At 65.1% G+C, this 56262-nt stretch carries 53 protein-coding genes and 2 tRNA genes (1 of these 55 running past the window's edge); 41 read left to right on the top strand and 14 right to left on the bottom strand.

The window, feature by feature from the left end:
• The 3 genes in view from deoC to F8O09_RS03790 are tightly spaced (at most 42 nt apart) and all read left to right on the top strand, a layout consistent with a single transcriptional unit that may run on beyond the window.
• Window positions 1-200, top strand: partial view of a deoxyribose-phosphate aldolase gene (gene deoC / locus F8O09_RS03800; RefSeq protein WP_192497540.1) — the end only. 760 nt of this gene lie to the left of the window's left edge; 200 of the gene's 960 nt are visible here — the last part of the coding sequence; its start codon lies off the left edge, out of view; its stop codon occupies window positions 198-200.
• 42 nt (window positions 201-242) lie between these two features.
• Complete coding sequence (gene dapB / locus F8O09_RS03795) at window positions 243-953, top strand: 4-hydroxy-tetrahydrodipicolinate reductase (RefSeq protein WP_158053983.1); 711 nt, start codon at window positions 243-245, stop codon at window positions 951-953.
• 1 nt (window position 954) lies between these two features.
• Window positions 955-1446, top strand: a complete 492-nt coding sequence (locus F8O09_RS03790; RefSeq protein WP_158053982.1) for a hypothetical protein — start codon at window positions 955-957, stop codon at window positions 1444-1446.
• Here the strand turns inward: F8O09_RS03790 and F8O09_RS03785 are convergent.
• Entirely contained in the window at window positions 1434-2138 is a 705-nt protein-coding gene (locus F8O09_RS03785; protein ID WP_158053981.1) for an NAD(P)H-binding protein, read from the bottom strand. The genes F8O09_RS03790 and F8O09_RS03785 overlap by 13 nt on opposite strands.
• Before the next feature lie 154 nt (window positions 2139-2292).
• Here F8O09_RS03785 and dapA point away from each other — a divergent pair, with 154 nt between their 5' ends.
• The 6 genes from dapA (at window position 2293) to F8O09_RS03755 (ending at window position 10212) form a co-directional block, all read left to right on the top strand.
• Window positions 2293-3285 (top strand): 4-hydroxy-tetrahydrodipicolinate synthase, encoded by a 993-nt coding sequence (gene dapA / locus F8O09_RS03780; protein WP_158053980.1) that lies wholly within the window; start codon window positions 2293-2295, stop codon window positions 3283-3285.
• Window positions 3286-3465: 180 nt separating this feature from the next.
• Complete coding sequence (locus F8O09_RS03775; RefSeq protein WP_225732850.1) at window positions 3466-5187, top strand: ribonuclease J; 1722 nt, start codon at window positions 3466-3468, stop codon at window positions 5185-5187.
• 84 nt (window positions 5188-5271) lie between these two features.
• Window positions 5272-8145 carry a DNA translocase FtsK gene (locus F8O09_RS03770; RefSeq protein ID WP_158053979.1) on the top strand — a complete coding sequence of 958 codons (2874 nt, stop codon included), beginning with the start codon at window positions 5272-5274 and terminating at the stop codon, window positions 8143-8145.
• Between the two features lie 5 nt (window positions 8146-8150).
• Entirely contained in the window at window positions 8151-8792 is a 642-nt protein-coding gene (gene pgsA / locus F8O09_RS03765) for a CDP-diacylglycerol--glycerol-3-phosphate 3-phosphatidyltransferase (RefSeq protein WP_158053978.1), read from the top strand.
• Window positions 8789-9298, top strand: a complete 510-nt coding sequence (locus F8O09_RS03760; RefSeq protein WP_225732849.1) for a CinA family protein — start codon at window positions 8789-8791, stop codon at window positions 9296-9298. The genes pgsA and F8O09_RS03760 overlap by 4 nt, the downstream gene beginning before the upstream one ends.
• A gap of 53 nt (window positions 9299-9351) precedes the next feature.
• Window positions 9352-10212 (top strand): sulfurtransferase, encoded by an 861-nt coding sequence (locus tag F8O09_RS03755; protein WP_158053977.1) that lies wholly within the window; start codon window positions 9352-9354, stop codon window positions 10210-10212.
• Here the strand turns inward: F8O09_RS03755 and F8O09_RS03750 are convergent.
• Entirely contained in the window at window positions 10161-11546 is a 1386-nt protein-coding gene (locus F8O09_RS03750; protein WP_225732848.1) for an amino acid permease, read from the bottom strand. The genes F8O09_RS03755 and F8O09_RS03750 overlap by 52 nt on opposite strands.
• 486 nt (window positions 11547-12032) lie before the next feature.
• On the opposite strand from F8O09_RS03750, the gene F8O09_RS03745 reads away from it, so the two are divergent.
• From F8O09_RS03745 to F8O09_RS03710, 8 genes are all read left to right on the top strand, one after another.
• Window positions 12033-12368 carry a helix-turn-helix domain-containing protein gene (locus F8O09_RS03745; protein WP_158030947.1) on the top strand — a complete coding sequence of 112 codons (336 nt, stop codon included), beginning with the start codon at window positions 12033-12035 and terminating at the stop codon, window positions 12366-12368.
• A gap of 9 nt (window positions 12369-12377) precedes the next feature.
• Window positions 12378-12614: a DUF3046 domain-containing protein gene (locus F8O09_RS03740; RefSeq protein ID WP_158053975.1), complete on the top strand. Its 237-nt coding sequence runs from the start codon at window positions 12378-12380 to the stop codon at window positions 12612-12614.
• A 233-nt stretch (window positions 12615-12847) separates the two neighbouring features.
• A complete protein-coding gene (recA, locus tag F8O09_RS03735) occupies window positions 12848-13912 on the top strand; it encodes a recombinase RecA (protein WP_158030949.1) in 1065 nt (354 codons plus the stop codon).
• On the top strand, window positions 13912-14670 hold the full coding sequence (locus tag F8O09_RS03730; protein ID WP_158053974.1) for a regulatory protein RecX: 759 nt from the start codon (window positions 13912-13914) through the stop codon (window positions 14668-14670). The genes recA and F8O09_RS03730 overlap by 1 nt, the downstream gene beginning before the upstream one ends.
• A gap of 102 nt (window positions 14671-14772) precedes the next feature.
• Window positions 14773-16275, top strand: a complete 1503-nt coding sequence (gene miaB / locus F8O09_RS03725) for a tRNA (N6-isopentenyl adenosine(37)-C2)-methylthiotransferase MiaB (RefSeq protein WP_158053973.1) — start codon at window positions 14773-14775, stop codon at window positions 16273-16275.
• On the top strand, window positions 16275-17234 hold the full coding sequence (gene miaA / locus F8O09_RS03720) for a tRNA (adenosine(37)-N6)-dimethylallyltransferase MiaA (protein ID WP_158053972.1): 960 nt from the start codon (window positions 16275-16277) through the stop codon (window positions 17232-17234). Before miaB ends, miaA begins: the two co-directional genes overlap by 1 nt.
• Before the next feature lie 2 nt (window positions 17235-17236).
• Complete coding sequence (gene dapF, locus F8O09_RS03715) at window positions 17237-18115, top strand: diaminopimelate epimerase (protein ID WP_158053971.1); 879 nt, start codon at window positions 17237-17239, stop codon at window positions 18113-18115.
• An 85-nt stretch (window positions 18116-18200) separates the two neighbouring features.
• Window positions 18201-19214, top strand: coding sequence for an aldo/keto reductase family protein (locus F8O09_RS03710; RefSeq protein ID WP_158030954.1), 1014 nt, complete (start codon window positions 18201-18203; stop codon window positions 19212-19214).
• Window positions 19215-19256: 42 nt separating this feature from the next.
• On the opposite strand, the gene F8O09_RS03705 is transcribed toward F8O09_RS03710, so the two are convergent.
• Together F8O09_RS03705 and F8O09_RS03700 are read right to left on the bottom strand one after the other, a co-directional pair.
• Window positions 19257-19685: a type II toxin-antitoxin system PemK/MazF family toxin gene (locus tag F8O09_RS03705; protein WP_158053970.1), complete on the bottom strand. Its 429-nt coding sequence runs from the start codon at window positions 19683-19685 to the stop codon at window positions 19257-19259.
• Between the two features lie 13 nt (window positions 19686-19698).
• On the bottom strand, window positions 19699-21486 hold the full coding sequence (locus F8O09_RS03700; RefSeq protein WP_158030956.1) for a cation:proton antiporter: 1788 nt from the start codon (window positions 21484-21486) through the stop codon (window positions 19699-19701).
• A 159-nt stretch (window positions 21487-21645) separates the two neighbouring features.
• On the opposite strand from F8O09_RS03700, the gene F8O09_RS03695 reads away from it, so the two are divergent.
• The 6 genes from F8O09_RS03695 to F8O09_RS03670 all read left to right on the top strand — a co-directional run bounded on the left by F8O09_RS03695 (window position 21646) and on the right by F8O09_RS03670 (window position 28619).
• Window positions 21646-22422, top strand: a complete 777-nt coding sequence (locus F8O09_RS03695; RefSeq protein WP_158030957.1) for an ABC transporter ATP-binding protein — start codon at window positions 21646-21648, stop codon at window positions 22420-22422.
• 5 nt (window positions 22423-22427) lie between these two features.
• On the top strand, window positions 22428-23543 hold the full coding sequence (locus F8O09_RS03690) for a SufD family Fe-S cluster assembly protein (RefSeq protein WP_158053969.1): 1116 nt from the start codon (window positions 22428-22430) through the stop codon (window positions 23541-23543).
• Window positions 23544-23639: 96 nt separating this feature from the next.
• Window positions 23640-25157: a glutamate--tRNA ligase gene (gltX, locus tag F8O09_RS03685; protein ID WP_158030959.1), complete on the top strand. Its 1518-nt coding sequence runs from the start codon at window positions 23640-23642 to the stop codon at window positions 25155-25157.
• A gap of 58 nt (window positions 25158-25215) precedes the next feature.
• Window positions 25216-26145, top strand: coding sequence for an NAD(P)/FAD-dependent oxidoreductase (locus F8O09_RS03680; protein WP_158030960.1), 930 nt, complete (start codon window positions 25216-25218; stop codon window positions 26143-26145).
• Between the two features lie 95 nt (window positions 26146-26240).
• Window positions 26241-26843 carry a ribosome hibernation-promoting factor, HPF/YfiA family gene (hpf, locus tag F8O09_RS03675; RefSeq protein WP_158053968.1) on the top strand — a complete coding sequence of 201 codons (603 nt, stop codon included), beginning with the start codon at window positions 26241-26243 and terminating at the stop codon, window positions 26841-26843.
• Window positions 26844-27221: 378 nt separating this feature from the next.
• A complete protein-coding gene (locus tag F8O09_RS03670; RefSeq protein WP_225732847.1) occupies window positions 27222-28619 on the top strand; it encodes an NAD-dependent succinate-semialdehyde dehydrogenase in 1398 nt (465 codons plus the stop codon).
• Between the two features lie 343 nt (window positions 28620-28962).
• On the opposite strand, the gene F8O09_RS03665 is transcribed toward F8O09_RS03670, so the two are convergent.
• Window positions 28963-29685, bottom strand: a complete 723-nt coding sequence (locus F8O09_RS03665) for a LysE family translocator (protein WP_158030962.1) — start codon at window positions 29683-29685, stop codon at window positions 28963-28965.
• A gap of 82 nt (window positions 29686-29767) precedes the next feature.
• Between F8O09_RS03665 and F8O09_RS03660 the strand changes: the two genes are divergently transcribed.
• The gene (locus F8O09_RS03660) at window positions 29768-30220 is read left to right on the top strand and encodes an Lrp/AsnC family transcriptional regulator (protein ID WP_158053967.1); all 453 of its coding nucleotides are present in this window, start codon (window positions 29768-29770) and stop codon (window positions 30218-30220) included.
• 80 nt (window positions 30221-30300) lie between these two features.
• Here the strand turns inward: F8O09_RS03660 and F8O09_RS03655 are convergent, their stop codons facing one another.
• From F8O09_RS03655 to F8O09_RS03645, 3 genes are all read right to left on the bottom strand, one after another.
• Window positions 30301-31254, bottom strand: a complete 954-nt coding sequence (locus F8O09_RS03655; RefSeq protein WP_158053966.1) for an alpha/beta hydrolase — start codon at window positions 31252-31254, stop codon at window positions 30301-30303.
• Between the two features lie 91 nt (window positions 31255-31345).
• Complete coding sequence (locus F8O09_RS03650; protein ID WP_158053965.1) at window positions 31346-31957, bottom strand: DNA-3-methyladenine glycosylase I; 612 nt, start codon at window positions 31955-31957, stop codon at window positions 31346-31348.
• On the bottom strand, window positions 31938-32291 hold the full coding sequence (locus F8O09_RS03645; RefSeq protein ID WP_158053964.1) for a metallopeptidase family protein: 354 nt from the start codon (window positions 32289-32291) through the stop codon (window positions 31938-31940). The genes F8O09_RS03650 and F8O09_RS03645 overlap by 20 nt, the downstream gene beginning before the upstream one ends.
• A gap of 75 nt (window positions 32292-32366) precedes the next feature.
• On the opposite strand from F8O09_RS03645, the gene F8O09_RS03640 reads away from it, so the two are divergent.
• Window positions 32367-33116 (top strand): sulfite exporter TauE/SafE family protein, encoded by a 750-nt coding sequence (locus F8O09_RS03640; protein ID WP_158053963.1) that lies wholly within the window; start codon window positions 32367-32369, stop codon window positions 33114-33116.
• 343 nt (window positions 33117-33459) lie between these two features.
• Entirely contained in the window at window positions 33460-35004 is a 1545-nt protein-coding gene (locus F8O09_RS03635) for an MFS transporter (RefSeq protein WP_158030968.1), read from the top strand.
• Between the two features lie 34 nt (window positions 35005-35038).
• Here the strand turns inward: F8O09_RS03635 and F8O09_RS03630 are convergent, their stop codons facing one another.
• The gene (locus tag F8O09_RS03630; RefSeq protein WP_158053962.1) at window positions 35039-36271 is read right to left on the bottom strand and encodes a DUF2075 domain-containing protein; all 1233 of its coding nucleotides are present in this window, start codon (window positions 36269-36271) and stop codon (window positions 35039-35041) included.
• Window positions 36272-36325: 54 nt separating this feature from the next.
• Between F8O09_RS03630 and F8O09_RS03625 the strand changes: the two genes are divergently transcribed.
• A complete protein-coding gene (locus F8O09_RS03625) occupies window positions 36326-37276 on the top strand; it encodes a DMT family transporter (protein ID WP_158053961.1) in 951 nt (316 codons plus the stop codon).
• On the opposite strand, the gene F8O09_RS03620 is transcribed toward F8O09_RS03625, so the two are convergent.
• Complete coding sequence (locus F8O09_RS03620; RefSeq protein ID WP_158053960.1) at window positions 37241-37939, bottom strand: VIT1/CCC1 transporter family protein; 699 nt, start codon at window positions 37937-37939, stop codon at window positions 37241-37243. The two genes, F8O09_RS03625 and F8O09_RS03620, sit on opposite strands and share 36 nt — an antisense overlap.
• Window positions 37940-37963: 24 nt before the next feature.
• Window positions 37964-39325: an MFS transporter gene (locus F8O09_RS03615; RefSeq protein WP_225732846.1), complete on the bottom strand. Its 1362-nt coding sequence runs from the start codon at window positions 39323-39325 to the stop codon at window positions 37964-37966.
• Window positions 39326-39584: 259 nt separating this feature from the next.
• On the opposite strand from F8O09_RS03615, the gene folP reads away from it, so the two are divergent.
• The 5 genes from folP to F8O09_RS03590 all read left to right on the top strand — a co-directional run bounded on the left by folP (window position 39585) and on the right by F8O09_RS03590 (window position 44853).
• Window positions 39585-40496, top strand: a complete 912-nt coding sequence (gene folP, locus F8O09_RS03610; RefSeq protein ID WP_158054439.1) for a dihydropteroate synthase — start codon at window positions 39585-39587, stop codon at window positions 40494-40496.
• A gap of 32 nt (window positions 40497-40528) precedes the next feature.
• Window positions 40529-41284: a dihydrofolate reductase family protein gene (locus F8O09_RS03605; RefSeq protein WP_158053958.1), complete on the top strand. Its 756-nt coding sequence runs from the start codon at window positions 40529-40531 to the stop codon at window positions 41282-41284.
• A gap of 28 nt (window positions 41285-41312) precedes the next feature.
• Window positions 41313-42425 (top strand): hypothetical protein, encoded by a 1113-nt coding sequence (locus tag F8O09_RS03600; RefSeq protein WP_158053957.1) that lies wholly within the window; start codon window positions 41313-41315, stop codon window positions 42423-42425.
• A gap of 131 nt (window positions 42426-42556) precedes the next feature.
• Complete coding sequence (cyoE, locus tag F8O09_RS03595) at window positions 42557-43582, top strand: heme o synthase (protein ID WP_158053956.1); 1026 nt, start codon at window positions 42557-42559, stop codon at window positions 43580-43582.
• A 50-nt stretch (window positions 43583-43632) separates the two neighbouring features.
• The gene (locus F8O09_RS03590) at window positions 43633-44853 is read left to right on the top strand and encodes a winged helix DNA-binding domain-containing protein (protein ID WP_158053955.1); all 1221 of its coding nucleotides are present in this window, start codon (window positions 43633-43635) and stop codon (window positions 44851-44853) included.
• Between the two features lie 131 nt (window positions 44854-44984).
• Here the strand turns inward: F8O09_RS03590 and F8O09_RS03585 are convergent.
• Window positions 44985-45056, bottom strand: a tRNA-Gln gene (locus F8O09_RS03585).
• Window positions 45057-45172: 116 nt separating this feature from the next.
• On the opposite strand from F8O09_RS03585, the gene F8O09_RS03580 reads away from it, so the two are divergent.
• A complete protein-coding gene (locus tag F8O09_RS03580) occupies window positions 45173-46138 on the top strand; it encodes a 3-methyladenine DNA glycosylase (protein ID WP_225732845.1) in 966 nt (321 codons plus the stop codon).
• Here the strand turns inward: F8O09_RS03580 and F8O09_RS03575 are convergent.
• Complete coding sequence (locus tag F8O09_RS03575; protein WP_158053954.1) at window positions 46116-46853, bottom strand: VIT1/CCC1 transporter family protein; 738 nt, start codon at window positions 46851-46853, stop codon at window positions 46116-46118. The two genes, F8O09_RS03580 and F8O09_RS03575, sit on opposite strands and share 23 nt — an antisense overlap.
• 223 nt (window positions 46854-47076) lie before the next feature.
• On the opposite strand from F8O09_RS03575, the gene F8O09_RS03570 reads away from it, so the two are divergent.
• The 4 genes from F8O09_RS03570 to rarD all read left to right on the top strand — a co-directional run bounded on the left by F8O09_RS03570 (window position 47077) and on the right by rarD (window position 49459).
• On the top strand, window positions 47077-47949 hold the full coding sequence (locus tag F8O09_RS03570) for a glycosyltransferase (RefSeq protein ID WP_225732844.1): 873 nt from the start codon (window positions 47077-47079) through the stop codon (window positions 47947-47949).
• A 24-nt stretch (window positions 47950-47973) separates the two neighbouring features.
• Entirely contained in the window at window positions 47974-48252 is a 279-nt protein-coding gene (locus F8O09_RS03565; protein ID WP_158030978.1) for a metal-sensitive transcriptional regulator, read from the top strand.
• Window positions 48253-48344: 92 nt separating this feature from the next.
• Window positions 48345-48420 (top strand) — tRNA-Glu (locus F8O09_RS03560).
• A gap of 130 nt (window positions 48421-48550) precedes the next feature.
• Entirely contained in the window at window positions 48551-49459 is a 909-nt protein-coding gene (rarD, locus tag F8O09_RS03555; RefSeq protein ID WP_158053953.1) for an EamA family transporter RarD, read from the top strand.
• Here rarD and F8O09_RS03550 read toward each other — a convergent pair.
• A complete protein-coding gene (locus F8O09_RS03550; RefSeq protein WP_192497539.1) occupies window positions 49401-50954 on the bottom strand; it encodes a PucR family transcriptional regulator in 1554 nt (517 codons plus the stop codon). The genes rarD and F8O09_RS03550 overlap by 59 nt on opposite strands.
• Window positions 50955-51146: 192 nt before the next feature.
• Between F8O09_RS03550 and gabT the strand changes: the two genes are divergently transcribed.
• The 4 genes from gabT to F8O09_RS03530 all read left to right on the top strand — a co-directional run bounded on the left by gabT (window position 51147) and on the right by F8O09_RS03530 (window position 56152).
• Entirely contained in the window at window positions 51147-52493 is a 1347-nt protein-coding gene (gene gabT / locus F8O09_RS03545) for a 4-aminobutyrate--2-oxoglutarate transaminase (RefSeq protein ID WP_158053951.1), read from the top strand.
• Window positions 52494-52495: 2 nt separating this feature from the next.
• A complete protein-coding gene (locus F8O09_RS03540) occupies window positions 52496-53956 on the top strand; it encodes an NAD-dependent succinate-semialdehyde dehydrogenase (protein WP_158030982.1) in 1461 nt (486 codons plus the stop codon).
• 314 nt (window positions 53957-54270) lie between these two features.
• Window positions 54271-55773 (top strand): amino acid permease, encoded by a 1503-nt coding sequence (locus F8O09_RS03535; RefSeq protein ID WP_158030983.1) that lies wholly within the window; start codon window positions 54271-54273, stop codon window positions 55771-55773.
• 10 nt (window positions 55774-55783) lie between these two features.
• The gene (locus tag F8O09_RS03530; protein ID WP_158038328.1) at window positions 55784-56152 is read left to right on the top strand and encodes an FKBP-type peptidyl-prolyl cis-trans isomerase; all 369 of its coding nucleotides are present in this window, start codon (window positions 55784-55786) and stop codon (window positions 56150-56152) included.
• Window positions 56153-56262 lie beyond the last annotated feature (110 nt).

Below are 56262 nucleotides of genomic sequence, written 5' to 3'. Positions count from 1 at the left end.
GCGCACACTGGCGTGAAGAGACCGGTGAGACCATCGGGGTGAAGGTCGCCGGAGGCGTGCGCACCGTGGATCAGGCCATGGGTTATCTGCGTCTGGCGCGCGTGATCTGCGGCGACTCGTTCGTGGCCCCGGCGTCGATGCGCTTCGGCGCATCGGCACTGCTCGACGACGTGCTGCGCACCTTCGAGCCGCTTCGCTGACCTCATCGCCGGGGCGTAGACCGCCCGCACTACACTGAACGCATGACTCTCAACATCTCTGTCACCGGCGCCACCGGGCGCATGGGGCGGCTCGTCGAAGACATCATCGAACACGACGACCGTTTCGCGCTGCACTCGACACTCGATTCGCACAGCTCGCTGAGCAAGATGGAGGGAGCCGACGTCGTGGTCGACTTCACGATCTATGACGCCAGCCGAAAGATCGTCGACCACGCGCTTGACCACGGCATCGACGTGGTCGTCGGCACGTCGGGCTGGAACGCCGAGCGCATCGCCGAGGTCGCCGATCGGGCAGATCGCAGCTCGCTGGTGATCGTGCCGAACTTCTCGGTCAGCTCAGCACTGGCCACCAAACTCGCGCAGCTCGCCGCACCGCTCTACGATTCGGTCGAGGTGGTCGAGGCGCACCCTGCCCGCAAGAAGGATTCCCCTTCGGGCACCGCGGTGCGCACGGCCGAGCTCATTGCGGCCGCACACGGTCCCTACGCGCAGCCGAACACCGACCAGACCGCTCGCGGCCAGCTGGTCGAGGGAATTCCGGTGCACTCGCTGCGTCTGCAGGGAGTCGACGCCGTGCAGCAGGTCATCTTCGGCGGTACCGCTGAGACGCTGACGCTGCGGCATGACACCCTGAGCATCGACGCCTACCGAGACGGCATCGCACGCAGCATCGTCTTCGCACACGAGCAGACCGGTACGACCGTCGGGCTCGCCGACGTCATCGGGCTCTGAGATGGACCGCCGCGCTCAGTCTCGGGCACTGACCCTGGCGATCGTCATGATCGTCTTTCTGGCCCTGTACATCTTCACCGTGTTCGAGCGCGCCTTCGTGCTGATCGGCCTGCATGATCCGATTGCGAAGACGATGGGCGCGTTCCTGCTGATCTTTCCGCTGCTCGGCGTCTATGTGATCTATGCCGAGATGCGATTCGCCGTGCGTGCCAACCGACTCATCGCGAGGCTGTCGCGAGAGGGCGCCTTGCCCACCGACGACCTGCCGCTGCGACCGAGCGGAAAAGCCGATCGCGAGGTCGCCACGCAGCGCGTCGACGACCTGGCTGCGGCAGTCGAACAGGCAGGGGACCGGGCGACCTGGCAGGATCTTCTGCGTCTGGGGCTCATGCAGGATGCCGCAGGGCGTCGATCCGACGGCCGACGCACCATCGTGCAGGCGATTCGCGTCGAGCGCAAGGCGCCGCAGGCAGAATCGGCTCAGCGAGACTGAGGCACGCCGAAGAGCTGGGCGACGGCTGCTGCGATCGCTGCGGTTCCCTCGAGCGCGTCGATCGCACGGCCGACGGTGCCCGGCTCGTCGAGCACCGCCTGCAGCAGCGCCGCGACATCGGCGCGTGTGATGCTGTCGGACGCACCGCCCTCGGCCGTTCGCCGGGCGAACCCGGTGCCGAGAGCAACCGAACCGCAGGCCGGGTCGTCGGTCAGGCGGCCGGGTCGCACGATCGTCCAGTCCAGGTCGTCGCGGCTCTGCAGCGCACGATCCGCGTCTCGTTTGGCGTGGTGGTACGCGGTGAAGACCTCGTCATCGAGGCCGAGCTCGTCCTGCTCGGCGCCGATGAACGAGATCTGGACGAAGCGGCGCACCCCGGCCGCGACGGCTGCGTCCGCACTGCGAACAGAACCGAGGTAGTCGACGGTGTGCTTGCGAGCCACACCGGAACCGCCGCCCGCCCCAGCGGCGAAGACCACGGCATCCGCATTCTGAAACCTCTCGGTGAGATGTTCGACGGCGTTCGCCGCTTCGAGGTCGGCGAGCAGCGGGGTTCCGCCGCGCTCCAGCACATCGGGCTCATGGCGGGCGTCGCGAACGACGTTGAGCACCGTGTGCCCGGCCGACGAGAGACGCTCCGTGAGCAGCAGCGCGATCTTGCCGTGCCCTCCGACGATGGCGATGGTCGACATGGTGGCTCCTTCGGTCTGGCCCTGCTCCGGTCGCATTGCGTTCGCCCATTCTGTCAGCAGAGACGCCGCCGCGCAGCAGAGGCCTGCGGCATGCTTCGGCACCGGGCACGCGCGAAATGTGGCCAGCCGCCTGCCTGCGGGGTAAACTGAGGTGATGCCAGAGACAGAGATCATCAAGCAGCTCGGCCAGGTGCTGGTCGCAGTCGTCACTCCCATGCGCGCCGACGGTGAAGTCGACTGGGCCGGAGTCGAAGCGCTGATCGATGACTGCGTCACTCAAGGCGCCGATGGAATCGTCGTCAGCGGCACAACCGGTGAGACCTCGACGCTCACTGACGCCGAGAAGATCCAGCTGGTTCGCACTGCGAAACAGGTGGCCTCAGGCCGTGCCCGCATCATCTCAGGCGGACCCTCCAACGAGACGGCACACGCTATCCAGCTGGCCCGCGAATCCGAGGCCGCCGGGGCCGACGGCATTCTGCTCGTGACCCCGTACTACCTGAAGCCGACGCAGGCGGGCGTGCTCACACACATCCGCATGGTCGCAGACGCCACCGATCTTCCAGTGATCCTCTATGACATCCCTGGGCGTGCTGGCATTCCGCTGACGTACGAGACCATCTCGCGCGCCGCGAAGCATCCCAACGTGGTCGCGGTCAAAGACGCCAAGGGCGACTTCGCACAGGTTTCGCGGGTGCTGAACGAGACCGGCCTGGCCTACTACTCCGGTGACGACACGCATGCGCTGGCGCACGCCGCGCTCGGTGCGGTCGGCGTGGTGAGCGTGACCGCCAACATCGTGTCGGCCGCATACCGCAAGATGTTCGACGCCGTCAACGCCAACGATTTCGCGACGGCGCTCGACGTGCACCGTCAGCTCGAACCACTGGTGCGGGCGACCATGACGCACATTCCTGGCACGGTGTCGACGAAGTACATCCTGCACGGTCTCGGCCGCATCGGCAGCCCGCGCGTGCGACTGCCGCTGGTCGGTCCAGAAGACGCCGAAGCCGCGCTCATCGAGGCCGACATCGACGCGGTCGAGAGCATTCCCGGCGTCGACTTCACAGATTTCCGCCCCGACCGCAACGCTGCGGCCGGAGGAGCACTGCCGCGCATCCCCGGCGCGGCGCGGCGCAACGCCTGAGCGGCACGCCGTCCGCGCACTGCGCAGCGTGACCAGCGCAGGCTGATCGCGCGACGTTCGCCTGCTCCGGTGACGAGAAGAGATGTACATGTCGTGCAGGAGGCACGGCCATGAAGACGCGAGTCTCCACGTTGGAGCCGCACGAAGCACGGGCACGAGTGTGCCCACGGAAGGTCGGATTTGTCCGCTGTAGTAATCAATCAGCCACCGAAACTGCGCAAAGACACTCTGCGCATCATCCCATTGGGCGGCCTCGGCGAGGTCGGACGCAACATGACGGCGTTCGAGCTCAACGGACGTCTGCTCATCGTCGACTGCGGCGTGCTCTTCCCCGAAGACTCACAGCCCGGCGTCGATCTCATCCTGCCTGACTTCGCACCGATCGCCGATCGTCTCGACGACATCGACGCGCTCGTGCTCACTCACGGCCACGAAGACCACATCGGTGCTGTGCCGTACCTGCTCAAACTGCGCGACGACATTCCTCTGATCGGCTCACGTCTGACGCTGGGGCTCACCGAGGCGAAGCTCAAAGAGCACCACATCACCCCCGAGTCGATCGTCGTCGAGGCACGAGACAAACTGACCGTCGGCGAGTTCGTGCTCGAGTTCTTCACGGTGACCCATTCGATTCCCGACTGTCTCGCCGTCGCCATGCACACACCGGCCGGCACGCTGCTGCACACCGGTGACATCAAGGTCGACCAGACCCCCATCGACGGTCGCGTCACCGACTTCCAGGGCCTGGGACGTCTCGGCGCCGAAGGCGTCGATCTGCTGCTGATGGACTCGACCAACGCCGAGGTGCCGGGGCACTCCGACTCTGAGCGCAGCGTCGGCCCGGCGATCCGCCGTGTGATCAGCGAGGCGAAGCAGCAGGTGATCGTGTCGACGTTCTCGTCGCATGTGCACCGCGTGCAGCAGATCGCCGACGCCGCCATCAAGGCGAGACGCAAGATCGTGCTGGTCGGCCGTTCCATGCTGCGCAACCTGACGATCGCCCGCGAACTGGGATACCTCAACATTCCCGACAACGCCCTGGTCGATCTGAAGAAGGCCGGCAAGATGCCGCGCGAGAAGCTGGTCTACATCTGCACCGGCTCGCAGGGCGAATCGCTGGCCGCGCTGTCTCGCATCGCCAATGGCTCACACCCTTCGATCACTGTCGAGAAGGGCGATACCGTTCTGCTGGCATCGTCGCTGATCCCGGGCAACGAGACTGCGGTCTCTGGTCTGATCAACAACTTGATCGAGAAGGGTGCCGACGTCATCCACAAGGGCAACGCCAAGGTGCACGTCTCGGGTCACGGCAACTCGGGCGAGCTGCTGCAGTGGTACAACGTGGTGCGTCCCCACATGGCGATGCCGGTTCACGGCGAGGTCCGCCATCTGCACGCCAACGCTGGGCTGGCGGCTTCGACCGGTGTGAACCCCAAGGGCATCGTCGTCGCGCACTCGGGGTCGGTCATCGATCTGGCGAAGGGACGAGCGAAGATCACCGGTCAGTACCGCAACGACCACATCTTCGTCGACGGCTCGTCGGTGGGAGAGATCACCGAGGCCGACCTGCGGGATCGGCGCACGCTGAGCGCCGAGGGCTTCATCACGGTGATCATCGGCATCAACATGAACGACGGCCACCTGGTCGTCGGGCCTGAGATTCAGGCGCGCGGTCTTGCCGAAGACGACAAGGTCTTCGACGACGTCGTGCCACGTGTCGAACGTGCGATCGCAGACGTCTACGCAGAGGGCGAGCGCAACCCGCACGTCATGCAGCAGGTCGTGCGCCGCACTGTCGGCCGGTGGGTCAGCCAGAGGCTTCGCCGCAAGCCGATGATCGTGCCGATCGTGCTCCCGGCCGAGTCGATCGACGACGTCGAGATCGTCACAGAGAGCGACTGATCTCGGCTTTGCAGCTCGGACTCTTCCCGGTGCCGCCAGCGTGTATGCGTGCAAGCGTCTGCGGCTGGCGGTACCGTTGAGGCCATGGCTCGACAACCCCGAACGAAACCCGCCGCGAAGACGGCGAAGACCCGCGTGCTCCAAGACGCGCAGAAGGGCCAGGCCAAGCGCGTGCAGACCGAAGGCGAGGGGTTCGGGCCGTTTGTAAGGCGTGCCTACATGGCGTGCGCGCATGGCGTGGGCGCCGCCGCACGCGCATTCGCTCCAGACAAGGTGCCAGCAGACGAACGCCGCGACGGGTTTCCCTTCGCTCTCTTCGTGCTGGCGGTTCTCGGTGTCGTCGTCGAGTGGTTCCTGCCCACCTCAGCCGTCGGGCACGCGCTGCACACCGCAACGTTCGGGGCGCTCTTCGGGGGGTCTGCCACGCTGCTGCCAGTGCTCTTCTTTCTGCTGTGTCTCTGGCTGTTCCACCACCCGGTCAAGGCCGCTGAGACCGGTCGCATCGGCATCGGTCTGGGACTCTTCGTCGCTATGCTCGCCGGGCTCTGGCAGGTTGCGGCAGGCAACCCCGTTCCAGCTGACGACGGCCTCGAACACGTCGCCCAGGCCGGCGGCATCATCGGCTTCACCGTCGCCTTCCTGCCGATCCGCCTCACGGTCTGGTTCGCTGTGCCGGTGCTCACCGTTCTGCTGCTGCTCTCACTGCTCATTCTCACCAAGACGCCGCCGAACCGCATCATGAGTCGGCTGCGCGAGGCCTATGCCTACATGTTCGGCCTCGATCACAGTGCTTCCCGCGAGGCCGACGAGGCCAAGAGAGTGCCGGGCGAACAGCTTCCGCCGACACGTCCGCTGCTGGCGAGCGACCGCTCCGAAGAGAGCCCGCAGCAGCCCGGTCGGCGCAGTCGCCCGAGCCGGGCCGAACGCCGTGCGAAGAAGGCCGCAGAGGCAGCCGAGCACGAGGCGATCGAAAGCGCCGAGACGCCTGCCGCAGACGAAGTCGCCGCACTCTTCGACATTCCCGACGAACCCGCCGCGACCGTGCACGCCGCTGACAACACCCACACCGAGGTGCTCAGTGAGGGGGAGCACGGTGCTGCTCCCAGTGACGAACCAGACACCTTCGAACCTGAGCCTGCCTCGTTTGACGACCCAGAGCATCCCTATCAGCTGCCCGAGATCGACCTGCTGAGCAAGGGGGCACCCGCACAGGCACGCACCAAGGTCAATGACGAAGTCATCGCACAGCTGACCGACGTCATGCAGCAGTTCGGCGTCGACGGCAAAGTCACCGGATTCAGCCGAGGCCCGACGGTGACCCGCTACGAGGTCGAACTCGGTCCGGGCGTCAAGGTCGAGCGATTCACTGCACTCAGCAAGAACATCGCGTACCAGGTTGCCAGCGCCGATGTGCGCATTCTGTCGCCGATTCCCGGAAAATCGGCCATCGGCGTCGAGATTCCGAACCGCGACCGCGAGACGGTGCATCTGGGAGACATCCTGCGGTCGCCGGCGGCGCAGAAGAGCCACCATCCGCTGACCATCGGCGTCGGCAAAGACGTCGAAGGCGGCTTCGTGCTGGCGAACCTCGCCAAGATGCCGCATCTGCTGGTGGCAGGCTCGACCGGGTCGGGCAAGTCGAGTTTCGTGAACTCGATGATCACCTCGATCCTGCTGCGGTCCACGCCGGCACAGGTGCGACTCGTCCTGGTCGACCCGAAGCGTGTGGAACTGTCGAACTACGCCGGAGTGCCTCACCTGATCACCCCGATCATCACCAACCCCAAGCGGGCGGCAGACGCGCTGCAGTGGGTGGTCAAAGAGATGGATCACCGCTACGACGATCTGGCCAACTACGGCTTCAAACACATCGACGACTTCAACAAGGCCGTCGTCAACGGAGAGGTGCAGCCTCCTACAGGCTCGAAGCGCGTGCTCAGGCCGTATCCCTACCTGCTGGTCGTCGTTGACGAGCTCGCCGACCTGATGATGGTCGCGCCCAAAGACGTCGAAGACTCGATCGTGCGCATCACTCAGCTCGCCCGTGCCAGCGGCATCCACTTGGTGCTCGCGACGCAGCGACCGAGCGTTGACGTGGTCACCGGTCTCATCAAGGCCAACGTTCCGAGCCGTCTCGCGTTCGCCGTGACCAGCGTCACCGACTCCCGCGTGATCCTCGACCAGGCCGGCGCAGACAAGCTGATCGGGCAGGGTGACGCGCTCTTCCTGCCGATGGGTGCCAACAAACCGGCTCGTGTCCAGGGCGCCTGGGTAGAAGAGGGCGAGATCCATGCGATCGTCGATCATGTTCGACAGCAGGCCAACCCGGACTACCGCGAAGACGTCACCGCTGCACCAGAGGCTGAGAAGAAGCACATCGACGCCGACATCGGCAACGATCTCGAAGATCTGCTGGCTGCGGCCGAGCTGATCGTCTCGAACCAGTTCGGCTCGACATCGATGCTGCAGCGCAAGCTGCGCGTCGGCTTCGCCAAAGCCGGGCGTCTGATGGACCTGCTCGAGTCGCGTGACATCGTCGGTCCCTCTGAGGGGTCGAAGGCGCGCGATGTGCTGGTGACGTCAGAGTATCTGCCGAACGTCTTGGCCTACCTCCGAGGCGAGCGCGACAGCATCTACGACGCCGATGACGACGGAGCCGACGGTGCGACGCCAGCCGCGGGCGGCGACGCACCCAGCGGCGGGTATCCGACGGGCTCGGCCGGCAGCGCGGCCGGGCAGTCTCATGAGAGCCGCAACGCCCAACACGAGGCTGAGTCGGCCGCAGCGCGCGGGCACGTCGCCGGTTATGGCGGTCCCGACAACCACGCACCGACGGGACCCGACGCCCGAGGTGTCGATCCCAGCAAACCGGTGCTCTCGAACGATCTTGACGACTTGGACGACGGCCGTCGGCATGGCGGCTCGAGTCAGGACGCCTGGCAGCTGACAGGAAGATGACCCAGATGACCACACCCACCCCGGCGCGCTCGAGCGACGCTCAGCCCTCACCCTGGAACCTGCCGAATGCGATCACGGTCGTACGCATCCTCTTCGCACCCGTCGTCTTCGTGCTGCTGCTGGTCGACGCGGCCGGGGTGCACGGCGGCGGTCTGCGCTGGTGGGCAACCGTGCTGTTCATCGTGGCGATGGCCTCAGACGGCGTCGACGGTCATCTCGCGCGCAGCTGGGGGCAGATCACCGACTTCGGCAAGATCGCCGATCCGATCGCAGACAAAGGCATGACCGGCCTGACACTCATCGGCCTCAGCATCGTCGGCGATGTGTGGTGGGCCGTGACAATCGTCATCCTGCTGCGTGAGATCGGCATCACGATCTATCGCGTCATCGCTCTGCGGTCGCACCTGGTGATTCCCGCCTCGCGAGCAGGCAAACTCAAGACGGTAGTGCAGTCGGTCGCCATCGCCTGTGCCCTCGCACCCTTCGCGCTCCACGTCGCCTGGTTCCAGTGGATCACATGGGCGCTGCTGGCAGCGGCAGTGCTGCTCACTCTGTACAGCGGCGTCGCCTATGCCGTCGATGCCGTTCGCGGGCACCGAGCGCGCTCGTCTGCCGACGACACAACACAGCCAGGAGGCACCCGATGATGGCAGAACAGCCGATCAGCCGGCAGGGATTCATCATTCAGCACTACACGCGGCTCGGGCTCACCATCGCTGTCGCAGAGTCGCTCACCGCAGGTCTCGTCAGTGCGGCGCTGGCCGATGTGCCCGGTGCATCGAAGGTGCTCGCCGGAGGCATCACGGCCTACCAGACTCCGCTCAAGCACCGTCTGCTCGGCGTCGACAAACAGCTGCTCGAAGAACGCGGCGCGGTCGACCCGCAGGTGGCCGAAGAGATGGCGCTCGGCGTGCGTGAGCGGCTGGCCCAGGGGCCGCTGGTCTCGACCGTGGGCATCTCGACCACGGGAGTCGCCGGCCCCGACTGGCAAGACGACCAGCCTCCGGGCACGGTCTTTATCGGCCTGGCGTCACAGTCCGGTGTGACTCATTTCGCACATCATTTCGGTGGCAGCCGTCAGGCGATTCGCGAGGCAACGGTCTCGGCCGCCCTCGATCATCTCTGGGAGCACATCGATCTCGGCATGCGTTGATCGGCGTCGCCCTGCTCGACGCCTGCTGCACAACTCACCGACAAAGGAGTCATATGGTCATCGATCCGCTCATCTCGACTGACGAGGTCGCGGCGCTCATCGACCAGCGCGGGCAGGCGGATGCTCCCCGTCTGGTGCTGCTCGACGTGCGCTGGCAGCTTGGCAATGATCGCACCCATGACGAGTATCTGGCAGGGCATCTGCCCGGAGCGATCTACGTCGACCTCGACGTCGAGCTCGCCGATCCTGCTGCACCAGAGCTCGGGCGGCATCCACTGCCCTCAACCGCACGCTTTCAGCGAGCTGTGCGGAGGTGGGGGCTGCGCCCCGAAGACTTGGTGGTCGTCTATGACGACGTCGGAGGCATCGCCGCGACGCGCGCCTGGTGGCTGCTGCGAGACGCCGGTTTCGAGAACGTTCGACTGCTCGACGGAGTGCTCGCCAAATGGAGAGCCGAGGGTCGGCCGCTGCAGGCAGGCGACGTCGTCGCCGGCGACGACGGCACGGTGACCGTGCGCTTCGGCCATCTGCCGACCGTCACTATGGACGAGGCGGGCCGTCTGCCACAGCATGGCACTCTGGTCGACATCCGTGCGCTCGAACGCTACCGCGGCGAGAGCGAGCCGGTCGATCCGCAGGCGGGGCACATTCCGGGTGCGGTGAACGCACCGACCGATGAGAACCTCGCAGACGACGGCACGTTCCGTTCGCCGAACGAGCTGCGCGAGCGCTTTGCCGGTCTCGGCATCGACGGCACGACCTCCGTGGCGGTGCACTGCGGATCAGGCGTGTCAGCGACACACACGATTCTGGCGCTCAGCCTTGCTGGAATCGATGCGGCGCTCTATCCCGGCTCGTGGAGTCAGTGGTCGTCGACGCCCGGACGCCCCGTCACGACTGGCCCGCTGCCCTGACCAGCCTCAGGCGACAGGTCGCCGGGCATCGTCGAACGGTGTCGATCGACGCCTCTGACGAGGCCGATGAGCCAGATCACCAGCGTGATGGCGATCGTGCCGAGCAGCTGCCAGCGAGTCTGTTCGTTCCAGAGCATCAGCCCGGCGAACGCGGCGAGCCCGATGAGCCCGATCCACGACAGCCACGGGTGCCACCACATGCGCAGACTGATCGACCCCTCGCGCTCGAGCTCGCGGTGCAGACGCAGCTGTGACGCGAGCATGCCCGCCCAGACGACCAGCAGCGCAGCGCCGACGAGGTCGAGCAGCACAGTGAAGACCTGACCGGGAATCCACCAGTTGAGGAACACCCCGACCAACGAGAGCACGATCGAGGCCAAGACGGCATTGGTCGGCACTTTGCGTTTCGACAGATGCAGCAGGGGAGCGAACCCCTCACCCTGCGCTGTCAGCGAATAGGCCATGCGCGAGGTCGCGTAGATGTTCGCGTTGAACGCCGACAGCAGCGCGAGGGCGGCGATGATCTGCATGACCGTCGCAATGGCCGGTATGTGAGCCAGCTGCAGCACTGCGACGAACGGGCCGTTCGGGCCGCTGACCGCCGGGTCGTTCCACGGCAGCAGCGTGGCGATGACGAGCATGCTGCCGATGTAGAAGATGAGGATGCGCCAGAAGATGCTCTTGGTCGCCGCGCGGATCGCCTCACGCGGGCGATCGGCCTCGGCCGCGGCGATCGTGATGATCTCGATGCCGCCGAAGCTGAACATCACGGCGAGCAGCCCGGCCGCGACACCGCTGAAGCCCTGCGGAGCGAAGCCGCCGTGTTCGACCAAGTTCGAGAAGCCCACCGGGCCGTCGCCCACAATGCCGACGATCAGTGCGACGCCGATGATCAGGAAGACCACGACGGTGACGACCTTGACCCCCGAGAGCCAGAATTCGAACTCGCCGAAGTTGCGAACGCCCCAGAGATTGACCGCCGCGAACGAGACCACGAAGATCAGCGCCCAGCCCCACTGCGGCACTGTGGGAACCAGCGAGTGGAGAATGCCGGCGGCTCCGCTGATCTCGGCGATGAGCACCATGATCAGCAGAAACCAGTACAGCCAGCCGAGGGTGAACCCGGCCTTCTTGTTGAACGCCTGTGACGCGTAGGTGGCGAACGAGCCTGTCGAGGGGCGTGCCGAGACCATCTCGGCGACGGCGCGCATCACGATGAGCACGAGAGCGCCGGCTACGGCGTAGGAGACGATGATCGCGGGCCCCGCCATCGCGATGCCTGCCCCGCTGCCGAGAAAAAGGCCGGCGCCGATGGCCGAGCCCAGACCCATCATGGTCAGGTGTCTCGTGCGAAAGCCGCTTCTCGCCTTCGTCGTGCTCGAGCTCGTCTCTCTGCTCGTCTGCCCGTCCTGCATGGGATTCCTCATCTCTCGGTCGGCGCAGCTGGGCTGTCGGAGGCCGCGGTGAAGCTGGGAACGAGAGGTTCCGCTCCTCGGTGCGCCGCATGGATCTTGGACGAGTCTAGTGCCGGGGCAGCTGCGCGCGACGGGGCCAGGGTCGTCGTGTTCGCCGCCTCAGGGGTGCACAGCTCTCGCGAAATCGTGTGTACCGCACCGTGGGAATCGTGTGTGCCGAACCGTGTGAATCGTGTGTGTCACATTGCGGGAATAGCGTGTGGTGCACCTTCGTTGTACCAACAGAACCCCATGGCCTTCAGTAATTGTGCATGAGCTGTCACTCTGCATACCTTGTCACAGGGGTGGGCTACTCTGGTTCGTAGCCGCAACAGCCAGGCTCAAGCGGGCCGGAGAGGAGAACCGATGGTATTGCTTCGCCAGGAGCTCGGTGATGTGCTCCGGGATCTGCGACAGGAACGCGGCCACACGCTTCGCCAGGTGGCCGGTCGGGCAAGCGTTGCGCTCGGGTACCTCAGCGAGGTCGAACGCGGGCAGAAAGAGGCGTCGAGCGAGATTCTCGCGTCGGTTGCCGACGCGCTTGATGTGCCGGTCTCGCAGATCATGCGTCAGGTGAGTGATCGCATGGCCACGCTCGAGGGCATCACTGCGCATCCCTTCGACGATATGTCGGGCATTCCCGACACGATTCCTGACGAGCTGCTCGACGACGTCGACCGCTACGTTCCTTCAGCGCGCTGAGCCCAGCCGATGCGCAACAGCCAGTTCTGGGAGTTCGTCGAGAACGAGTTCGGCAGCGCGTACGGGCAGGTGCTGGTCGATGACCTTGTGCTGGGTGCCTGCGGCGACGTGACCGGCAGAGTCGCATTGGCCAGAGGCGATGAGCCTCGTGAGGTCTGGCTGGCGCTGTGCGCAGCAGCAGACGTGCCCAAAAGTCGGTGGCATGGCGTCGACCCCAAAGCGGCCAAGAATCGGATGCGCTCCTGACGCACTGCCGTCTCGTGTCGAATCCTCAGGTCCGTGACGAGGAGTCGAACGCTGGAGACACGCAGCTTGCTCTTCGAACATATCTTCGAATCTTCTGCTAACGTTCTCTGCAGAGCGCGTCGTCGCCAGTCTGCTTCTCCACAGACAGTCGACGTCGTACAGGAATGTCAGTGGTCGGCTCTAACGTGATCTTCATCACAGAATGTGAACGTCGACCAGAGATGAGGAAGCACATGGCTGCAGCAAATGATCGTCATAAAGCGCTTGACACGGCGCTGGCACAGATCGACCGCCAATTTGGCAAGGGGTCGGTCATGCGGTTGGGCAGCGACGAGCGTGCACCTGTCGAGGTGATTCCCACGGGGTCGATCGCACTTGACGCCGCGCTCGGCATCGGCGGGCTGCCGAGAGGCCGAATCGTCGAGATCTACGGCCCTGAGTCCTCGGGTAAGACCACAGTGGCTCTGCACGCACTCGCCAATGCACAGAAGAACGGCGGCATCGCTGCGTTCATCGACGCCGAGCATGCGCTCGATCCTGACTACGCTCACAAGCTTGGCGTCGATATCGACCAGCTGCTCGTCTCTCAGCCCGACACCGGTGAGCAAGCGCTTGAGATCGCCGACATGCTGATCCGCTCGGGGTCGATCGACGTCATCGTCATCGACTCGGTGGCTGCGTTGGTTCCGCGAGCCGAGCTCGAGGGCGACATGGGCGACTCGCATGTGGGTCTGCAGGCACGACTGATGAGCCAGGCCCTGCGAAAGCTGACCGGTGCGCTTTCGCATTCGAAGACCACGGCGATCTTCATCAACCAGCTGCGTGAAAAAGTCGGTGTGTTCTTCGGCAGCCCTGAGACCACCTCAGGCGGAAAGGCACTGAAATTCTATGCATCGGTGCGTCTTGACATCCGTCGCATCGAGACTCTGAAAGACAGCGGCAGCGCAGTGGGCAACCGCACACGTGTCAAAGTCGTCAAGAACAAGATGGCTCCGCCGTTCAAGCAGGCCGAGTTCGACATTCTCTACGGCGAAGGCATCTCACGTGAGGGCGGTCTGATCGACTACGGTGTCGACAACGGCTTCGTGCGCAAGTCTGGGGCGTGGTACACCTACGAAGGTGAGCAGCTCGGTCAGGGCAAAGAGAACGCTCGACAGTTTCTCAAAGACCACGCCGAGATCGCCAACGAGATCGAGACCAAGATCAAGGTCAGTCTGGGCATCATCGCAGCTCCCGAATCCGCAGAAGAGTCGAATGTCGAATCGCTCGACGACAAGCGTGTGGCAAAAGAGGCCTGATGAGCGACGACAACGTCGTCAGTCTGGGGGCCTGGCGCAGAGATGCCGACGACCGGTCTGAACAGACTGCGACTGCTTCCAACCATCGGCAGCAGAGTGCTGACGCCTCGGTGATCTCGCTTTCACCTCGAGTTCGCGCTGTGCAGGGCCAGGGTCAGGCTCACGCAGAGGCCCAGACGCAGACACCAGCTGCAGGCCCGACAGGCGAAACCGAGCATCACACCGACGAGCTCGACGCTGAGGGTGCGCTGGCCGGCGCAGCCGATGCGGCGACAGCCCTCGGCGAAATGCTCGGAGCTGATCCTGAACTGCTGCAGGCCCGAGCCGAGCTCGACCGTCTGCTGACGCGTCGAGACCGAACGGAGTCAGAACTCCGCGGTGCGCTGTACGCACACGAGATCTCCCCGGCAGCGGTCGACGCCGTGATCGCAGAAGCACAGCAACGTGGCGACATCGACGATCATCAGATCGCTCAGGACATCGCAGAGCAGATTCTGCGTCGTCGAGGCCAGGGCACGATCGTCATCCGACGTGCACTCGAAGAGCGCGGGCTCGACCGCTCGGTCATCGACGACACACTCGCCGACCTCGACGGCGATCAGCAGGTCGATCGAGCTGAGGCCCTGGCTCGCAAGCGACTGCGCAGTCTGGGCGCCCAGACCCCCTCGGCTCAACGCCAGCGGCTTTCGGCGACGCTGCAGCGCAAAGGCTTCGACTCTGAGACGGTTCATCTTGCCATCGCCAGGGTGCTTGGCTAGGTTCGCCGAGGCGGCACCTCTGCAGAGCGTTTCGTGGCGTACGAGCCGCGCAGAACGGAGGCGTTCTGCCGTATCACCGACGTCGCCTAGAATGACTTCATCATGAGCACCATCGAACAGAGCGCACCACACACCGACCAGCCCCGCACCTACGAGGTGCGCTCGTTCGGCTGCCAGATGAACGTGCACGATTCCGAGCACCTGCGTGGATCACTCGAGGCTGCCGGCTATGTCGAGGCAGACGGGCAGGAACCCGACGTCATCGTGCTCAACACCTGCGCTGTGCGTGAGAACGCCGACAATCGCCTTTACGGCAATCTCGGTTACCTGGCCTCGGTGAAACGGGAGCACGAGGGCATGCAGATCGCCGTCGGGGGCTGTCTCGCTCAGAAAGATCAGGGGCGCATCATCGAGAAGGCCCCTTGGGTCGACGTGGTCTTCGGCACTCACAACATGGGCTCGCTGCCGGTGCTGCTCGAACGCGCGCGACACAATCATGAGGCGCAGGTCGAGATTCTGGAATCGCTTGAGGTCTTTCCATCGACGCTGCCGAGCAAGCGGGAGTCTCATGCGTCCGGGTGGGTCTCTATCTCAGTGGGGTGCAACAACACATGCACGTTCTGCATCGTGCCGTCACTGCGTGGCAAAGAGAGAGACCGTCGGCCGGGCGACGTGTTGAGCGAGGTCGGAGCTCTTGTCGATCAGGGCGTGATCGAGGTCACGCTGCTCGGGCAGAACGTGAACTCATATGGCGTCGGCTTCGGAGACCGCAAGGCCTTCGGCAAGCTGCTGCGCACCGCCGGTGCGATCGACGGGCTTGAGCGTCTGCGGTTCACCAGCCCGCATCCGGCCATGTTCACCGCCGACGTCATCGATGCGATGGCTGACACTCCCTCAGTCATGCCGCAGCTGCACATGCCACTGCAGTCGGGCTCAGACAGAGTTCTCAAAGCCATGCGCCGCTCGTACCGCAGCGCCAAGTTCCTGCGCATCCTCGACGATGTTCGCGACCGTATGCCTGACGCCGCCATCAGCACAGACATCATCGTCGGGTTTCCCGGCGAGACCGACGAAGACTTCGAACAGACTCTCGACGTGGTGCGCAAGTCGCGCTTCGCCAGCGCGTTCACCTTCCAGTACTCGATTCGTCCCGGTACTCCGGCAGCCACTATGCCAGATCAGGTGCCCAAGGCTGTGGTCCAAGAGCGCTATGAACGACTGGTCGAAGTGCAGAACCAGATCTCGCTCGAAGAGAACCGCCACCAGGTCGGCCGCAGCGTCGAGGTGCTGGTCGCGCCCGCCGAGGGACGCAAAGATCACGCGAATCATCGTCTCAGCGGTCGCGCCGCAGACAACCGCCTCGTCCACTTCAGCGTGCCGGCCGGTGCAGATGCGCCTCGTCCCGGCGATTTCGTGACGGTTCCAGTGACCGACGCTGCGCCTTTCCACCTGCTGGCCGATCCGCGAGAAGACCAGTATCGGGTGCGCCGCACCGTATCCGGCGATGCCTGGGAGGCCGCCGAAGCCGACGCCTGCGCCGTCGACGACGGGCGAGTCAGTCTCGGCATGCCGAGCATTCCGATCAGAGCGACCACCGCATCCTGATGGCGCTGACCGTCATCGCAGGCGCCACCGCCACAGGAAAGAGCGCGCTGGCCGTCGACGTCGCCCTCGCACTGCGCGAGCAGGGCATCCCCAGTGAGATCGTCAACGCCGATGCGATGCAGGTCTACCGTGGTATGGACATCGGCACGGCGAAGATCACGGGGCTCGAACGTCGTGGCGTGCCGCACCATCTGTTCGATGAGCTCGACATCACAGAAGAGGCGACAGCGGCCTGGTTCCGCGAACGTGCCAGAGCCGTCATCTCCGAGATGCAGCAGCGCGGCGTTCATCCCATCATGGTGGGCGGGTCGGGGTTCTACATCGAGGCTGTCATCCATCAGCAGCAGATGCCAGGAACCGACCCGGCCATTCGATCGCGACTCGAGCAGCAGACAGCAGATCTCACCGACGAACAGCTGCACGATCTGCTGTGTGAAGTCGATCCGATCGCGGCGGATCGCATCGACCAGCGCAACAGACGTCGCGTCATCAGAGCCATCGAAGTGTATGAGCTCACCGGCAGACCATTCAGTTCGTTCCGCGCGGATGCCGCCGAGCTGTGGCAGCCCACGAGGCTCTTCGTGCTCGAAGACGAGCGCGCCGTGTTGAACGCGCGCATCGCCGAGCGCACCCAGGCGATGTGGCGCGGCGGAATGCTCGACGAGGTTCGCACCCTGGATCGGCAGGGGCTCGCCACCAGCCCGACGGCGATACACGCCACGGGGTATCGTGAGGCGCTCGAACAGCTGCACGGCCGCTGCTCCGAGACCCAGGCCGTCGAAGACACCGTGCTCGCCACGACGAGACTCGTCAAGAAGCAGCGCACCTGGTTTCGGCGATACCATGATGCTGTGCGGCTGCACACCGGAGACCCTGGGAACATCCGATGCATCGCCGACGCTGTGGCTGACGACCTCGCACATGACGTCGATGCCCGGCCAGATCACGAAACGGAGTGACGATGACCACGATTGCGTTCACCAAGGGGCAGGGCACCGGCAACGACTTCGTGCTCGTCGAAGACGCCGACGGCACGCTCGAGCTGACCCAGGAACAGATCGCGCAGATCTGCCACAGACACTTCGGCGTGGGAGCAGACGGGCTGATCCGTGTGGTGCGCTCTGAACATCTGCCCGAAGGCCGCCCGCTGCTGGCCGAAGAGCCTCGTGCGGAGTGGTTCATGGACTACCGCAACGCCGACGGCAGCGTCGCCGAGATGTGTGGCAACGGCGTGCGCGTCTTCAGTCGTTATCTGACCTCTCGAGGTCTGGCCGAGATCATGCCGGGCAGCACGTTGCCGGTCGCCACGCGTGCCGGCATCAAAGACGTGCAGGCGTCGGCGGGTGGCTTTCAGGTCGACCTCGGACGCTGGGCGCTGGTGCCCGGAGACGTCACGGTCGACGACGAACTCGGCGGCGCGAGTCGGCCCGGTCTCGGCATTGACGTCGGCAATCCGCACGTGGTCGTTCTGCTGCCGGATCGCGCCACACAGCAGCGGATGCAGCTGATCGAGCCGCCCGTGCTGAGACCTGCTCCGCCTGCGGGCGCGAACGTCGAGTTCGTGGCGCTGGGCGAGCAGCCGATCGTGGACGGCGTTGGCCAGATCAGTATGCGCGTCTTCGAACGCGGCGTCGGAGAGACCCTTTCGTGCGGCACCGGCACTGCTGCCGCTGCACTGGCCACTCGCCACTGGATGGGGGAGAGCGCCCCGAACCTGTGGCGTGTGCAGGTGCCGGGCGGAGCGCTCACCGTGCGCATGTTCGCCGCCGAAGACGGTGAGCACGTCGCCTTGGGCGGGCCTGCCGAGCTGGTGTTCGAGGGGTCTTTCACGCTCGCGTGAGAGCACCAGTCTCGTCGGGCCAAGTCGGCGGAGGTTCATGTCGTGTTCACAGCGGCGGACACGACGCATGCGATAACGTGCACTCATGACTGAATTTCGGTATCTGGGCGACAGCGGCCTCAAAATCTCATCCCTCATCTTCGGCAACTGGCTCACACACGGCTCACAGATCGAGAACGATGCTGCGATCGCCAGCGTGCACGCGGCGCTCGACGCAGGAGTGACCTCGTTCGACACGGCAGACGTGTATGCCAATACGAAGGCCGAGTCAGTGCTCGGCGAAGCCCTGCACGGTCAGCGGCGGGAGTCTCTCGAGATCTTCACCAAGGTCTACTGGCCGACCGGGCCGAAGGGGCACAACGACTGCGGACTGAGTCGCAAGCACATCCTCGAATCGATCAACGGCTCGCTCGAACGGCTCGACACCGACTACGTCGATCTGTACCAGGCACACCGCTACGACACCGAGACTCCGCTCGAAGAGACCATTCAGGCCTTCGCCGACGTCGTCAGCGCCGGCAAGGCGCTCTACATCGGCGTGTCAGAGTGGACGGCCGACCAGCTGCGCGCCGGGCAGGAGCTCGCGCGTCAGGCAGGCTTCCGCATCATCTCGAACCAGCCGCAGTACTCGATGCTCTGGCGAGTCATCGAGGGCGAGGTCGTGCCCGCGTCGAAGGAGCTCGGCATCTCGCAGATCGTCTGGTCGCCGCTCGCGCAGGGCGTGCTCACCGGCAAGTACCTGCCAGGTGAGCAGCCGCCGGCCGGCAGCCGTGCCACCGACGAGCACGGGGGATCGCAGATGATCGCGCCCTTCCTGCACGACGATCTGCTCGCAGCCGTGCAGCGACTGCGCCCCATCGCCGACGACCACGGCATCACGCTCGCGCAGCTGTCGCTGGCCTGGGTGCTGCATCGCGACGGCATCGCGGGTGCGATCATCGGCGCCTCACGCCCCGAGCAGGTCACCTCGAACGTGCAGGCCGCCGAGGTCGAGCTCGACGATGCGACGCTCGCTGCGATCGACGAGGTGATTCTGCCCTTCGCCGAGACCGATCCGGCTAAGACGGCCGAACGGGCTCCGCAGACCCGTCCCTGCTGATCGTCAGGCCGTCTGCGGCTGAGCTCTGAACGAAGAAATCGATCAGTCGCTCAGCCGCAGCGTTCGGCGCAGCGCTCTCGCCTGCATACGATCGAGCGCTGCGCCGCCGTCTCGCACCTCCGTGTGATGAACCTGGAAGAGGCGGCGCACCTGCGCCCAGCTGCCCCGATCGCTGCGATCCCAGCTGCCATAGCCCAGAAACAGGTGATCGACGTCGTCATCATGATCTCGACTGGTCAGATACACCATCAGCAGGTCGCCGCGGTCAGAGACCGACCCCACCACAACGCAGGGGCGGTCTTTGCCGTGACCGCCGCGCTCGCCGAAGGGCACCCACGTCCAGACGATCTCGCCGAAGGCATAGCCAGTGGACGCGTTGGGCACGTTCGTCCACTCGGTGTCAGCCGACCGCAGCGCACGCAGCGAGACCTCGGCGCATCCGCCTGACGAGGAAGACCAGAACCCGCTCACCTGCGGCCGCCCATCAGCGGGCCCCCACGACCGACTCGTCGAGCGCCAGCTCTTCGGCGTCGAGTCCGGCCATCACCTCGCGCATCAGCTCTTCGTCGATGTGCCCGGCGTTGCGTTCGCGCAGCAGGATCTCGCGTCGAGTGCGCAGCACCTGACGGCGCAGTTCGGTGATGTGCCGAGACGCGAGCGCGGTCACCTCTTGATGTTCGGCGGCGTCGAGCTGATGCTCGATGCGGCTGAGCCGTGACTCGATGTTCGTGATCGCGCGGTCGACGGCTTCGTCGCCGAACTTCTTGCGCCAGTTGCCCTCGCGCTTTTTGACGAAGTCGGTGGCCTCGGCGAGGCTGGTGCGCAGCAGCCGCTGCCGGGCGGCCCTGTCGCGCTTGGGCTGCTCTTTGTCTTCGACGTTGAGCACGCGGATGAGCGCGGGCAGAGTCAGCCCCTGCAGCAGCAGCGTGCCGACCGTGACCACGAACGCGATGAAGACCAGCATGTCGTGCCCGGGAAAGCGCGACCCGTCGGACATCACCACCGGAATGCTCAGTGAGGCGGCCAGGGTGACCACGCCGCGCATCCCCGTCCAGGACAGCACCAACAGCTCATTCCACTTCAGCGGATCCTGCGAGCTGCCGAACGCTCTCACCGTGTTCTTCGCTCGAACCGCGAAGCGGCGGGTCGAGCTGTTCTCCGGAGTCAGCACCATGATCGACCGGGTGAGCAGACTCGGATCACTTGGGACACTTCGCTCACCGGGTGGGGCGGATGCATCGGCTGAGTCAGGCGATCCGCTGTGTCGGCTTCGGCGCAGGCGCATGCCCAAGAGCTGCAGGCCGTACGTGGCGAAGACGAAGGCCGGTCGCACCAGGATCACGGCGACGAGCACCAGCGCGGCGACGCTGAGGCTCCACAGGATGCCACGCCCGCCGTCGACCAGGTTGGTGCTGACGCTGTGCAGCTGCAGCCCGATGAGGGCGAACACCATGCCCTCGAGCAGCACGTCGATCGCTTTCCAGAGAGGTTCGTCCTGCAGACGGGTGCGGTAGTTGAAGGTCGGCGACGCATATCCGACCAAGAGACCGGCTGCCACGACGGCCAGCACACCCGAGCCGCCGAAGTGCTCGGCTCCGGTGTAGGCGAAGAACGGCAGCAGCAGTCCGAGCAGCGATTCGATCACCGGATCGTTCAGACGACGGCGCAGCCAGTTGTAGACCACACCCATGACCACGCCCAGACCGATGCCGACGCCGACGGCCAGGCCGAAGATGCCGAGGTCGTCTGCGAAGGTGAGCGCCGCCCCGCCGACCAGTGTCAGCGCCACTTTCATCATGGTCAGCGAGGTGGCGTCGTTGATGAGGCTCTCACCCAGCAGAACGGTCATCAGACGTCTCGGCAGGTTGAGCTTGCGGCCGACCGAGGCCGCCGAGACGGCGTCAGGGGGTGCGATGATCGCACCGAGCAGCAGAGCCGCGGCCCAAGTCATATCCGGAATCACCATGTAGGCCACGAAACCGGCGACTGCGGCCGTGACGATCACCAGCACGACGCCCAGCATCGAGATGTCGCGCAGATTCTTGCGAAAGCTGATCACGGAGACGTTCAGCGCAGAGGAGTAGAGCAGCGGCGGCAGCACGAGCGTCAGAATCAGCTCGGAGTCGATGTCGAAGTGCGGAACGAAGGGCAGGAACGAGATCGCCGATGTCAGGATCACGATCACCAGCGGAGAGGACCAGCCACGTCTGCGTGCGAAGGCGGTGATGAGCACAGACATCGTGAGCAGAGTGAAGAGCAGCAGATGATTCATTGGTTCCCTCTTCAGCTGTGTGGCGTTCGACCGAGTCGCGGTGGAGATTGGTGCCGATGATACATCGTGTCTGTGAAAGACCCGCGGCCGCGGCCTGAACCGATAGGCTAATGAAACATCAGATGTTAACGAGGGCAGTCTGAAAAGAGGGGTCTGGCTATGACGGTGAACGAGCTGAGGCAGCCTGCGGCGCTGGCTCTGCACGGAGTGAATGTGTCGATCGCGGGCAAAGCAGTCTGCCACGACGTCTCTTTCGACATCCAACACGGAGAAGTCCACGTGCTCTTCGGGCAGAACGGCTCTGGAAAGTCATCACTGCTCTCGGCGATCATGGGGCTCCCTGGTTACCAGGTGACCGGTGGCGACATCCGTCTCGACGATCGCTCGCTGGTGCCGCTGACTCTGGATGCTCGTGCCCGGCTTGGTCTGGGCATGGCGTTCCAGCGACCGCCGAGCTTCGAAGGCGTGACCGTCGGCGCGCTTGCGCGATCGATGCACGCCCAAGACGCGCTGGCTCGCGAAGAGCGCGAGCTGAATCTCGAGGGCTTCGGGTCTCGCGACATCAACTCCGGCTTCTCCGGTGGTGAGATCAAACGCTGGGAGACTCTCAAGCTGCTGCTGCAGCGCCCGTTGGTCAGCCTCTTCGACGAACCCGAGAGCGGCGTGGATCTTGAGCACATCGCCGCGGTGGGCGAGTCGATCGAGCGTCTGGTGCGCACGCCGCGGCCAGACGGCGAGCTGCCGTCAGCTCTGATCATCACGCACACGGGGTTCATCCTTGACTATGTCAAGGCCGACGTGGGCCACCTGATGGTCGACGGGCGCATCGTGTACTCGGGAGATCCGCTGAAACTCTTCGCCGCCATCCGTCAGAACGGCTATCGCGCCCCTGACGAGGCGAGCACCACATCATCCACTGCCAAGAAAGAAGGCTGATCGTCATGATTGAGATCATCAAGCATGGGCCACTGAGCACCGTCGAACGCACCAATCTCGATATGGTCGGATTCGCCGACGAGACCGAGCGCGCAGCCACCGCGATCGTCGTCGACAACAAGGTGCAGCACATCAGCATGACCGACCCCGACGTCGAGGTGCTGCCGATCGCCGAGGCTCTGCGCAAGTACGACTGGGTGCAGGATCTCATGTTCGGGCTGATCGCTCCTGACGCCAGTGACGACGTGCGTCGCGTGACCGAGCTGGCACTCGAGCCTGTCGGCTACCTCGTGCACGTCAAAGAGGGCGCCAAGGTCAAGCTGCCAGTGCAGACGTTCACTCTGCTCGAGACCCCGCAGGCCAGGCAGTACGTACACGACATCACGGTCATCGAGCCGAACGCCGAGGTCGAAATGATCTCCGGCGACGCCGTCTCCGACGGCCTGCGCGCCGGAGAGCACGTCTCGATCTCTGAGAAATATGTGCGCGAGGGTGCCAGATGCCGTTCGCTCAGCATCGAACGATGGGGCGAAGACATGCATGTGAAGTCCTACTCACGCACACACATCGAGAAGGGCGCGCACGTGACCGACAGCTCGATCGCGCTCGCGCCGATCGGTCGGCACGAGTCGGTGTCGCAGGTCGACATCGAAGAAGACGCGGTTTATAGCGAACAGTCCATCGTCTTCGCGCCCGAAGGCACGCAGCGCATCAGCGACACGCGCATTGATCTGCGGGGCGATCGCTCCAGCGCCGAGAGCATTGCGCGCATGGTTTCGGCCGGTGGCGAGATCACGAACCGTTCCCATCTCACTGGTGACGGCCACGACACCAAGGGATACCTGGGGTGTGACGGGCTCAAGCTTTCTGAGGGCGGCTTCATCGACTCGTCTCCGTCGCTGCGCGCCAACACGACCGACGCCCAGCTCTCGCACGAGGCGTCGATCGGCATGATCAGCGAAGAGAAGCTGTCGTATCTGATGGCGAGCGGTCTCGAAGAAGACCAGGCCCGTGAGCTGATCGTGCAGGGCTTCCTCGACTTCGACAGTCAGCAGCTGCCTGAGTCGATCCGTTCGCAGGTCGTCGAGATGGTTGCGCAGGCGAAGACCGGCGCACTCTGAGCCATTCTGACAAGACAGTGGGCGCGCGGAACCACTAGGCTGGTTCCGCGCGCCGCGCTGTGCTCCCCGACACCTGTCGGGGTAGACTGAGCCATCATGACCACAGACCTTTTCTCTCACGCGACCGGTTCTGACATCCGCGTGCGTTTCTGCCCGTCACCCACCGGCACACCCCATGTCGGCATGGCTCGCACTGCACTCTTCAACTGGGCGTATGCGCGCCACGTCGGCGGCACGTTCGTCTTCCGCATCGAAGACACCGACGCCGAGCGTGACAGCGAAGAGAGCTACGCGCAGATCGTCGAGGCTCTGCGCTGGCTGCACCTCGATTGGGACGAAGGCATCGACGTGGGCGGCCCGCACGGCCCATACCGGCAGTCGCAGCGCGGTGACATCTATCAAGACGTCATCGAGAAGCTGAAGGCCGCCGGCTTTCTCTACGAGAGCTACGTCACGGGTGAAGAGATGGAAGCCCGCAACGTCGCACAGGGGCGCAACCCCAAGCAGGGCTACGACAACTTCGAGCGCGACCTCACCGACGAGCAGCGCGCCGCCTACCGCGCTGAGGGGCGTCAGCCTGCTCTGCGTCTGCGCGTGCCCGACACCGACCTCTCGTACGACGACTTGGTGCGCGGCGAGATCGTGTTCCCGGCCGGCTCGTTCACCGACTTCGTCGTGGTTCGCCCCAACGGGCAGCCGCTCTATACGCTGGTCAACCCGGTCGACGATGCGCTGATGGGCATCACCCACGTGCTGCGCGGCGAAGACCTGCTGTCGTCGACGCCCCGCCAGATCGCTCTGTACCACGCACTGATCGAGATCGGGCTGACCACGTTCATCCCGCGCTTCGGTCACCTGCCCTTCGTGATGGGCGAGGGCAACAAGAAGCTCAGCAAGCGCGACCCCGAGTCGAACCTGTTCAACCACCGCGACAACGGGTTCATCCCAGAGGGCCTGGTCAACTACCTGGCTCTGCTGGGGTGGTCCATCGCTCCAGATCGCGACGTGTTCAGCCCGGCCGAGCTGGTCGAGCACTTCGACATCGTCGATGTGAACCCGAACCCGGCACGCTTCGACCTGAAGAAGGCCACTGCCATCAACGGCGATCATCTGCGCGCTCTCGATCCCGCAGACTTCGAAGCGCGACTCACTGAGTTTCTGCAGCACGGCGGGCTCGTCAGCACGCCGCTGACCGAGCGCGAAGCCGAGATCCTGCACGAGGCGTCGCCGCTGGTGCAGCCGCGTCTCAACGTGTTGGGCGAAGCCCCCGACATGCTGCGCTTCCTGTTCATCACCGCAGACCAGGTCGAATACCAGGACGACGCGATGAAGCTCAAGGGTGATCCCGCAGTGGTCGTCTCGGCCGCGCGGGCTGCACTCGAGGCGCTGCCAGCCACCAGCTGGCACACCGATGCCATCCACGCCGCACTGCAGATGGCGCTGGTCGACGGTCTCGGCGTCAAGCCGCGCCTGGCGTTCGGGCCGATCCGCACACTCGTGTCGGGGCGACGCGTCTCTCCGCCGCTCTTCGAGTCACTCGAGATTCTCGGCCGCGACGAGACGTTCGCACGGTTCGATCGCTTCTCCACGGTGCTCGCCGAGCGCGGGCTCTGACATACGGGCGGCGTCCAACCCCGTCGAACAGGCACGGTCACAGAGAGGTGAGCTGCAGATGAACAACTACGACTGCATCGTGGTCGGTGGGGGACCGGCCGGTCTGAGCGCCGCATTGGTGCTCGCCCGGGCCCGACGCGAGGTGCTCGTCGTTGACGGCAATCGCCCTCGCAACCGTGCGACCTATATGTCGCATGGCTTCATCACGCGTGACGGCACCCCGCCGATGGCGCTGCGCGAACTGGGGCGCGAAGATCTCGCGAAATATCCCAACGTGCACTTCCAGTGGGGTGAAGTGCAGCACGTCACGGGCGTCGACGGTGCGTTCACCGCGTCGATCAAGGGCGTGCGCGGCGGGCCGAGCGGCGAGGTGCAGGCCCGTAAGGTGCTGCTGGCCACCGGTGTGCTCGAGGCGCTGCCGCAGGTGCCCGACCTGATCAGCTACTACGGATCCACCATCTTCAGCTGTGTGCACTGCGACGGCTGGGAACGCCGCGAGCAGTCGCTGGTGGTCATCGGAGAGAACCCCGAACTGGTCAACACCGCAAAGCGTGCATCGCAGTGGGCCGACCGCGAGATCGTGCTCACGAACGGCTCGGGCATTATCGAAGAACACCAGGCCGAGGTGCTGGGCAGACAGGGCATCGAGGTCGACGACACCCCGATCGCCGCGCTGCATGGTGACGGCGGCCGTCTCGAATCGGTCGAACTCGCCGACGGCCGCGTGCTGCCGGCGACCGGCGGGTTCGTGCAGCCCGAGTGGAGCCTGCCGCAGGTCGTGGCCGATCTCGTGCCCACGGCAGGCGATCTCGGCGGGGTCAAGACCGATGAGTACGGCCGTTCGGGGGTCGACGGAGTCTACGCCGCCGGTGACGTGCGCGGCATCACGCCCTCGCAGCTGATCATCGCCGCGGGTGAGGGCGCTCGGGCCGGCATCGGTCTGAACAACGATCTGATCTTCGCGACGTTCGACGCGCCAGGTCGCTGAGGCCTCCGTCGCCGGCTGTGTACCGTACAATGGTCGCAACCTAATTCCCGGCGGTGCCGGTGTTCGGCACAGCCGACGACAGAAGGAGGTCTGCCATGCAGATCAGCGTCCTGGCACGGGGAGTGAAAAACTCCGATCGTTTCGAGAACTATGTCGATCAGAAGGCCGACAAAGTCACTCAGCTCTCTGACCGCGCACAGCGGTTCGAGGTGAAGGTCTCGAACATCAGCGACAAGACTCCCGATCTCGGCGAACGCGTCGAACTCACAGTCATCGCTCCCGGCCCGGTGATTCGTGCCGAGGCCGAAGGCGGCGACCGTTTCTCAGCGTTCGACCAGGCCTTGGGCAAGCTGTCAGAGAGACTGCGGCGCAGCAAAGATCGTCGCAAGATCTCGAAGGGTCGCCCCAATCGTGTCCAGGTGAGTGTGGATGCCGGAGTCGTCGTGCCTGACGCGTCTGCTGCGACCGACGCGGGTGTCGATGAGCAGCCGGAGTCTCCGCTGGTGATTCGCCGCAAAGAGTTCCCAGCCGAGCGGCTGTCTCCCGAGCAGGCCGTCGATCGCATGGAGCTGGTCGGCCACGACTTCTACCTCTTCGAAGACATCGAGACCGGCAAGTCGAGCGTCGTCTACCGACGCAAGGGCTACAACTACGGCGTGATCGCCTTGGGCGAGGCAGACGAGACCGTCGACGAGTGACCCACGCCCAGTCGCAGTCGGATCTGACCGGCTGAGATGAAGACTGAGCAGTCGAATCCCCGTGCCTGCGACGAATCTGTCGCGACACGGGGATTCCTCGTCTGCAGCGTGTGCCGATGCGCGCGGAGTTCTGCAGCAGTTGTCTGCGACTGAGTCTGTGAGATGTCCTGTTCTGGCACATCCCTATGCCAGCGGACTGTCATGCGATCAATCCGGTTCTACACTCGGTCTTCGGGTCGACGCTCAAGACGTCGCCCCACTCACGCGATGTGGCGTCGAAGTGCCGCACCGCGATCAGCAGTCAGGATTCTCGGGGCCGACAGAGGAGTGCCTCGATCGGTGCGGCGAACGCCACGCGAAACCGGACCAAGGAGATCCATGCTGCAGTATCAGACTGTGAACCCGGCCACGAACGAAGTCGTGGCCACCTTTCCGAACGCGACTGACGAGGAGATCCTCGACAAGGTCGCCAAGGCACACGATGCCTTCCTTGACTGGCGAAACACTCCGCTTGCCGATCGTGCGGCGGTGCTTGCCAAAGCAGCCGATCTGCTGCGCGCCGACAAGCAGAAGTACGCCGACATCCTCACCCTTGAGATGGGCAAGCTGACCGCAGAGGCACTGGGCGAGGTCGATCTGTCGGCAGACATTCTGCAGTACTTCGCCGATCACATCGACGAGCTGCTCGCACCGCGCGTGCTCCCCGTCGCCGACCCTGCAGAGGGCAAGGCACAGCTCGTGACTCAGCCTCTCGGTGTGGTCTACCTGATCGAGCCCTGGAACTTCCCGTACTACCAGATCGCACGCGCAGCGGCGCCGCAGATCGCCGCGGGTAACACCGTGATTCTCAAGCATGCCGAGATCGTGCCGCAGGCTGCGCAGGCGTTCGACGATCTGTTCCGCGAGGCCGGTGCGCCTGAAGGGGTGTTCGCCAACGTGTTCGCCACGCATGAGCACACCAAGCTCGTGCTCGAAGACGACCGAGTCGTCGGCGTCGCACTCACCGGCAGCGAGCGGGCGGGCTCGGCCGTCGCATCCGTCGCCGGCGCAGCCATGAAGAAGGCGACCCTCGAACTCGGCGGCTCTGACGCATTCATCGTGCTCGACGACGCCGACCTCGACAAGGCTGTGCACCTCGCCGTGCGCGGTCGTAACTGGAACGCAGGGCAGGTCTGCGTGTCGGCCAAGCGCATCATCGTCGTGGATGCTCTCTACGACGAGTTCCTCGAGAAGTACATCGCCGAGGCGAATGCGACGATCAAGCCCGGCGATCCGAAGGATCCGGAGACGACGATGGCTCCGCTGTCGTCACAGCGCGCCAAGGAGATGCTGACCGCGCAGGTCGACGGCGCCGTCGCTGCCGGTGCCACCAAGGTCGAGGTCGGCGCGCCGATCCCGGCTCAGGGCGCCTACTACCAGCCGGCCGTGCTCACCGGCGTGACCCCGGAGAACCCGGCCTACCACCAGGAGCTCTTCGGCCCGGTGGCCACGTTCTACCGTGCGAAGGACGAAGACGACGCAGTGAGCATCGCCAATGACTCGCCCTACGGTCTCGGCGGCTCGGTGTTCACCGCTGACGAGGCGCGTGGCGTCGAGGTGGCCAAGCGCATCGACACGGGCATGGTGTTCGTGAACCATCCCACCGGTGTGTTCGCAGACATCCCGTTCGGCGGCATCAAGCGCTCGGGCTTCGGCAACGAGCTGATCGATCTCGGCTTCGACGAGTTCGTGAACAAGAAGCTGATCGACGTGCAGGACATCAACACGCCGTTCTGATCGGTCTGTGCATGCTGGTCAGAGCAGGCGTTGCGCTGATCGGTCAGCGCGCGTCTTTCTGATCTCAGCGTGCAGTCGCGCTGACAGCGTAGCGACTGCAGCGAGCCTCGGCCCAACTTCTGGTGCCGGGGCTCGCTTGCGCTCTGCGGGTGGGTGCTGTTGCCACCCTTCGCACGTGCGCCGCCACCACGCTTCGCACGTGCGCCGCCACCACGGTTTGGATGGAGTAGCCATCGTTCGCGCAAAATCAGCGGATTTTGACCAATCGCCGCAGGCGTCTGCCATTTGCCGCAGCTCGCCGCCGGTCTGGCCCGCCGTTTGCGCAGCCCACGGCACCACCTACTCAGCGCAGCAGCGTCACGACTTGGTCTGCGATCAGCGCCACCCCGAAGCAGAGCATCAGAATGCCCGAGACGATCGAGATCGGCTTGAAGACACCAGGGTGCCGGTCGAGCACGCGCACTGCGGTGAGCGCCAGCAGCGTGTAGAAGCACATCGTGGCCAGCACGTGAACACCGCCCAGCATCGCCGTCTGCGCGCTCAGCGACCATGCGGCGTCAGGGCTGATGAACTGCGGCAGAATCGACAGATACAGCAGCACGACCTTGGGGTTGAGCCCGCTGACGCCGGCGCCCTTGGCGACGACGCGTCCGAGCGGATGCTCCGGCGGGGCAGGCAGCACCGGCAGCGTGATCGACCTGGTCACCACCGGCATCGCGCCTGTCGTCGTCGAGATCGCCTGTGCCTGCACTGGAGTCGCCTGTGCCGGAGCCGACAGTGCGAAGCCGCTGGGACGCCGCAGGGACTGCACCCCGAGCCAGCAGAGATAGGCCGCACCCACGAAGGTGAGGGTCGTGAGCGCACCGGGCAGCAGTGCCAGTGCGACAGTGAGGCCGGCGGTCGCAAGGATCGTGTGGCCGGCATAACCGATCAGGAGCCCGCCGATCGAGGCCATCGCCTCACGCGTGCCGCGTGCATGCGAGAGGATGTACGCCCAGTCTGCACCCGGGGTGATGATGACGATGAGACTCACGGCGAAGAACGCCGGAAGCAATGCGGTATCCATAGAGTGAATGGTATGTGCACAGCTTTCGCATGTGGTGCCAAGTCTGGTTGTCGAAAGCGTCACTATGGGTAAGATCTTGCGTATGGATGCAATTGACCGGAAGATTCTTGCGCAGCTTCAGAAAGATGGTCGGCAGACCGTCACCGAGCTTGCCGAAAAGGTGCAGCTGAGCGTCTCGCCGTGTCTGCGGCGTGTGCGTCAGCTCGAACGAACCGGGATCATCACCGGCTATCACGCCAGCATCGACCCGCGAAAGGCCGGACTCGAGTTCCAGGCGCTGCTCTTCATCACGGTGAGTCGCAGCGATGCCGGGACCATGGCGTCAATAGAACGGTCGTTGGCAGATATCGACGAAATCATCGAGTGCCAACGGCTTTTCGGCGAACCAGACTTTCTGGTCAAGGCGCTCACGCGAACTCTGGCCGACTACCAAGAGCTCTATGATCAGCGCATCTCGGTCATCCCCGGCATCGAGCGCATCCGTTCGACTCTCGTCATGCGTTCGGTCGTGGTGAGTCGGCCGATCGCGCTGTAGGCCTCCGAGACCGCTGCGATCTCGGATGCAGAGCGAAGCCGCGCATGGCACCTGACCGCCTCTGTCGTGCGTCCCGTCGATCAGATCGCGTGCATCGCGCGTATGCGGGCGAGAATCGCCTGACGAGAGATCTCGATCTCAGGGGCGATGCGATCCCATCTGTGCGGCACTCCGGGATACACATGCAGCTCGGTCTGCACACCGGCCTGCAGCAGCCGACTCGCGAAGGCGATGTCTTCGTCGCGGAAGATGTCGAGCGTGCTGGTGTCGATGAAGGTGTCGGGCAGGCCCGAGAGGTCGTCGGCGCGCACCGGTGTCGCATAGACCGAGGCAGGCTCGTCGGCTGCAGCCTGATCTCCGAGCAGCGCCTGCCAGGCGGTGATGTTGTCGTTGTACGTCCAGGTGACGTGCTCGTCGAGCAGCGGGTCTGAGAGCACCGTTCGGTCGTCGAGCATCGGCGCGATCAGAATCTGGGCTGCAGGGGAGGGACCGCCACGGTCGCGGCTGAGCAGGGTCAGACCTGCGGCCATGCCGCCTCCGGCGCTGTCGCCCATGACGAAGATGCGGCGAGGGTCGGCATCGAGCTCGTCGAGATGCTCGAACACCCAGGTCAGCGTGCTGTAGGCGTCTTCGAGCGGGGTGGGGTGCGGATGCTCAGGCGCGAGACGGTACTCGGGCGCCAGCAGCGCGACCCCTGAGCGGGCCACGTAGTCGGCGATCGAGGCGTCGACCTGATCGAGCGTGCCGACGAACCAGCCGCCGCCGTGCAGAAAGAGGCCGAGCGGGCCGGGAGTCCAGTCGAGCGGCAGGTACAGCCTGGCGCGCAGTTTGTGGCCGTCTGGCGTCGGAATCGGGTAGTCGCGAGTGACCACTTCGGGCGTGCGCGTCGGGTCGGTCACGAAGCCGAGACGCAGCGCCGCACGTCGCCTGCGCCCCTCGATGTCGCCGACGGGCAGCTTGGCCGGGCGCACCTTCGAATACAAATCGTCTCGTTCCAGAAAGGCGCGAAACTCCGGGTTGATCGTCCAGGTCATGAGACCACTTCCTCTCCAGCTACTGTGATGGATTGGTGTCTCTATCGTTCCAGATCTGTGTCGGCTTGTCGCGTGTCGATCTTGCGAAGTCTCATCGAGGCCCGAGAGCGTCACCTGCGGCGACCGGTCGGTGTGCCCCGGGCAGGTGCGTGTCGACGATGCCGATGGCCTCCATCAGGGCGAACATGGTCGTGGGGCCGACGAACGAGAACCCCTGCGCTCGCAGCCCGTCGGCCAGTGCGCGTGACTCGGCGGTCTGCGTGGGGATGTCATGCAGCGTGAGCGGCGCATCCCACGTCGATGGGCGGAACGACCAGACGAACGCCGCCAGCCCACCGGTGTCGCGCATGGCGGCGGCTGCGCGCGCGTTGCGTACGGTCGCCTCGATCTTGCGGCGCTGGCGGATTATGCGCTCGTCGGCCAGCAGGCGGGAGACGTCCGATTCGTCGAAGGCGGCCACGGCATCCACTTCGAAGTCGGCGAAGGCGGCCCGAAACCCCGGTCGCCGGGCGAGGATCGTGCGCCACGACAGGCCGGCCTGGAACGCCTCGAGACTGAGCCGCTCGAAGACGCCGCGCTCATCAGTGACGGGCAGACCCCACTCGGTGTCGTAGTAGTCGCGCAGCAGTGGGTCTGTGGCCGCCCACGGCGGGCGTGCCCGGCCATCGGAGCCGACGACGAGCTCAGCCCCAGCCAAGCTCATGCAGCTTCTCTTCGTCGATGCCGAAGTAGTGCGCGATCTCGTGCATCAGGGTGATGTGCACCTGTTCGACGAGGGCCTGCTCGTCGTCGACGACGTCGAGCAGCGACTCGCGATACAGCACGATGCGGTCGGGCAGATCGACCATGCCGTAGTCATCTCGCTCGGTCAGCGCGAGCCCGTCGTACTCGCCGAGCAGGTCGAGCGACCCGTCGGCGGGCCGGTTCTCGATGACGAAGACCACGTTGTCGAGCTCGTCGATGACCTGTTGCGGAATCTCGTCGAAGACGTCGTCGACCAGCTCGGCGAAGCGGGATTCGTCCATCTCGATCGGCATGAGGTCATCATAGCGATCGCCGACATCTGTCGCTGTGAAGTAGGAGAACAGGGTCGCAGGAGGTAGCCTGCCCCGGTGATCGCAGCGCTGCTCATTCTCGTCTTCATCGGCTCGTTCGCCCAACGCATCACCGGCCTGGGCTTCGGGCTGGTCGTGTCGCCCTTCATCGTGCTGCTCTTGGGCCCCTACAGCGGGGTGATGATTCTCAACCTCGCGGCCATCGTCTCTGCCTCGCTGGTACTCAGCCGCGTCTGGCGAGACGTCGACTGGCGGCGGTTCATCGGCTTCGTGCCTACGACGCTGCTTGGCATCGTGGCCGGAGGCATGCTCGCGCACGCGCTGCCGGGGGAGTGGCTCGAAGCGATCATCGGCGCGACGCTGATCATCGCGCTGACCGTCTCGCAGCTGATCGGTCGCACCTCGTTCGTCGCGGCGGGGCCGAGCTGGATCGCCGGCAGCGGGTTCGCGGCAGGTGCGATGAACTCGGCGGCGGGCATCGGCGGGCCGGCGATGACGGTCTATGCGGTGCTCTCGAAGTGGCCGCAGAAGTCGTTCTCTGCGACGCTGCAGCCGTTCTTCATGATGACCGGCGTCGCCTCGTTCCTGGTGAAGTTTCTGATCGACCCTGGGCGTCTGGTCAGCCTGCCGGCGCTGGTCTGGATCGGCATCTTCGTGACGCTGGTGCTTGGGGTGACCTGCGGCAGCCTGGTGGCGAAGAGAGTGCCGGCGGGTGCGGCGCGGATGGCCGTGCTCGTGATCAGCTACGCGGGCGGCGTGGTCACGCTGGTGCGCGGGCTGCTCGACATCTTCGGGGCGCAGATCTGAGCGGGCCCTCCGTTGTGACTGCAGATATGTGACAACACCACGGCACGAAGGCGAAAGACACCCATCTGGTATACTCGTGCGTTATTGCCTGTAACGGTCGGGTCCTAGTGACCCGTGAAGAGCTGCGTCAGCGCCCTGTCGACAGGCGGCGGAAGACGGTCGAGATGACTGTTCCGCGGCACCGTAGCCCAAGCCCCGCGCCCGATGCGCGGCTGGCAGGGCTGTGCAAGATGTCCGTGCTGCGCTGAGAGATCCTCAGGGCAGATGTCTGGGTGAGCGATCATCCGGGCCACGTTCGCGATGCCGTTCCGTTCCCGCGTTCACGATACGAACAGAGGTCGAGATGCAGACAAAAGACAGTACTTCGCAGAATCAGGGCTCAAACGAGCCCGCTCAGCAGCAGGTGAGAAGACGACCGCTGCGCAAAGACGACGTGGTGATCGTCGAGAAACGGCCGATGAAACAGGCTATCGGCGGCACTGTGGTCGGTAACTTCATGGAATGGTTCGACTTCGGCATATACGGCTATCTGGCCGTCGTGATGACGCACGTCTTCACCGAGGGGCTGCCTCAGCAGACCGGTCTGATCATCATGCTCTTGGGCTTCGCCGTGAGCTTTCTGGTTCGCCCCCTCGGCGGGCTCGTGCTCGGGCCGCTGGGCGACCGCATCGGTCGTCAGAAGGTGCTCTTCATCACGATGGGCATGATGGCTCTGGCCACCGCTCTGATCGGTCTGCTGCCCACCGCGGCGCAGATCGGCCTGTGGGCGACGGTGCCGCTGTACCTGCTGAAAATGGTGCAGGGCTTCTCGACCGGCGGCGAATACGCAGGTGCGACCACCTACGTCTCGGAGTTCTCGCCAGACAAACGACGGGGATACTTCGCCTCGTGGCTTGACGTCGGTTCGTACCTGGGGTTCGCCGCAGGCGCGGCCACGGTCGCGATCACCACTGTCATCGCCGAATCGGCGTGGGGTGAGCAGGCCATGGTCAACGGCGGCTGGCGCATTCCGTATCTCGTCGCGATTCCGCTGGGAGCCGTCGCGATCTATCTGCGCACGAGGATTCCCGAGACGCCGCACTTCGAAGACGAGCAGTCGCAAGAGAGCGAATCGACGACCAACGATCCCATGTTCCAGCGGCTGGGCATCGTCGGCATCATGCGCAACTACTGGCGCGAGGTGCTGATCGGCATCGCGATCGTCGCGGCGACCAACACCGCAGGCTACGCGCTGACCAGCTATATGCCCTCCTACCTGGAGACCGAGGTGGGAACCACCCCGACGATGGCAGCGGCTGCGACCGTTCCCGTGCTCGTGGTCATGTCGCTGTGCCTTCCCCTGATCGGTCGTCTCTCAGATCGCATCGGTCGCCGACCGGTCTATGGCATGGCCGTGATCTCGACGCTGGTGCTGATGGTGCCCGCATTCATGCTCATGCACGTGGGCACTTTCTGGGCCATTCAGGGCGCGCTCGTCCTGGTCGCGATTCCCGTCGCGTTCTACGTCGCGATCTCTGCGGCCACGCTGCCGGCACTCTTTCCGACCGCCTCACGCTTCGGCGCGATGGCCATCTCGTACAACGTCGCCGTGGCGCTCTTCGGCGGCACCACCCCGGTGTTCTCGCAGGGGCTCATCGCGCTGACCGGCAACCACTACATGCCAGCGTTCTACATCATGTTCTTCGGCCTGCTCGGCGGCATCGCGATGCTCTGCATGCGTGAAAGCGCGAAGCGCCCGCTGCTGGGCTCCATGCCGACGGTCGAGACCGAGGCCGAGGCACGACGCCTGGTGCGAGACCAGAAAGAGAACCCGTACATCGACACCCGCACGATGCCCCTGCAGGTCGTCGACGGATCAGCTTCGCACGAGAAGACCTCTCAGAGTTGATCTGAACCCGGCCGCCGCGCCTGCCGGTGCGTGATCAGAGCCGTTCGACCCTGGCACGCGGCCGAGCCCCGAGCGCCGCTGCCAGGGCCTGATCGTGCGCGTAGAGGCCCAGCCCTCGCCGCGCACGCGTCAGCAGTGTGAGCAGGGCATCTCGCAGAATGCGTTCGCGAGCCTGCTCGACGTCGCCATCAGACCAGCCTCGGGCACGCAGCGCGGTCACCCCGTTCAGGGCTGCGCGATCTTCGTAGCGCTCGGGCAGCATCCGCAGACGCCCGTCTGACGACAGCGCCACAGACGGGCCGAGCAGCACGCCGGCCCAGTCGAGATCGAGGCCCTGCACCGTGTAGACCGAGCCGACCTCATCGACGGTGTCGGCTCGTGTCGTCCAGGGCTCCGGCTCATCTGGGCGGTAGCGGTCCCAGCGAATGTGCAGGCCCGGCTCATCGATGAAGTGATCGCCGCCGTCGAGCGTGTACGGGTAGTCATAGGTCGAGAGCATGCGGGCTGAGCCCTCGCCATCGTGGCTGCGGATCGCACGGTAGAGCGCCCCGGCGTCGTCGAAGACACGGATGCCGAAGTCGCCGTCGCCTGCGGGCGGCGGTTCGACGGGTGCTTGCCCCGAGACCGTGCGGTCGATCCAGTCGCGCACCGCCAGTGAGGCTCCCATGCGGTGCTGGCGTTTCAGCTCGCCGCGTTCGACGGCGGCACTGCCGAGCACCTCGTCGAGCAGCTTCGGCGTCCACTGTGCGCGCATGCGCAGCACCTGAGCGTCGTCGTAGACCACGATGGTGACGCGGCTCGCTGCGATGATATCGGCGAGCTGGTTGCTCCCGTGAAAACGGGTGTACGGATCGGGGCGGGTGAGCAGCAGATGTGCCTCATCGACCAAAGCGACGTCGGCCTGCTTCGCTTCGTCGCGGGCCGCAGCGTTGATGAAGGGCGTCGGCCGCAGCACTTGGGCTTTCCGCAGCACAGGAGTGCGCTCGGCGAGCTCGCGGTAGCGTCGCCACATCTCGGCATGATTGACGAGCATGCGGATGCGCCCGTGCGCCAGCAGGGCAGGCACCTGCGCAGAGCGGGCGCGTTCGGTCAGCGCGATCAGCAGGTGTGAGAGCAGCACGCTCTTGCCGGTGCCGGCAGCGCCCTGCACGAGGAACACTGCGGGACGCTGCGACGTCGACAGGCAGCGATCGGTGAAAGCGATGATGCGATCGAAGAGCCGCTGCTGGTCGTCGTCGAGCGGAGCCAGCAGAGAAGAGGGAGTCACACTGGGTGAGTGTAGCCCCGTGCCGCATCGGCGTCGAACGAGTACAGTGCCGCTATGACCTCACAGACCGCACGCAGCCTGCGTGCCTCGGCAGCCATGATCGGAGCCACCCTGTTCTGGGCGGTGCACTATCAGCTGAGCGCCTTCGTACTGCAGGGCATGTCGGCGGTCGGGCTCACTTTCTGGCGCTGGGCGATCGCCGCCGTGCCTCTGCTGATACTGGCCCAGCTCATCGAGCACCCCGACTGGCGAGCGGTGGTGCGTGCGCTGCCGAGGCTGGTCGTACTCGCCCTGCTGGGGCTGGTCGGCTACAACCTGCTGCTCTATGCCGCGCTGCACTTCACCACTCCGGTCGGCGCGTCGCTGGTGAATGCGGCGAACCCGGCGCTCATGGTGCTGCTGTCTGTGGTGCTGGTCGGGCAGCGGGTGTCGAAGGCCGGTGTCTTAGGCATCGGGCTGAGCCTGGTGGGCGTGGTCGTGGTGCTCACCCGCGGCAGCTGGCAGACGCTCGCCGGGCTCGACTTCAACGTCGGGCAGCTCATCATGCTGGGAGCCATTCTGGTGTGGAGCCTCTACACGATCTACGGGCGCGTGCCCGGCGTGCGGCCGATCACGTCGACCGCGGTGCAGGCCGTGCTGGTCTGCGTGATGCTCGGCCCCTTCGCCGCGGTGCAGCAGGCCGGGCTTCCTCTGGAGGCGCCCGGCACACTGTGGGGGCTGATCGTGATCGCGCTGCTGCCCTCGGTCGCGTCGTACCTGCTCTGGAACAGCGCTGTGAGCGTGGTGCCTTCGTCGACGGCGGCGATCTACCTCAACCTGATCACGGTGTTCGTCGTGCTGATCGGCCTCGCCCTCGGCCAACCGCTCACCGTCTCAGCCGCGCTGGGCGGCATCCTCATCATCGCCGGTGTCGTCATCACGAGCTTCGCCGCGGCCCGTCGTGGCACGCTCGCCCAGACAGCCCAGCCCTCAGTCGATGACGGTGCCGCCGATCATCGAAAGTGACATCGCGACGATGCCGATGGCCAGCGTGCGAACGACTGTGTGCAGCACGCTGGCATGCCCACTGCGGGCCACCACCGCAGAGGTGACGAGCAGCGCGATGACCACTGAGGCGAACGTGACGACCGTGTGCGCCTGGTCGGGCACGAGCAGCACCGACAGCAGCGGGACGAACGCCCCGACGACGAAGGCCAGACCGCCGGTGATGCTCATGCGCAGCGGGCTCAGATGCAGGTCGTCTTCGGTGAAGCCCAGCTCTTCGCGCACATGTGCACGCACCGGATCGTCACGGCTCAGCTGCTCGGCGACCCGTCTGGCGAGCGCCGGTTCGAGCCCGCGCTCCTCGTAGATCGCGGCGAGCTCCTGCAGCTCGGCTTCGGGATGCAGCTCGTGCTCCAGCCGCTCTTTGTGCAGAGCCGCACGAATCGCGTCGCGCTCCCAAGCGTATTCGTGATACATCGCGCTCGCGGCGCCGAGACCGCCCGCCACGACGCTGCCGACCAGTGCGACCATGATCACATCCTGCGGCTGATCGGTCACGTTGAGACCCTGAGCGATGCCGGCTGCAGCGACGATGCCGTCGGTGGCGCTGACGGCCAGACGTCGAATCTCTTCGGCGTCGGTGTGCCCCACCGGCCGTGCGCCCTTCAGAACGAGACGGATCATGACAGCGATTCTATTCCCACTGCCTCAGGCATCGACGGGAACCTCACGGTGGCGTTCGGGCAGGGCGATCAGGCAGACCAGACTCAGCGCCATCGCCGCCACGAGAAAGATCGAGATCGAGACGGTGGTGCCGGTCGCGACCAAGAGCCGGTTCGCGATCAGCGGGGAGAAGCCGCCACCGAGCGCCGCGCCGATCTGAAAGCCCAGGCCGATGCCTGTGTAGCGCTGCGCCGGTGCGAACAGCTGTGAGAACCAGGTGAGCATCGGGCCGAACATGATGCCGGCGATGATGAATCCGATCACGATCGCCATGGCGGCGTCAGCCGACGAACCAGCGGTGAACAGCGAGAACATGGGAAAGGCGTAGAGCGCGAGCAGCACCGCTCCGGTCAGGATCACCGGCTTGCGGCCCACCCGGTCAGAGATCACGCTGCTGAGCAGAATCGTCACGGCGTGCCCGAGGCAGCCGAACAGCGTGCCGGTCACCAGCACGCTGCGCTCGAGGCCGAGCCCGTGCTGGGCGACCGGCTCGGTGCCGAACGAGAGCAGAAAGGTGAAGAGCACATACTGAAACGCGTTGAAGCCGAACATCACGCCCGCCGCTCCGAGCACGCGACCCCAGCTGTGCCTCAGCGTCTCGGCGATGGGCCGTTTCGCGACTTTGCGTTCGCTCTGCAGCTGTTTGAACACGGGCGTCTCGTCGACGTGCAGACGCGTGACCAGGCCGACGACGAGCACGAGGCCGCCGAGCAGGAACGGGATTCTCCATGCCCACGACACCACGACATCCTGCGGCAGCAGCAGAATCAGCAGAAATGACAGGTTCGCAAGCCCTGCGCCGATGGGCGACCCCAAGGTCACGAAGCTGCCGTACAGGCCGCGCCTGCCCTTCGGTGCGTGCTCGATCGCGATGAGTGCCGCACCGCTGACCTCGCCGCCGCGGGCGATGCCGTGCACGAGACGCAGAAAGAGCAGCAGCAGCGGGGCCGCGATGCCGATCGTCGCGTGGCTCGGCAGCACACCCATGAGAAACGTCGCAGCACCCATCAGGGTGAACGTGGCGATCAGGGTGTTTCGGCGGCCCAGCCGGTCGCCGAAGTGACCGAAGAGCAGCGCGCCGATCGGCGCCATCAAGAACCCGACCGCGAAGGTCACGAACCCGAGGAACGCCCCGAACCACGGGTCGTCGACGACGAAGAACACCTTGTTGAACACCAGCGAGGTGGCTGTGGCGTAGAGAGCGAAGTCGTAGAACTCGAGTGCCGTGCCGACTCCCGAGGCGAGGGCGAGGCGACCGAGCAGGCCGTGACGAGGCTGCGTCGCGGCAGGCGGGTCATCGGGCAGGTGCAGCTTCGGTGATGGCTCGTGGGTTGTTCGCTGATTCACTGTGATCTCTCTGTGCATGGGGCCGATCTTCTGATCGGATTCGGGGCCGTGCCGCCGATGAGAGAGAATCGCACAGATGCGAAAGGCCGCTCGATCGGCGGCCTGAATGTGTGCGCGGTGCGCGGGTCAGTGCCGTCGGAAGGACGGCCACCACCAAGCGCTGCGCGAGAACTGCATGGCCATGACTATACACCCGGCCGAACGCGCCGCAGCCTCCGGTGCGCTGTCGTCGGGCAGACGTCTGCGAGACAATGGGCGCATGCGCATCAGCGAACCGACTTCGGGTCACCTCTATCTGCCCCCGCTGCAGCACTCTCGTCGCACCATCGGTCGGCGCAGCTTCGATTTCTCTCGCCAGATCGCGGTGATGGCGATCGTCAACCGCACACCCGACTCGTTCTTCGACGAGGGGCGCACCTTCGCACTCGATGCGGCCGTCGAGGCGGCGATGGATGCGGCGCGGGCCGGTGCCGACTGGGTCGACATCGGCGGGGTCAAGTTCGCCCCCGGGCCAGAGCTGCCGGCAGACGACGAGGTTGCACGGGTGCTGCCCGTGGTTCAGGCGGTGGCGCAGAGCAGCGACGTGGTGATCTCGGTCGACACCTTTCGGCACGAAGTGGCCGAAGCGTGCATCGAGGCCGGTGCGGCGGTGGTCAACGACACCACCGGGCTGCACGATCCCGACGTCGCACGAGTGGTCGCCGACAGCGATGCGACGCTCGTGATCACGCACAGTCTGGCCCAGCCTCGCACGCCGTTTCCGCATCCGCACTACGACGACGTCGTGGCCGAGGTGACGACTTTTCTGCGCCGTCGCGTCGACCGGGCGGTCGAACTCGGCGTGCCGATCGAGCGCATCGTGATCGATCCCGGGCACGACCTCAACAAGAGCACCCGGCAGACGCTCGAGCTCACCCGTCGCTTCGCAGAGATCGCCGAGATCGGTCTGCCCGCGCTCGCGGCGGTGTCGAACAAAGACTTCATCGGCGAGACACTCGATCGGGACAAGCCCGACCGGCTGGCCGGGTCGCTCGCCGCGGCGACGATCTGCGCGATGCAGGGAGCCCGCATCGTGCGCATGCACGCCGCGCGGGAGTCGGTCGATGCGATGCGGCTCGTCGAAGCCGTGCTCGGGTGGCGCGAACCGGCCTACGAGCGGCACAACATCTGAGCTCTGTCACCTGCTGCCGGTAGGGTCGAAGCATGAGCGAGATCACCGAACTCATCACGACGAGCGATGCGGCGACATCGCTGAGCGACGACGACCTGCTGCGGCGCTACGCCTGGCCAGCCGGTGACGGCGTGCGCATCCGACTGAACTTCGTGAGCAGCCTCGACGGCGCGGTCACGGTCGGGGGCGTCTCAGGGCCGCTGGGCGGCGAGGCCGACCACAGGGTCTTCGACCTGCTGCGTCGCCGGGCGCACGTGGTTCTGCTCGGTGCCGGCACCGCACGTGACGAAGGCTACGGGGGGATGCGCGTCGACGACGCCTCGGCCGCGTGGCGCGAGGCACACGGCCTGTCTCGGCATCCTGCCTTCGCACTGGTCTCGGGCCGGGCCGATCTCGACCCGGGCAGTGACGTCTTCGTGAACGCGCCGACACGACCGATCGTCTTCACGCTGGCGAGTGCCGACGCCGATCGTCGCGCTGCGCTCGCCGAGGTGGCCGAGGTCGTCGTCGTGGGCGAGACAGAGGTCGACATGACGCGGCTCGTCGCCGCGCTGCACACACGAGGGCTCTGCGACGTGCTGTGCGAGGGTGGCCCTCATCTGGCATCGGCGCTTTTCGACGCCGATGCGGTCACCGAACTGTGTCTGTCGCTCGACGCCCTCGTCGTCGGCGGCGACGGCCCGCGTCTGACGCACGGCGTCGCAGAGTTCTCCCGGCGCTTTCGTCTCTGCGATGCACTGCGTTCAGACGATCTGCTGCTGCTCAGATATCGCCGGGCCCGAGACTGACCTCGCAATCGATCGATAGGAGCCCATCATGCCGACGCGACCAGAGCATCCGCCGACAGCAGAGCGCGACCACAGCGAGGCACCCGACGCACGCACGATGACGTTGCGGCGTCGCAGCCGGCGCACCGCCGCGCTGGGCGCACTGCTGTGCACGGTGCTCGCCCTCAGCGGGTGCGTCGGGCAGCAACGAGTCAACGACGCCCGAAGCATCGACCAGCTGATCACCGGGCTGCCGGGCGTCAACAGAGAGAAGAGCGATGTGAGGTTCAACTCGGGCATCGACTCCGGCAGCAGTCTTCAGGTCGACCTTGCCTTCGACGCGACGGCGACACCTGAGCAGACGCAGCAGGCAGTCGCCCAAGTGCAGCAGGCGATCGATGACTCGTCGCTGCACGACGTCATGTACGGCAGTCTCTCGGTCGAACTCGGTGACGTCGATTCGACCATGAGGTTCTCGCTGCCGATCGAGGTCGACGAGGCCGGCATGCGTGAGCTCGTGCAGACGATGAGCGGGCGGCCAGAGGCCAGAGTCGATCTGTCGCGTCTGCACTCATCGCGATATCGCAGCGATCGGCCCATTGCAGATTTCAGTCAGACGCTGCGCGCCGACACGCTCGGTCAGGCTGTTCCGCAGCTGACATCGACCTTCAGCGCATTGCAGCTGCAGCACGTCGACGTGCGCGATGCCGCCATCACCGTGATGCGTCCGGGCTACGAGACGTATCAGCAAGAGGGCCTGATCGCAGACATCAGAGCAGACGAGCCCGGTCTGTGGAATGACGGCTACGTGCAGCTCTTCGGCGACCTTGACGCCGTGCTCGAGGGGCTGCCAGCGGGCATCGTTCGGCGCCCGTCGTGCACGCTGACGTCAGGGCAGGCGTCGAAGCCGGCGACCGGGCAGACAACAGAGCCGGCGACGGAGTGCCGCTTCGAGTTCTACTCCAGCGACGGGCAGACGGGGGTGAGAGGTCTTGACGCCGACGAATTCTGGCAGCAGACGATCGCTGCCATCGAGCAGGTGTTCGCGAAGCACGGAGGCGTTTACACCCTTGACGCCACCGTCGAGGGGAGGTCCTACCCGATGCAGTCGTCAGGCGGTTCCGCGTCTGCGCCTGAGAGTGCTTCGCCGTCACCCCGGTAGCGGGTGCTCGCCGCGTCGCCTCGATCGGGTGAGTGATCAGAGAGACGGCACGAGCGTGTTAGCCTACAACTTTGGAATGTCTGCCTTCGACTTCTCGTTGTCGAGGGTGAGAGCGAACGAGGTATAAGGGCATGAGTGTGTCATCCGAGCGTGCGGCCGACGACGCCCAGACGTCGTCGGGAGGTCACCGGAGCACCTCGGAACAGGCCGCCGCTGCGCAGCCTTCGCCGACACCTGCGGCTCGGCCCGGCACCGATGCCGCGATCGCCTCTCGGCATGCCGGGGAGTCGCTGCGCGATGTGATCGCGCGCTATTACTCGCTGACCAAGCCAGGGGTGCTCTATGCGAACGTGCTGAGCGCCGTCGCAGGCTTTCTCTTCGGCAGTCAGAACGGCGTCGATCTCTTCTCACTCGTGATCGTCACGGTCGGCACGACGCTGATCGTCGGCTCGGCGACCGTGCTCAACAACGTGCTTGATCGCGACATCGATCAGCGCATGGAACGCACCAAGAAGCGGGCGACCGTCACCGGGGGAGTGCGGGCCAGACGAGCGACGATCTTCTCGATCGTGCTGGGGATGCTCGGCGCTGCGGTGCTGGGCCTCTGGTCGACGCCGCTGGTGCTCGGCCTCGGAGTGTTCGGCTTCGTCTGCTACGTCTGGCTCTATGGAGCGACCTCGAAGCGCATGTCGTATCACGGCACTCTGGTCGGGTCGGTCTCGGGCGCGGTGCCCATTCTCGCGGGCTATGTGGGGGCCACAGGGCGTGTGGATGTTGGGGCCGTACTGGTCTTTCTCGCGCTGTTCTTCTGGCAGATGCCCGAGTTCTACTCGATTGCGATCTATCGGCGCGAGGAGTACGCGGCCGCAGGCGTTCCTGTGATCACCGTGGTGAAGGGCGTGCCGACGACCATCGTGCACATCTTCGTCTACACAGTGCTGTACGTTGCCAGCGTGGTGCTGCTCGGCGTGCTCGGGTTCGCCAGCCTGACCACCACCAGCGTGTTGGGGCTGCTCGGCGTCGTGTGGATCGCGATCGGCGCGCTCGGCTTCACGAGCTCAGACAAGATCGCATGGTCGCACCGCATGTTCGGGTTCTCACTCGTGTCGATCATGGCGCTGTGCATCATGCTCGGTCTCGATCCCTGGCTGCCGTAGCCGTATCGGCCCTCGCAGCGGCAGATCTGCGCGGCGAATAGAGTGATGCCATGGCCATCGCACTCAGCACGTCGCAGATCGCAGCAGCCCGGATCTCTGCGCAGCTGCTCGATGCGGCCGCTGATGATCCGATGCATTCGCCATGCAGCGTGTCTGCGTCGGCAGAGACAGCGGCTGCACAAGGCACATCCACGGCTTGCGCCGCGAGCGCAGATGACGTTCTCGAGGCTGCTGAGCATCTGCTCGCGTTGCAGGGGCAGAACTTCTTCGCCGCTCAATGGGCCCTGGCTCTGCGAACGGGGGCTGCAGCGCAGACGATTCGGGCGGCTTTCGACCAGGGGCTGATCGTGCGCTCTTGGCCGATGCGCTCGACCGTGCACCTCGTGGCGGCGGCAGACATCGGCTGGATGCAGCAGGTCACGAACCACCGCGTGCTCAAAGACTGGCCCAAGCGCCGTGCGCGTCTGCACCTCGATCTCGCCGTCGTCGATCAGGTGCGTGAAATCACGCGCCAGGCTCTGTCGGGCGGGCGACGGCTGCATCGAGATGCCCTGATACAGGTCTGGCAGGATGCCGGGGTCGAGATGCGAGCGGGCTGGTCGTACCACCTGGTGTGGGCGCTCAATCAGCTCGGCGAAGTGGTGTTCGGGCCGATGAGCGACAACGGGCGTGATCTCGATCTGGTGCTGGCCGACGAGTGGATCGTCTCGCCGCGGGTGCACGAAGGAGACGAGGCGTTGGCCGAGCTCGCCCGACGCTACATTGCCGGTCATGGCCCTGCGACTGCAGCAGATCTCAGCTGGTGGACGGCTCTGACCATGCGAGAGAGCGCCAGGGCGTTGCACCTCGCCGCGTCAGACGATGCGGGTCAGCCGCTCGTGGAATGCGTCGGCCCCAATGACGAGGGGCTGTGGGCGACCGAGAAGCAGCTGCAGAGAGCGCTGGGCGAAGACGGGTCGACGGGGCGCACCGGCACTGATGCTCTGGCGGTGACCTTGGCGCTGCCTGCCTTCGACGAGCTTCTGCTCGGCTACAAGGACCGTTCGACCGTGCTCGACCCGAAGTTCGGGCCGCTGGTCATGTCGAAGAACGGTCTGGGGCAGCCCACGGTGCTGAGCGACGGTCGCATCCGTGGCGTGTGGAAGACCAAGACCGCTGAAGTCAGCCTGTTCGCTGGCGAGAAGATGAGTACGCGTGCTTCGGCAGCGCTCAAGCGCTCGATGCAGGCCTATGGATGCTTCAGCGCGGGAAGTGGCTTGGCGGAGCGATAGCGGAAGTCTGCCGAGAAGGTTCCGAATAGGGTGCGGCATTTGAGCGTCTGCGAAAGGAAAGGCTGCAAGAAAGGCTGACAGTCGGTCGGCGTGAACGGATGAAACCCGATTCTGCCTTGTTATTTCTAGTGCTGGGGTACCTGGACTCGAACCAAGAATAACGGTACCAGAAACCGTCGTGTTGCCAATTACACCATACCCCAAGGGCAGTTGCGCATTCGTGTGCACGTTTGCGAACCGAGAGTCAACGATAGGACATTCTCATCCAGAACACAACTTGAGCTCGAAGAGGTGCTGCTCAGCGCCTTACGATGGGGGAGTGACCACGACTCAGCCTGCAGTTTTCGAGCGCCTCTCGGTGCAGCAGTGGCGGGTGCGCGAGGCTCGACACCGGCAGCGCGCAGATCAGCTCACCGCTGGCTGGCGCAAGCGTCGACAGACCGGCGAGGCCAACGAGGTCGAAGACTTCCTCTTCACCTACTACTCGTATCGGCCTGCGCTGCTGCGGCGCTGGCACCCAGGCGCAGGCATCAGACTCGAAGGAGCATCCGCCGAACCGCGAGCCCAGTGGCGCTGGTACGCGACAGACAAGGCCGACGTGCTGGTCGATGCGGGTGCCTTTCTCACCGAACGCGCCGACACGGTCGGCTTCGTCGAAGGTCTGCTGCGCCGCACCGCTGCACGCCGCGCCAAGCTGGGCTGCTCCTGCCTGCACGAGTGGGCGATGGTCTATGGCATGCGCGACGGGCAGGAGCGGCACACGAAGCTGCCGCTGCGCTTGGGTCATGCCGGTACCGATGCCGTGGTCGAGTCGAGCCGCATCGAGTGCACGCACTTCGACGCCTTCCGCTTCTTCACACCCGTCGCCCGACCGCTGAACGCACTGCAGCCGACGCGCGAGACGCAGACGGAACTCGAACAGCCGGGCTGCCTGCACGCGAACATGGATCTCTACAAATGGGCCATGAAGCTGGGCCCGATCATTCCCGGCGAGCTGCTGATCGACACATTCGAACTCGCTCGCGAGGTGCGAGATCTCGATATGCAGGCATCGCCCTATGACGTGCGCCGTTTCGGCCTCGAACCGGTGCGCATAGAGACGCAGCAGGGGCGGCGGGAGTTCGCCGTGCGACAGCAGAGCTTCGCGTCACGAGCCAACGTGCTGCGAGAGCGCATGCTGCAGGCGATCGCGCGGGCGCGGCAGGCGGCGTCGGCGGATGCTGTGGCGAGCCCGCCTGCAGCATTCGGGCCGGGGGAGTCGATCAGTGCGCGTCGACGCCGATGAGCATGCCGACGGCGTAGGTCACGGCCACGGCGATGAGGCCGAGCAACAGCTGGCGTGCCGCCCCTTTGAACCAGTTGCGCCCTGAGACCTTGGCGGCGATGCCGCCGGCGAGCAGCAGGCCGATGCAGCCGGCGATCAGGCCGGTCATGAGCGAGCCGATGCCGAAGAGGTAGGGCAGAATCGGCACGATCGCTCCCATCGAGAAGAACAGGAACGAGAGCAGGCCCGCGGCGACGGGTGACGGGCGATCATCCGGGTCGATGCCGAGCTCCTGCATGAGATGCACGTGCACAGTGCGGGTCGAGACCGACGTGCTGTGAATCTCGGCGGCGGCGGTGTGTGCGGTCTGCTCGCTCATGCCCATCTGCTGGAACTCACGTGCGAGTTCGGCCTGCTCGCCGACCGGGTTGCGCTTCTGTGCGGCCACCTCGATGGCAATCTCTTTGTCCAGCTGCTCGTTCTGGCTGCGCACCGAGGTGAACTCCCCGAGAGCCATCGAGAACGCACCGGCCAGCAGGCCCGAGATGCCGGTCAGCAGCACCACGTGGTTCGAGGCACCGGCTGCGCCGATGCCGGTGATCAGTCCGATGTTCGAGACCAGGCCATCCATCGCACCGAAGACCGAGGCACGCAGCCAGCCGCCGCTCACATTCGCGTGTGTGTGGTCGTAGGTGTGCGGATTGGTCGGATCGATCACCGTTGCCGCTGCTGACATGGAGTCAGGCCTCCTCGTGAGAACTGGTCTTCTGGGTGCGGATGCTGCTCGCAATGGGTGCCATCGCCGCGTCTGAAGGCCACAGTAGAACGAGAGATCGGGTCAACACCACCGTCATCTGGGTGTTCGGCGGTGAGAACTTTATCGATCTGCAACGTCGAATCCTGACGACGGTGCGGTGGTGCGGCTAGGGTGGAGGGCGACAGACTGGAAAGGAACCGCAGTGACCGCAGAGGTTACCGGCTTGCTCCCTAGCGTCTCGCTGATCATCCCGGCGTACAACGAGGAAGAGCGCATCGAGGCGTGCCTGCGGGCGGCGATCGCACAGACCGTGCCGCTCGACGAGATCATCGTCGTCGACAACCGCAGCACCGACGGCACCGCAGACACGGTGCGGCGCGTGGCTCGACAGCACCCGAATCAGGTCGTCCGTCTGATCGCTCAGAACGAGCGCCAGGGGCTTATACCGACTCGTGACGCCGGGTTCGACGCCGCCACCAGCGATGTGCTCGGACGTATCGACGCAGACTCGCTGCTGGCTCCGGAATGGAGCCGCGAGGTGCGTCGTGCCTTCCGCAACCAGCACATCAGCGCGCTCACCGGCCCGGTCATGTACTACGACATGCCCTTCCGTCGTTTCGGCCTGCGCGCCGACGATCGGTTTCGCAAGCTGCTGATGCGACTGAACCGGGAATACCGGTTCGTCTTCGGCAGCAACATGGCGGTGCGGGCCGATGTCTGGAACCTGATTCGCGACGAGGTGTGCCCCGATGAGGGCGATCTGCTGCATGAAGACATCGACCTGTCGATTCATCTCGCCGAGAACGGGCTGTTCGTGGGCTACGAGTCGAACATGGTCTGCGGGATCTCGGCGCGACGAATGGACTCCAAATTCCGCGACTACAGCGACTACGTGCAGCGCTTTCGCCGCACCTACCGCGCGCACAGCCTCAATCGCGGCCTTGAGCGCATTCCACAGGCCGTGCTCTACATGATCTATCCGTCTCTGCACGGGCTGCGACAGATCAGACATCTCGGCGCAGAAGACATCGAGCGCAGCAGCCTGCCGAGCGTGCCTGTGCTCAGCCGTCGTTGAGCGCGACAGCGTAGTCTGGGCAGCATGATCGACGACATCAAGAAGCGTGCTCTGCATCGCGTGCGCATCATCGAGGGGCAGCTGCGCGCCATCGAGCGTCAGATCGAAGACGAAGACTACTGCGTCGACATCGTCACGCAGTCACTTGCAGTGCAGCGGTCGCTCGCCTCGTTGAACTCGCTTCTCGTCGAGAACCATCTGCGCACCCATGTGCCGCATATGCTGCAGGCCGGGGGAGACGAGCGCGAGCGTGCCATCGACGAGATGGTTCGTCTCTACGGCATCAAAGGTCGAGCCGACTGAACCCTGCGGGCGCAGACGACACGCCCGAAACATGCGCCGGAATTGGTGTGCACGGTCGAATCTGTGGCATAATCATCTGGTTGCTTACAGACGGCCCCATCGTCTAGCGGCCTAGGACATCGCCCTCTCACGGCGGTAACGCGGGTTCAAATCCCGCTGGGGTCACCAGAGCTCAAGGCTCGTATTCAGTCACTCGGCTGATGCGGGCCTTTTGCATTGCCGTTTCCCTCCTTCCGACTGCACATGTTCGCCTGGCGAATGTCTGTGTGTCCGGCCGATACGAAGAAATGGAGCTGCGATGGCGCAGACGACGAAGTCAGGCGTGAGCGCGTCGGTCTCGGCATCGGTGATGTTCGGTCTGATCTCGCTGCTGACCAGCGAGCTGTCGGCGTTCACCTCGGAAGAGGTCACTGCGTGGCGGATCGTCTGCATCGTCGTGCTGATGGCAGTCTTCTTCACGGTGCACCGGGACTGGGACGCCATCGGGCGCCTGATACGCCGCATCCTCCATGACCCCCGCCGCATTGTGGTGCTGCTGGGCTGCTCGGCTATGGTGACCGCACAGATTTGGGTGTTCATTTGGGGGCCGATGCACGGGCACGCGCTCGACGTCTCGCTGGGCTACTTTCTGATGCCGCTCGTTGTGGTCGCCGCTGGTCGCTTCCTCTTCAAAGATCGTCTCGACCGCTGGCAGTGGGTGGCCGTCGCGCTCGCGGCCGTCGCCGTGATCATCGAAGTGCTCATCGTCGGCGGGTTCTCGTGGCCGACCGCGCTGGTGGGCTTCGGGTATCCCGTCTACTTCGCGGTGCGCCGCGCAGCAGGTATGGACGATGTGCGCGTGTTCTGGCTCGAGATGCTGCTGGCTGTTCCGTTCGCACTCTGGCTGCTCTCTCAGGGAGATGTCGCAGGCACGCTGGCGCGACAGGCCGGCCCGGCCTGGTGGTCGTTCGTCATGCTCGGCGTGCTCAGCGGCGTGGCGATGATGCTGTACATTCTCGCCAGCGGCCGACTGAACCTCACTCTCTTCGGCATGCTGAGCTACCTCGAGCCGGTGCTGCTCTTCGCCGCGGCGCTGCTGCTCGGGGAGCAGCTGCTGACGGCTGATCTGTTCGTCTACACCGTCATCGCGGCGGCCCTGGCGTGCATGCTCATCTCTGGGCTTCTCCCGCTGCTGCGGAGAGGTCGTTCGGGTCGTCTGCTGCGCTGAGCGCCAGCCAGACTTTTGTGCGCGCCTCGAAGGTGTCGAGGTCGAGATCGAGCAGAGAGGCTGCACGAGCGACTCTGTTGCGCACAGTGTGCCGGTGCACGCCGAGACGCGCTGCGGCGGCCTCAGCCTGGCCGTTCTCTTCGAGCCAGACGCGCAGCGTGCGGCGCAGTTCGGCGCCCTCTGACGCATGGCGCTGATCGAGGGGTGCCAGGAGCTGTGCTGCCACGACCTCGAGCATCGATCCGCGCAGCAGCGTGGGCCAGCCGGCATCGGACAGATCGTCATAACGGACGACCGCTCCCGGATCAGCGTCTGCGACGACGCGCCGCGCCTGCTGAATGAGCTGGCTGAGCGGCAGATTCGTGCTGAGCTGTGAGATGCCGGCCCCGACGTGTTCGCGCAGGCAGATGTCCAGCACCGCGTCGAGGTTCTCAGCCGGTGAGACGATGGTGGCCCGGCCGTCGCGCAGCCCCCAGAAGATCATGCAGTCGCGCTGCATGCGATCGAGTGCGTCGACCAAAGCGGTCGTGGTGTCGTTCAGAGCGATCACTGTGCGCTCGCCCGCCGGAAGGGCCTCGTTCCAGAGCCGTTCTGCGAGTCGATTGGCCAGGGCGATGCTTCCTGACGCGGCGATCTCGATGACGCCGTCGCGCAGCACATGCTGCTGTCGATTGATCGTTCGGTTGAACTCCAAGGTGATGCCGGTGAGCGCCAGAACTGACTCGACGACGTCCAGCTGTACGCCGTCGAGTCGGCTCACGCCGCTGAGCACAAGCATGCCGGAGAGTTTCGGTGGCGCACCGATGGTCTGCACGATGAACTCGGCGCCATCGGCGCTGATGCGCGCGGCCGAACGCGTGCCGCTTCTGGTCAGACGCTCCATGGCGTCTGTGAGCTCCTGCAGCTGAGAATGGGGAAGCGGACGCTGTCTGGCCGAGCCCATCAGCTGCCCGGAGCTGTCGAAGATGGCCACGCCGCAGTTCAGCTGCTTGGCGAGCTCTTGCAGCAGGTCGCCCAACCGGTTCGACCGCATTGCTGCTCGGGAGATGGCGCGCTGAGCGTCGAGCCCCCACTGAATGTGCTGCTGGTGTTCGTTGTCGAGCAGGTCGTCGGCCTTGCGGATCACCGCGAGGAACGGCACGTGATACGGCACCTCGACAAGCGGCAGGCCGCACCTGCGGCAGGCGTCGACCAACCCCTCGGGGGGTTCCGCCCACGTGAGGCCGGTGCCCAGCCCCATGCCTACGAGACCGCCGTCGCGCAGTCGAGCCACGTACTGGTCGTAGTCGAACCCCTCGACGCCGAACTGTGCTCCGTCGGTCAGGAGCATCTGGCCGGCCGGAAGAAAACGCATCGGGTCCACGAGGTTGGAGCTGTACACCCATTCGAGCGGAGCATCGAGCAGCTCGACCGTTTCGGCGCCCGTCTCGTCACCGACGACGGGGCGCAATGCCAACTCACTGATGCCGAGCAGGCGACGTATGGTGACAGGCATGGACAAATTGTACATTGAAAACTAGTTGAATATCCGCAACGTACATGCCAAATAGCGACGTTGTGACCGTAATGTCAATGTCAGAAAAGTGCATTCCGGCACCTTCAGCTCGAACTGCCCAACGTCGGGCTCGCCACGTCTGCGGCGCGCCATCGACATCGGTATCTGTCGCAAACGAATGGAGTACGTCTCATGACTGAACAGAGCATCCCCGTCGGCGGGCCCACCCTCGCCCAGCACCGCAACCTTGTCACCGAGATTCCCGGCCCGAAGTCGCGTGCGCTGCACGAGCGCAAGGTCGCCGCAGTGAGCGCCGGCGTCGGCGTCATGCTGCCGACCTACGTCGTCGCCGCGGGCGGAGGCGTGATTCTCGATGTCGACGGCAACACCCTGATCGACTTCGCCTCAGGCATCGCCGTCACCGGTGTCGGCAACTCGGCTCCAGAAGTCGTCGACGCCGTGCAGCACCAGGTCGCACAGTTCACGCACACGTCGTTCGCCACGGTTCCGTACGAGTCGTACATCGAGGTCTCAGAGCGTCTGAACGCGCTGACCCCGGGCAGCTTCGAGAAGCGCACCGCACTGTTCAACTCGGGTGCCGAAGCAGTCGAGAACGCAGTCAAGATCGCGCGCAGCTTCACCGGAAAGGACGGCATCGTCGCCTTCGACCATGCCTTCCACGGGCGGACCAACCTCACCATGGGCCTGACTGCAAAGGCCGCGCCGTACAAGAGCCACTTCGGCCCGTTCGCGAACGAGCTCTATCGGGTTCCCGGTTCATACCCGTATCGTGACGGACTGACCGGCGAAGAGGCTGCGAAGCGCACGATCAGCGCCATCGAGAAGCAGATCGGTGCCGACTCGGTCGCCGCGATTCTGCTTGAGCCGATTCAGGGAGAGGGCGGCTTCATCGTTCCCGCCGAGGGCTTCATGGCAGCACTGGTCAAATGGGCGCACGAGAACGACGTGCTGTTCATCTCTGACGAGATCCAGACCGGTCTGGCACGCACGGGGCGGCTGTTCGCCTCGGAGTACGAAGGCATCGAGCCCGACCTCGTCACGACCGCCAAGGCGATCGGCGGAGGCCTGCCGCTTTCGGCGGTCACCGGCCGTGCCGACGTGATGGATCACCCACAGGCCGGCGGCATCGGCGGTACCTACGGTGGCAACCCGGCAGCCTGTGCGGCAGCGCTCGCCGTCTTCGACAAGGTCGTCGACGAGAAACTGGCCGACCGTGCCCTGCACATCGGCGAGGTCATCACGAACCGTATGCACGAGCTGCAGCAGAGCGATCCCCGTATCGGCGAGGTGCGCGGTCGTGGCGCTCTGCAGGCCATCGAACTGGTGCACCCAGAGACCAAGGAGCCGGACGCCGAGCTCACGCACAAGATCGCCGAGTACGCGCACAAGAACGGCGTCGTGCTGCTGACCGCCGGCACCTATGGCAACGTCATCCGCTTCCTGACGCCGCTGGTCATCTCTGACGAGGTGCTCAACGACGGCCTCGACGTCATCGTCCAGGCGTTCAAGGAGAACTGAGCATGACCGAGCTCATCGACTACGCCCGCTCGGTCAGCGGCCTCTGGATCGACAACGAGTTCGTCGATGCGAAATCGGGAGAGACCTTCGCGGTCATCGACCCGAGCACCGAGGATGCGTTCGTCGAGGTGGCCGATGCCGGGCTGGCCGACGCCGATCGTGCGCTGGCGTCAGCGCACGAGGCACAGATCGCCTGGGCGAAGGTGGCGCCGCGGCAGCGCGGCGAGGTGCTGCGACGTGCGTTCGAGCTCATGATCGAACGCCGTCAGCAGCTCGCCGAGCTGATCTCTCTTGAGAACGGCAAAGCGCTCTCTGACGCGCTCGGCGAGGTGACCTATGCGGCAGAGTTCTTCCGCTGGTTCGCCGAAGAGGCCGTGCGCATCGAGGGGGAGTACCTCACCGCGCCGGCAGGTGGGGTGCGCAACCTGGTCACACGCCGACCCGCCGGTGTCGCGGTGCTGGTCACACCGTGGAACTTTCCCGCCGCGATGGCCACACGCAAGATCGGACCGGCGCTCGCCGCCGGATGCGCGACCGTGCTCAAGCCGGCCGGTGAGACACCCCTGACCGCTTTGGCGATCGCGCAGATCCTCGCTGAGTCGGGACTGCCTGCCGGGCTCGTCAATGTGCTGCCCTCATCGCACACGGCTGAGATCGTCGATCATCTGCTCGACGACCAGCACGTTCGGGTGATCTCGTTCACCGGTTCGACTCCGGTCGGCAAGGTGCTGCTGCGCAAGGCTGCCGACCGTGTGCTCAACACGGCTATGGAGCTGGGCGGCAACGCCGCTTTCGTGGTGACGGCGGATGCGGACGTCGAGGCGGCGGTGGAGGGAGCGCTGACTGCGAAGTTCCGCAACGGCGGTCAGGCCTGTACCGCTGCGAACCGATTCTTCGTGCACGCAGACATCGCAGAGAGGTTCACTCGTCGTTTCATCGAGCGCGCGGCTGATCTCGCTGTGGGGGCGGGACTCGCCGAGGGCACCGATATCGGCCCGCTGGTCAACCGCAAGTCGGTCGACAAAGTGTCCGAGCTCGTCGCCGCCGCGGTGCGTGACGGTGCGACCGTCGCGTATCAGTCCGAGGTTCCTGAGACGGGGTACTACGCCCCGGTGACGGTGCTGACCGACGTGACTCCGGCATCCCCGGTGTTCGCCGAAGAGGTCTTCGGGCCGGTTGCCTCGATCGCGACCTGGTCTGACGAGGATGCCCTCATCGAATCGGTGAACGACACCGATTACGGGCTGGCTTCGTACGTGTTCGCAGGTGAGCTGCGACATGCCGTCGACATCGCCAACCGTATCGATGCCGGTATGGTCGGCGTGAACCGCGGGCTCGTCTCCGATCCGTCAGTGCCGTTCGGTGGGTTCAAACAGAGCGGCGTCGGGCGTGAAGGCGGGCACGAGGGCATTGAGGAGTATCAGGAGACGCAGTACTTCAGCGTCGCTTGGCCCGGGGCCTGAGACATTCGTCTGACAGCGCCGGTCGGCGTTGAGAGGCTGCGGTGCCGCAGGAGGAGAACTCCAGCGGCACCGCAGCCTCTTTCCTGTGTCAGGACGAATCAGGCCGCCTGTACAGGGCTGTACATTTCGGCCAATCAGTGGACGATTCGGCCAGTTTGCGTAACCCAGCGTTCACGTTGATGCTGCATAGACTTTTGCACGATTCCACAGAGGGGACACAGGGGATTCGAGCCGGTGCACAGCCATTCGCAGAACCTGTCCAGAAACAATCTCTTCGCCGCGGTGCGGCGAGGAATGAATAGAGGAACCACATCATGAGTTCTGAGAAGAACGAGAAGCCGACGACTCCGCCAACGGAGGCGGTGTTCACAGTCGGCGAGCTTGACCGTGCCGAGCCGGAACCACGCCTGGCGGGCACGCTGAAACCTCGCCACCTCTCGATGATCGCCCTGGGCGGCATCATCGGAGCCGGCCTGCTGGTGGCGTCCAGCAACGCGATCATCTCGGCGGGCCCCGCCGTCATCATCTCGTATGCCCTCGCGGGCATCGTGATCATCCTGGTGATGCGGATGCTCGGAGAGATGGCCTCGGCGAGTCCGGACACCGGCTCGTTCTCGACCTACGCCACGAAGTTCATCGGGCCGTGGGCGGGGCTGTCGATCGGCTGGCTGTACTGGTGGTTCTGGGTGGTGGTCGTCGGTATCGAGGCCACAGCGGCAGCCAAGATCATCACGAAGTACCTGCCCGGACTGGATCAGTGGATTCCCGCTCTCGTGATCACCGTGCTCTTTCTCGGGCTCAACCTGGTCTCGGTCAAGAGCTTCGGTGAGATGGAGTTCTGGTTCGCCGGCATCAAGATCGTCGCGATCACGCTGTTTATCCTCTTCGGCATCGGCTTGGTGACCGGGATCATCCCGAGTGCGCACCAGGGCGTCGACTACGGTGCACAGGGAGGATTCATGCCGAACGGCATCTCTGGCATCTTCGTCGCGCTGCTGCCGGTCATCTTCTCGATGTTCGGCGCCGAAGTGGCCACCGTGGCCGCAGGCGAGTCGGAGCACCCGGCACACGCTGTGCGCAAAGCGGTGAACTCGGTCATCTGGCGAATCCTGCTGTTCTACATCGGATCGATCACCATCATCGTGCTGCTGCTGCCACACGACCAGGTCGTTTCGGGCAAGTCTCCCTTCGTGAGCGCACTGGAGTACGTCGGCATTCCAGGCGTCGACGTGGTCATGGACTTCGTCGTGCTGACGGCCCTGCTGTCGACGCTGAACGCATCGCTGTACACCGCATCACGCATGGCCTACTCGCTGGCCGGTCGTGGTGAGGCGCCGCGGGCATTCCGCAAGGTCAACAGGCACAACACCCCGTACGTGGCCATTTTCGCTTCGGCCATCGTCGGCCTGATCTCGGTGGTCCTGAACTACACGGTGCCCGACTACGTCTTCGCGTTCCTGGTGAACTCGACTGGTGCGACCGCCATCTTCGTCTGGCTCGTCATCGCCGTTTCTCAGCTGCGCAGCCGCCGCATGCTCGCGAAGCAGGGTGTCGTCCCGGGCAAGGCCAACGGCACCATCAAGATGTGGGGCTTCCCGTACATCACCTGGATCGTGATCGTCGCCCTGGTCGCCCTGCTCGCCTACATGACGTTCAACAAGAGTCTGCAGACGCGCATCGAGCTCTACGTGAGCCTGGTCGTCGCCGCAGTGAGCGTCGTGGCCGGTCTGATCGTGCAGCGCCGCCAGAAGCGTCTGGGGCTGCTGTCCGACGGCTCCCCGGCGAGTGCGCAGAGCACTGACGCCGAGTCGAAGTAAGGTTGCTGCCATGACAGAACTCAGCAAACCAGAGATCGACTTTCCGACCGGGCCGGCTCCTGAGAGCCTCGAGATCGAAGACGTCGTCGTCGGCAGCGGTGCAGAGGCCACCGCGGCCTCGACCGTCGAGGTGCACTACCTCGGTGTCGGCTTCGAATCGGGTGAGGAGTTCGACTCGTCGTGGGGGCGCGGCGAATCGATCACCTTCCCGCTGCGCAACCTGATCAAAGGCTGGCAGGTCGGCATCCCGGGCATGAAAGTCGGCGGTCGGCGCAAGCTGATCGTTCCGCCGCATCTCGCCTATGGGCCTGCCGGCAGCGGCCACCCGCTGAGCGGGCAGACCCTGATCTTCGTGATCGATCTGCTCGACGTGAAGTGAGTCGATGAACCCAGACGGCAACGCCCGTCGTCGAGAGGCGCCGCCAGGATGTGAAATCCTGGCGGCGCCTCTCTGCGCCGGAGCGCGGCGCGAGGAAAGCTGGTGGGGGG

Source organism: Pseudoclavibacter sp. CFCC 11306 (assembly GCF_008831235.1).
In the GTDB taxonomy this organism is placed as follows: domain Bacteria; phylum Actinomycetota; class Actinomycetes; order Actinomycetales; family Microbacteriaceae; genus Pseudoclavibacter_A.
Note: the sequence above shows the minus strand (reverse complement) of the source record. Positions and strands in the feature narration are given on the sequence as shown.

What these genes read in the sequence shown, in the direction of transcription:
- dapB (WP_158053983.1), top strand. Translation starts at nt 243, where the DNA reads ATGACTCTCAACATCTCTGTCACCGGCGCCACCGGGCGCATGGGGCGG.
- F8O09_RS03790 (WP_158053982.1), top strand. Translation starts at nt 955, where the DNA reads ATGGACCGCCGCGCTCAGTCTCGGGCACTGACCCTGGCGATCGTCATG.
- F8O09_RS03785 (WP_158053981.1), bottom strand. Translation starts at nt 2,138, where the DNA reads ATGTCGACCATCGCCATCGTCGGAGGGCACGGCAAGATCGCGCTGCTG.
- dapA (WP_158053980.1), top strand. Translation starts at nt 2,293, where the DNA reads ATGCCAGAGACAGAGATCATCAAGCAGCTCGGCCAGGTGCTGGTCGCA.
- F8O09_RS03770 (WP_158053979.1), top strand. Translation starts at nt 5,272, where the DNA reads ATGGCTCGACAACCCCGAACGAAACCCGCCGCGAAGACGGCGAAGACC.
- pgsA (WP_158053978.1), top strand. Translation starts at nt 8,151, where the DNA reads ATGACCACACCCACCCCGGCGCGCTCGAGCGACGCTCAGCCCTCACCC.
- F8O09_RS03760 (WP_225732849.1), top strand. Translation starts at nt 8,789, where the DNA reads ATGATGGCAGAACAGCCGATCAGCCGGCAGGGATTCATCATTCAGCAC.
- F8O09_RS03755 (WP_158053977.1), top strand. Translation starts at nt 9,352, where the DNA reads ATGGTCATCGATCCGCTCATCTCGACTGACGAGGTCGCGGCGCTCATC.
- F8O09_RS03750 (WP_225732848.1), bottom strand. Translation starts at nt 11,546, where the DNA reads ATGATGGGTCTGGGCTCGGCCATCGGCGCCGGCCTTTTTCTCGGCAGC.
- F8O09_RS03745 (WP_158030947.1), top strand. Translation starts at nt 12,033, where the DNA reads ATGGTATTGCTTCGCCAGGAGCTCGGTGATGTGCTCCGGGATCTGCGA.
- F8O09_RS03740 (WP_158053975.1), top strand. Translation starts at nt 12,378, where the DNA reads ATGCGCAACAGCCAGTTCTGGGAGTTCGTCGAGAACGAGTTCGGCAGC.
- recA (WP_158030949.1), top strand. Translation starts at nt 12,848, where the DNA reads ATGGCTGCAGCAAATGATCGTCATAAAGCGCTTGACACGGCGCTGGCA.
- F8O09_RS03730 (WP_158053974.1), top strand. Translation starts at nt 13,912, where the DNA reads ATGAGCGACGACAACGTCGTCAGTCTGGGGGCCTGGCGCAGAGATGCC.
- miaB (WP_158053973.1), top strand. Translation starts at nt 14,773, where the DNA reads ATGAGCACCATCGAACAGAGCGCACCACACACCGACCAGCCCCGCACC.
- miaA (WP_158053972.1), top strand. Translation starts at nt 16,275, where the DNA reads ATGGCGCTGACCGTCATCGCAGGCGCCACCGCCACAGGAAAGAGCGCG.
- dapF (WP_158053971.1), top strand. Translation starts at nt 17,237, where the DNA reads ATGACCACGATTGCGTTCACCAAGGGGCAGGGCACCGGCAACGACTTC.
- F8O09_RS03710 (WP_158030954.1), top strand. Translation starts at nt 18,201, where the DNA reads ATGACTGAATTTCGGTATCTGGGCGACAGCGGCCTCAAAATCTCATCC.
- F8O09_RS03700 (WP_158030956.1), bottom strand. Translation starts at nt 21,486, where the DNA reads ATGAATCATCTGCTGCTCTTCACTCTGCTCACGATGTCTGTGCTCATC.
- F8O09_RS03695 (WP_158030957.1), top strand. Translation starts at nt 21,646, where the DNA reads ATGACGGTGAACGAGCTGAGGCAGCCTGCGGCGCTGGCTCTGCACGGA.
- F8O09_RS03690 (WP_158053969.1), top strand. Translation starts at nt 22,428, where the DNA reads ATGATTGAGATCATCAAGCATGGGCCACTGAGCACCGTCGAACGCACC.
- gltX (WP_158030959.1), top strand. Translation starts at nt 23,640, where the DNA reads ATGACCACAGACCTTTTCTCTCACGCGACCGGTTCTGACATCCGCGTG.
- F8O09_RS03680 (WP_158030960.1), top strand. Translation starts at nt 25,216, where the DNA reads ATGAACAACTACGACTGCATCGTGGTCGGTGGGGGACCGGCCGGTCTG.
- hpf (WP_158053968.1), top strand. Translation starts at nt 26,241, where the DNA reads ATGCAGATCAGCGTCCTGGCACGGGGAGTGAAAAACTCCGATCGTTTC.
- F8O09_RS03670 (WP_225732847.1), top strand. Translation starts at nt 27,222, where the DNA reads ATGCTGCAGTATCAGACTGTGAACCCGGCCACGAACGAAGTCGTGGCC.
- F8O09_RS03665 (WP_158030962.1), bottom strand. Translation starts at nt 29,685, where the DNA reads ATGGATACCGCATTGCTTCCGGCGTTCTTCGCCGTGAGTCTCATCGTC.
- F8O09_RS03660 (WP_158053967.1), top strand. Translation starts at nt 29,768, where the DNA reads ATGGATGCAATTGACCGGAAGATTCTTGCGCAGCTTCAGAAAGATGGT.
- F8O09_RS03655 (WP_158053966.1), bottom strand. Translation starts at nt 31,254, where the DNA reads ATGACCTGGACGATCAACCCGGAGTTTCGCGCCTTTCTGGAACGAGAC.
- F8O09_RS03650 (WP_158053965.1), bottom strand. Translation starts at nt 31,957, where the DNA reads ATGAGCTTGGCTGGGGCTGAGCTCGTCGTCGGCTCCGATGGCCGGGCA.
- F8O09_RS03645 (WP_158053964.1), bottom strand. Translation starts at nt 32,291, where the DNA reads ATGCCGATCGAGATGGACGAATCCCGCTTCGCCGAGCTGGTCGACGAC.
- F8O09_RS03635 (WP_158030968.1), top strand. Translation starts at nt 33,460, where the DNA reads ATGCAGACAAAAGACAGTACTTCGCAGAATCAGGGCTCAAACGAGCCC.
- F8O09_RS03625 (WP_158053961.1), top strand. Translation starts at nt 36,326, where the DNA reads ATGACCTCACAGACCGCACGCAGCCTGCGTGCCTCGGCAGCCATGATC.
- F8O09_RS03620 (WP_158053960.1), bottom strand. Translation starts at nt 37,939, where the DNA reads ATGATCCGTCTCGTTCTGAAGGGCGCACGGCCGGTGGGGCACACCGAC.
- folP (WP_158054439.1), top strand. Translation starts at nt 39,585, where the DNA reads ATGCGCATCAGCGAACCGACTTCGGGTCACCTCTATCTGCCCCCGCTG.
- F8O09_RS03605 (WP_158053958.1), top strand. Translation starts at nt 40,529, where the DNA reads ATGAGCGAGATCACCGAACTCATCACGACGAGCGATGCGGCGACATCG.
- F8O09_RS03600 (WP_158053957.1), top strand. Translation starts at nt 41,313, where the DNA reads ATGCCGACGCGACCAGAGCATCCGCCGACAGCAGAGCGCGACCACAGC.
- cyoE (WP_158053956.1), top strand. Translation starts at nt 42,557, where the DNA reads ATGAGTGTGTCATCCGAGCGTGCGGCCGACGACGCCCAGACGTCGTCG.
- F8O09_RS03590 (WP_158053955.1), top strand. Translation starts at nt 43,633, where the DNA reads ATGGCCATCGCACTCAGCACGTCGCAGATCGCAGCAGCCCGGATCTCT.
- F8O09_RS03575 (WP_158053954.1), bottom strand. Translation starts at nt 46,853, where the DNA reads ATGTCAGCAGCGGCAACGGTGATCGATCCGACCAATCCGCACACCTAC.
- F8O09_RS03565 (WP_158030978.1), top strand. Translation starts at nt 47,974, where the DNA reads ATGATCGACGACATCAAGAAGCGTGCTCTGCATCGCGTGCGCATCATC.
- rarD (WP_158053953.1), top strand. Translation starts at nt 48,551, where the DNA reads ATGGCGCAGACGACGAAGTCAGGCGTGAGCGCGTCGGTCTCGGCATCG.
- F8O09_RS03550 (WP_192497539.1), bottom strand. Translation starts at nt 50,954, where the DNA reads ATGCCTGTCACCATACGTCGCCTGCTCGGCATCAGTGAGTTGGCATTG.
- gabT (WP_158053951.1), top strand. Translation starts at nt 51,147, where the DNA reads ATGACTGAACAGAGCATCCCCGTCGGCGGGCCCACCCTCGCCCAGCAC.
- F8O09_RS03540 (WP_158030982.1), top strand. Translation starts at nt 52,496, where the DNA reads ATGACCGAGCTCATCGACTACGCCCGCTCGGTCAGCGGCCTCTGGATC.
- F8O09_RS03535 (WP_158030983.1), top strand. Translation starts at nt 54,271, where the DNA reads ATGAGTTCTGAGAAGAACGAGAAGCCGACGACTCCGCCAACGGAGGCG.
- F8O09_RS03530 (WP_158038328.1), top strand. Translation starts at nt 55,784, where the DNA reads ATGACAGAACTCAGCAAACCAGAGATCGACTTTCCGACCGGGCCGGCT.